The 57,671-nt window shown below is 37.0% G+C and carries 62 protein-coding genes and 3 tRNA genes (2 of these 65 cut by a window edge); 6 read left to right on the top strand and 59 right to left on the bottom strand.

The annotated features are described in order from the left end of the window. The 3 genes in view from panC to CALKRO_RS03585 are tightly spaced (each overlapping or abutting the next) and all read right to left on the bottom strand, a layout consistent with a single transcriptional unit that may run on beyond the window. Positions 1 to 70, bottom strand: the start of a protein-coding gene (gene panC / locus CALKRO_RS03595) for a pantoate--beta-alanine ligase (RefSeq protein WP_013429752.1). Its footprint begins 779 nt before the window's first position; 70 of the gene's 849 nt are visible here — the first part of the coding sequence; the start codon lies at positions 68 to 70; its stop codon lies beyond the left edge, outside the window. Then, a complete protein-coding gene (panB, locus tag CALKRO_RS03590; RefSeq protein WP_013429751.1) occupies positions 70 to 864 on the bottom strand; it encodes a 3-methyl-2-oxobutanoate hydroxymethyltransferase in 795 nt (264 codons plus the stop codon). The genes panC and panB overlap by 1 nt, the downstream gene beginning before the upstream one ends. Further along, positions 857 to 1,708, bottom strand: a complete 852-nt coding sequence (locus CALKRO_RS03585) for a Rossmann-like and DUF2520 domain-containing protein (RefSeq protein WP_013429750.1) — start codon at positions 1,706 to 1,708, stop codon at positions 857 to 859. Before CALKRO_RS03585 ends, panB begins: the two co-directional genes overlap by 8 nt. A 312-nt stretch (positions 1,709 to 2,020) precedes the next feature. Between CALKRO_RS03585 and CALKRO_RS03580 the strand changes: the two genes are divergently transcribed. The 4 genes from CALKRO_RS03580 (at position 2,021) to CALKRO_RS03570 (ending at position 3,201) form a co-directional block, all read left to right on the top strand. Beyond that, the gene (locus CALKRO_RS03580) at positions 2,021 to 2,539 is read left to right on the top strand and encodes a ferritin (RefSeq protein WP_013429749.1); all 519 of its coding nucleotides are present in this window, start codon (positions 2,021 to 2,023) and stop codon (positions 2,537 to 2,539) included. Positions 2,540 to 2,633: 94 nt separating this feature from the next. Continuing rightward, positions 2,634 to 2,855 (top strand): FmdB family zinc ribbon protein, encoded by a 222-nt coding sequence (locus CALKRO_RS13255; RefSeq protein ID WP_083789243.1) that lies wholly within the window; start codon positions 2,634 to 2,636, stop codon positions 2,853 to 2,855. A gap of 113 nt (positions 2,856 to 2,968) precedes the next feature. Further along, positions 2,969 to 3,056: transfer RNA gene (locus tag CALKRO_RS03575), tRNA-Leu, on the top strand. Positions 3,057 to 3,124: 68 nt separating this feature from the next. Continuing rightward, a tRNA-Arg gene (locus CALKRO_RS03570) sits at positions 3,125 to 3,201 on the top strand. 182 nt (positions 3,202 to 3,383) lie between these two features. Here CALKRO_RS03570 and CALKRO_RS03565 read toward each other — a convergent pair. Beyond that, the gene (locus tag CALKRO_RS03565; RefSeq protein ID WP_013429748.1) at positions 3,384 to 3,965 is read right to left on the bottom strand and encodes a Uma2 family endonuclease; all 582 of its coding nucleotides are present in this window, start codon (positions 3,963 to 3,965) and stop codon (positions 3,384 to 3,386) included. Between the two features lie 260 nt (positions 3,966 to 4,225). Next, entirely contained in the window at positions 4,226 to 5,620 is a 1,395-nt protein-coding gene (locus CALKRO_RS03560) for an alpha-glucosidase/alpha-galactosidase (protein WP_193345561.1), read from the bottom strand. A 188-nt stretch (positions 5,621 to 5,808) separates the two neighbouring features. Between CALKRO_RS03560 and CALKRO_RS03555 the strand changes: the two genes are divergently transcribed. Then, a tRNA-Trp gene (locus tag CALKRO_RS03555) sits at positions 5,809 to 5,884 on the top strand. Between the two features lie 844 nt (positions 5,885 to 6,728). On the opposite strand, the gene CALKRO_RS03545 is transcribed toward CALKRO_RS03555, so the two are convergent. The 13 genes from CALKRO_RS03545 to CALKRO_RS03500 all read right to left on the bottom strand — a co-directional run bounded on the left by CALKRO_RS03545 (position 6,729) and on the right by CALKRO_RS03500 (position 13,995). After that, positions 6,729 to 7,133 carry an Rpn family recombination-promoting nuclease/putative transposase gene (locus CALKRO_RS03545; RefSeq protein WP_013429745.1) on the bottom strand — a complete coding sequence of 135 codons (405 nt, stop codon included), beginning with the start codon at positions 7,131 to 7,133 and terminating at the stop codon, positions 6,729 to 6,731. A 113-nt stretch (positions 7,134 to 7,246) separates the two neighbouring features. Beyond that, positions 7,247 to 8,362 (bottom strand): DUF3854 domain-containing protein, encoded by a 1,116-nt coding sequence (locus CALKRO_RS03540; RefSeq protein WP_237699125.1) that lies wholly within the window; start codon positions 8,360 to 8,362, stop codon positions 7,247 to 7,249. A gap of 90 nt (positions 8,363 to 8,452) precedes the next feature. Beyond that, a complete protein-coding gene (locus CALKRO_RS03535) occupies positions 8,453 to 8,944 on the bottom strand; it encodes a JAB domain-containing protein (protein ID WP_013429743.1) in 492 nt (163 codons plus the stop codon). A gap of 58 nt (positions 8,945 to 9,002) precedes the next feature. Beyond that, positions 9,003 to 9,980, bottom strand: coding sequence for a RecB family exonuclease (locus tag CALKRO_RS03530; protein WP_013429742.1), 978 nt, complete (start codon positions 9,978 to 9,980; stop codon positions 9,003 to 9,005). A gap of 214 nt (positions 9,981 to 10,194) precedes the next feature. Next, complete coding sequence (locus tag CALKRO_RS13600) at positions 10,195 to 10,341, bottom strand: hypothetical protein (protein ID WP_158304414.1); 147 nt, start codon at positions 10,339 to 10,341, stop codon at positions 10,195 to 10,197. 133 nt (positions 10,342 to 10,474) lie between these two features. Beyond that, the gene (locus CALKRO_RS03525; RefSeq protein ID WP_013429741.1) at positions 10,475 to 10,672 is read right to left on the bottom strand and encodes a hypothetical protein; all 198 of its coding nucleotides are present in this window, start codon (positions 10,670 to 10,672) and stop codon (positions 10,475 to 10,477) included. Between the two features lie 62 nt (positions 10,673 to 10,734). After that, positions 10,735 to 10,965 (bottom strand): hypothetical protein, encoded by a 231-nt coding sequence (locus CALKRO_RS03520; protein ID WP_013429740.1) that lies wholly within the window; start codon positions 10,963 to 10,965, stop codon positions 10,735 to 10,737. A 169-nt stretch (positions 10,966 to 11,134) separates the two neighbouring features. Continuing rightward, a complete protein-coding gene (locus tag CALKRO_RS13595) occupies positions 11,135 to 11,281 on the bottom strand; it encodes a hypothetical protein (RefSeq protein WP_158304413.1) in 147 nt (48 codons plus the stop codon). Positions 11,282 to 11,411: 130 nt separating this feature from the next. Beyond that, complete coding sequence (locus CALKRO_RS03515; RefSeq protein ID WP_013429739.1) at positions 11,412 to 11,612, bottom strand: hypothetical protein; 201 nt, start codon at positions 11,610 to 11,612, stop codon at positions 11,412 to 11,414. Positions 11,613 to 11,676: 64 nt separating this feature from the next. Continuing rightward, a complete protein-coding gene (gene bet, locus CALKRO_RS03510) occupies positions 11,677 to 12,660 on the bottom strand; it encodes a phage recombination protein Bet (RefSeq protein ID WP_013429738.1) in 984 nt (327 codons plus the stop codon). Between the two features lie 66 nt (positions 12,661 to 12,726). Further along, complete coding sequence (locus CALKRO_RS03505; protein ID WP_013429737.1) at positions 12,727 to 13,002, bottom strand: hypothetical protein; 276 nt, start codon at positions 13,000 to 13,002, stop codon at positions 12,727 to 12,729. A 57-nt stretch (positions 13,003 to 13,059) separates the two neighbouring features. Next, positions 13,060 to 13,281 (bottom strand): hypothetical protein, encoded by a 222-nt coding sequence (locus CALKRO_RS13500; protein WP_148222757.1) that lies wholly within the window; start codon positions 13,279 to 13,281, stop codon positions 13,060 to 13,062. A gap of 222 nt (positions 13,282 to 13,503) precedes the next feature. Further along, positions 13,504 to 13,995 carry a DUF5697 family protein gene (locus tag CALKRO_RS03500; RefSeq protein ID WP_013429735.1) on the bottom strand — a complete coding sequence of 164 codons (492 nt, stop codon included), beginning with the start codon at positions 13,993 to 13,995 and terminating at the stop codon, positions 13,504 to 13,506. Between the two features lie 86 nt (positions 13,996 to 14,081). Between CALKRO_RS03500 and CALKRO_RS03495 the strand changes: the two genes are divergently transcribed. Then, positions 14,082 to 14,618 (top strand): DUF3800 domain-containing protein, encoded by a 537-nt coding sequence (locus tag CALKRO_RS03495; RefSeq protein WP_013429734.1) that lies wholly within the window; start codon positions 14,082 to 14,084, stop codon positions 14,616 to 14,618. 16 nt (positions 14,619 to 14,634) lie between these two features. On the opposite strand, the gene CALKRO_RS03490 is transcribed toward CALKRO_RS03495, so the two are convergent. The 41 genes from CALKRO_RS03490 to CALKRO_RS03290 all read right to left on the bottom strand — a co-directional run. Beyond that, positions 14,635 to 15,852 (bottom strand): RNA-guided endonuclease InsQ/TnpB family protein, encoded by a 1,218-nt coding sequence (locus CALKRO_RS03490; RefSeq protein ID WP_013429701.1) that lies wholly within the window; start codon positions 15,850 to 15,852, stop codon positions 14,635 to 14,637. A 445-nt stretch (positions 15,853 to 16,297) separates the two neighbouring features. Next, a complete protein-coding gene (locus CALKRO_RS03485) occupies positions 16,298 to 17,737 on the bottom strand; it encodes an ISLre2-like element ISCbe4 family transposase (protein ID WP_013429733.1) in 1,440 nt (479 codons plus the stop codon). Between the two features lie 292 nt (positions 17,738 to 18,029). Continuing rightward, complete coding sequence (locus CALKRO_RS03480) at positions 18,030 to 18,890, bottom strand: tyrosine-type recombinase/integrase (RefSeq protein ID WP_013429732.1); 861 nt, start codon at positions 18,888 to 18,890, stop codon at positions 18,030 to 18,032. A 13-nt stretch (positions 18,891 to 18,903) separates the two neighbouring features. Beyond that, entirely contained in the window at positions 18,904 to 19,116 is a 213-nt protein-coding gene (locus tag CALKRO_RS03475) for a hypothetical protein (protein ID WP_013429731.1), read from the bottom strand. Between the two features lie 196 nt (positions 19,117 to 19,312). Continuing rightward, positions 19,313 to 20,044: a nucleotide exchange factor GrpE gene (locus CALKRO_RS03470; protein ID WP_013429730.1), complete on the bottom strand. Its 732-nt coding sequence runs from the start codon at positions 20,042 to 20,044 to the stop codon at positions 19,313 to 19,315. Positions 20,045 to 20,138: 94 nt separating this feature from the next. Beyond that, positions 20,139 to 20,984, bottom strand: a complete 846-nt coding sequence (locus tag CALKRO_RS03465) for a topoisomerase C-terminal repeat-containing protein (RefSeq protein ID WP_013429729.1) — start codon at positions 20,982 to 20,984, stop codon at positions 20,139 to 20,141. A 15-nt stretch (positions 20,985 to 20,999) separates the two neighbouring features. After that, a complete protein-coding gene (locus tag CALKRO_RS03460) occupies positions 21,000 to 21,200 on the bottom strand; it encodes a LexA family protein (RefSeq protein ID WP_013429728.1) in 201 nt (66 codons plus the stop codon). After that, positions 21,160 to 21,486: a hypothetical protein gene (locus CALKRO_RS03455; RefSeq protein WP_013429727.1), complete on the bottom strand. Its 327-nt coding sequence runs from the start codon at positions 21,484 to 21,486 to the stop codon at positions 21,160 to 21,162. Before CALKRO_RS03455 ends, CALKRO_RS03460 begins: the two co-directional genes overlap by 41 nt. A 61-nt stretch (positions 21,487 to 21,547) precedes the next feature. Beyond that, entirely contained in the window at positions 21,548 to 22,015 is a 468-nt protein-coding gene (locus CALKRO_RS03450; RefSeq protein ID WP_013429726.1) for a hypothetical protein, read from the bottom strand. A gap of 46 nt (positions 22,016 to 22,061) precedes the next feature. After that, positions 22,062 to 24,227 (bottom strand): M23 family metallopeptidase, encoded by a 2,166-nt coding sequence (locus CALKRO_RS03445; RefSeq protein WP_013429725.1) that lies wholly within the window; start codon positions 24,225 to 24,227, stop codon positions 22,062 to 22,064. A 134-nt stretch (positions 24,228 to 24,361) separates the two neighbouring features. Continuing rightward, complete coding sequence (locus CALKRO_RS03440; protein ID WP_013429724.1) at positions 24,362 to 24,817, bottom strand: metal-dependent hydrolase; 456 nt, start codon at positions 24,815 to 24,817, stop codon at positions 24,362 to 24,364. Between the two features lie 16 nt (positions 24,818 to 24,833). After that, complete coding sequence (locus CALKRO_RS03435) at positions 24,834 to 25,355, bottom strand: HD-GYP domain-containing protein (protein ID WP_013429723.1); 522 nt, start codon at positions 25,353 to 25,355, stop codon at positions 24,834 to 24,836. Positions 25,356 to 25,420: 65 nt separating this feature from the next. Then, positions 25,421 to 25,891, bottom strand: coding sequence for a single-stranded DNA-binding protein (locus tag CALKRO_RS03430; protein ID WP_013429722.1), 471 nt, complete (start codon positions 25,889 to 25,891; stop codon positions 25,421 to 25,423). An 18-nt stretch (positions 25,892 to 25,909) separates the two neighbouring features. Beyond that, positions 25,910 to 26,539, bottom strand: coding sequence for an SAF domain-containing protein (locus tag CALKRO_RS03425; protein WP_013429721.1), 630 nt, complete (start codon positions 26,537 to 26,539; stop codon positions 25,910 to 25,912). Positions 26,540 to 26,575: 36 nt separating this feature from the next. Further along, positions 26,576 to 27,256 carry a hypothetical protein gene (locus tag CALKRO_RS03420; RefSeq protein ID WP_013429720.1) on the bottom strand — a complete coding sequence of 227 codons (681 nt, stop codon included), beginning with the start codon at positions 27,254 to 27,256 and terminating at the stop codon, positions 26,576 to 26,578. 57 nt (positions 27,257 to 27,313) lie between these two features. Beyond that, positions 27,314 to 27,526: a hypothetical protein gene (locus CALKRO_RS03415; RefSeq protein WP_013429719.1), complete on the bottom strand. Its 213-nt coding sequence runs from the start codon at positions 27,524 to 27,526 to the stop codon at positions 27,314 to 27,316. Further along, complete coding sequence (locus CALKRO_RS03410) at positions 27,527 to 27,982, bottom strand: prepilin peptidase (RefSeq protein WP_013429718.1); 456 nt, start codon at positions 27,980 to 27,982, stop codon at positions 27,527 to 27,529. An 8-nt stretch (positions 27,983 to 27,990) separates the two neighbouring features. Further along, positions 27,991 to 28,461 (bottom strand): hypothetical protein, encoded by a 471-nt coding sequence (locus tag CALKRO_RS03405; protein WP_083789242.1) that lies wholly within the window; start codon positions 28,459 to 28,461, stop codon positions 27,991 to 27,993. Further along, positions 28,451 to 28,882, bottom strand: coding sequence for a hypothetical protein (locus tag CALKRO_RS03400; protein WP_013429716.1), 432 nt, complete (start codon positions 28,880 to 28,882; stop codon positions 28,451 to 28,453). The genes CALKRO_RS03405 and CALKRO_RS03400 overlap by 11 nt, the downstream gene beginning before the upstream one ends. Positions 28,883 to 28,950: 68 nt before the next feature. Next, complete coding sequence (locus CALKRO_RS03395; RefSeq protein WP_013429715.1) at positions 28,951 to 29,139, bottom strand: hypothetical protein; 189 nt, start codon at positions 29,137 to 29,139, stop codon at positions 28,951 to 28,953. A gap of 19 nt (positions 29,140 to 29,158) precedes the next feature. Continuing rightward, entirely contained in the window at positions 29,159 to 29,344 is a 186-nt protein-coding gene (locus CALKRO_RS03390) for a hypothetical protein (RefSeq protein ID WP_013429714.1), read from the bottom strand. Then, entirely contained in the window at positions 29,345 to 30,079 is a 735-nt protein-coding gene (locus CALKRO_RS03385; protein ID WP_013429713.1) for a dolichyl-phosphate beta-glucosyltransferase, read from the bottom strand. It abuts the gene before it with no gap. A gap of 1 nt (position 30,080) precedes the next feature. Further along, complete coding sequence (locus tag CALKRO_RS03380) at positions 30,081 to 30,752, bottom strand: class I SAM-dependent methyltransferase (RefSeq protein ID WP_013429712.1); 672 nt, start codon at positions 30,750 to 30,752, stop codon at positions 30,081 to 30,083. A gap of 27 nt (positions 30,753 to 30,779) precedes the next feature. Then, entirely contained in the window at positions 30,780 to 32,162 is a 1,383-nt protein-coding gene (locus tag CALKRO_RS03375) for a hypothetical protein (RefSeq protein WP_013429711.1), read from the bottom strand. After that, a complete protein-coding gene (locus tag CALKRO_RS03370; protein ID WP_013429710.1) occupies positions 32,162 to 32,923 on the bottom strand; it encodes a hypothetical protein in 762 nt (253 codons plus the stop codon). Before CALKRO_RS03370 ends, CALKRO_RS03375 begins: the two co-directional genes overlap by 1 nt. A gap of 3 nt (positions 32,924 to 32,926) precedes the next feature. Next, positions 32,927 to 33,679, bottom strand: a complete 753-nt coding sequence (locus CALKRO_RS03365; RefSeq protein WP_013429709.1) for a hypothetical protein — start codon at positions 33,677 to 33,679, stop codon at positions 32,927 to 32,929. Continuing rightward, positions 33,639 to 34,781: an ATPase, T2SS/T4P/T4SS family gene (locus CALKRO_RS03360; RefSeq protein WP_013429708.1), complete on the bottom strand. Its 1,143-nt coding sequence runs from the start codon at positions 34,779 to 34,781 to the stop codon at positions 33,639 to 33,641. The genes CALKRO_RS03365 and CALKRO_RS03360 overlap by 41 nt, the downstream gene beginning before the upstream one ends. A gap of 6 nt (positions 34,782 to 34,787) precedes the next feature. Continuing rightward, positions 34,788 to 36,008, bottom strand: a complete 1,221-nt coding sequence (locus tag CALKRO_RS03355; protein WP_013429707.1) for a hypothetical protein — start codon at positions 36,006 to 36,008, stop codon at positions 34,788 to 34,790. Between the two features lie 165 nt (positions 36,009 to 36,173). Continuing rightward, complete coding sequence (locus CALKRO_RS03350) at positions 36,174 to 43,847, bottom strand: Athe_2463 domain-containing protein (RefSeq protein WP_013429706.1); 7,674 nt, start codon at positions 43,845 to 43,847, stop codon at positions 36,174 to 36,176. A 15-nt stretch (positions 43,848 to 43,862) separates the two neighbouring features. Continuing rightward, on the bottom strand, positions 43,863 to 45,653 hold the full coding sequence (locus CALKRO_RS03345; RefSeq protein ID WP_013429705.1) for a hypothetical protein: 1,791 nt from the start codon (positions 45,651 to 45,653) through the stop codon (positions 43,863 to 43,865). Between the two features lie 586 nt (positions 45,654 to 46,239). Further along, positions 46,240 to 46,620, bottom strand: coding sequence for a type II toxin-antitoxin system RnlB family antitoxin (locus CALKRO_RS03340; protein ID WP_013429704.1), 381 nt, complete (start codon positions 46,618 to 46,620; stop codon positions 46,240 to 46,242). Between the two features lie 64 nt (positions 46,621 to 46,684). Further along, a complete protein-coding gene (locus CALKRO_RS13090) occupies positions 46,685 to 48,094 on the bottom strand; it encodes a ribonuclease H1 domain-containing protein (protein WP_013429703.1) in 1,410 nt (469 codons plus the stop codon). A 639-nt stretch (positions 48,095 to 48,733) separates the two neighbouring features. Then, the gene (locus CALKRO_RS03330; RefSeq protein ID WP_148222755.1) at positions 48,734 to 49,165 is read right to left on the bottom strand and encodes a hypothetical protein; all 432 of its coding nucleotides are present in this window, start codon (positions 49,163 to 49,165) and stop codon (positions 48,734 to 48,736) included. Positions 49,166 to 49,322: 157 nt separating this feature from the next. Beyond that, positions 49,323 to 49,844: a DUF6731 family protein gene (locus CALKRO_RS03325; protein ID WP_237699124.1), complete on the bottom strand. Its 522-nt coding sequence runs from the start codon at positions 49,842 to 49,844 to the stop codon at positions 49,323 to 49,325. A gap of 1 nt (position 49,845) precedes the next feature. Next, positions 49,846 to 51,063 (bottom strand): RNA-guided endonuclease InsQ/TnpB family protein, encoded by a 1,218-nt coding sequence (locus CALKRO_RS03320; RefSeq protein WP_013429701.1) that lies wholly within the window; start codon positions 51,061 to 51,063, stop codon positions 49,846 to 49,848. 32 nt (positions 51,064 to 51,095) lie between these two features. After that, positions 51,096 to 51,596 (bottom strand): DUF6731 family protein, encoded by a 501-nt coding sequence (locus CALKRO_RS03315; RefSeq protein WP_049775606.1) that lies wholly within the window; start codon positions 51,594 to 51,596, stop codon positions 51,096 to 51,098. Between the two features lie 85 nt (positions 51,597 to 51,681). After that, positions 51,682 to 52,833, bottom strand: a complete 1,152-nt coding sequence (locus tag CALKRO_RS03310) for an MBL fold metallo-hydrolase (protein ID WP_013429700.1) — start codon at positions 52,831 to 52,833, stop codon at positions 51,682 to 51,684. Positions 52,834 to 53,046: 213 nt separating this feature from the next. Beyond that, a complete protein-coding gene (locus tag CALKRO_RS13085) occupies positions 53,047 to 54,462 on the bottom strand; it encodes a hypothetical protein (RefSeq protein WP_013429699.1) in 1,416 nt (471 codons plus the stop codon). Between the two features lie 88 nt (positions 54,463 to 54,550). Continuing rightward, entirely contained in the window at positions 54,551 to 55,327 is a 777-nt protein-coding gene (locus CALKRO_RS03300; protein WP_013429698.1) for a S1 RNA-binding domain-containing protein, read from the bottom strand. 44 nt (positions 55,328 to 55,371) lie between these two features. Then, positions 55,372 to 57,237 (bottom strand): VirD4-like conjugal transfer protein, CD1115 family, encoded by a 1,866-nt coding sequence (locus CALKRO_RS03295; protein ID WP_013429697.1) that lies wholly within the window; start codon positions 57,235 to 57,237, stop codon positions 55,372 to 55,374. Beyond that, positions 57,234 to 57,671, bottom strand: partial view of a hypothetical protein gene (locus tag CALKRO_RS03290; protein WP_013429696.1) — the final stretch only. It continues 498 nt past the right edge of the window; only the last 438 of its 936 coding nucleotides appear in the window; the start codon falls outside the window, past its right edge — the gene reads right to left on this strand; the stop codon is at positions 57,234 to 57,236. Before CALKRO_RS03290 ends, CALKRO_RS03295 begins: the two co-directional genes overlap by 4 nt.

Below are 57,671 nucleotides of genomic sequence, written 5' to 3'. Positions count from 1 at the left end.
TTGATTTGCCTTCTTTTTTAAGTTTCTTTATAATATCTTTCATTTCCTGAATTTTTTTTACAACAAACATCAGTAACTATGCTCCTTTCCTGGAAATTCTCCTTTTTTGACTTCTTCAATGTACCTTTTCACAGCATCTTTAATTATGTTCCCAACTTCAGCATATCTTTTTACAAACTTAGGCTTGAAATCTTCATACATACCAAGCATATCATAGCACACAAGCACCTGACCATCACAGTATGGTCCTGCCCCTATCCCAATTACAGGCACGTTTACGCTTCTTTGAACTTCTTTTGCAACATGAGCTGGTACCTTTTCAAGCACAATTGCAAATACTCCCGCTTTCTCAAGCTTTTTAGCATCTTCCACAAGTTTTTTGGCTTCAGCTTCTTCCTTTGCGCGAAGGTCATAGCCACCAAAGATGTTGACAGACTGGGGTGTCAGCCCCAAATGTCCCATAACAGGTATCTGGGCCTTTATGACAGCTTCTATCTTATCATATACATCGTCGCAGCCTTCCATCTTGACTGCATACGCCCCTGCACGAATTAACCTTCCTGCATTTTTCACAGCTTCCTCAACTGTTGTGTGGTATGACAAGAACGGCATATCAGCAACAACCATAGAATATTTTGCCCCTCTGCTAACTGCCCTAACATGGTGCTCCATATCATCCATTGTGACAGGAATTGTAGAGTCATAGCCAAGGATCACCATGCCAAGAGAGTCACCAACAAGCAGGATATCTACCATGCAGCTGTCAAATATCTTTGCAAATGTGTAGTCATAAGCAGTAATCATGGTGATCTTTTCGCCCTTTTGCTTTTTTTCAAATAGCGTCTTGGTTGTCACCTTATTCATTTTTTTCACCACCTTTTACATTTATAAATTGTTGAAGTTTTTCACAGACACTTTTATCTCCCTTTTCAAATATCAGATCTGCCGCAAGCTTTAAAAGTTCTAAAAAAGTAGTTTTCTTTTCATCTGGCAAAGCATTGTAGTGTTTTTGAAGTGTCAAAATATCGCCTCTTGCGGCAGGTCCTGTCAAACAGTTAAGTCTATCCTTTAAAAAATTTTCAAGTGATGCAGAAGAAAGAGACTTTATTATAGAAAAAATGACCTCATCTTCAAGTCCAATTTTTTTATAAAGCAGATACGAAAAGTTCAAAAGAGCCACAAGGTAATTTGAAGCAACTGTTGCTGCAAGATGATAAACTACTTTATCCTCTTTTTTGAGCTCTATATATTTATTCCCTATTTTCTGCAAAATTATCTTGGCAATCTTTTCGCCTTCATCATCCCCTTCTAAAGAAAATACTGCTTTTTTTAAGAGCTGAACATCTTCAGGCTGCCCTCTTAGAGTCTGAATAGGATGAAGAGAAAATTTCCCTTTGCACTTGGCTTTAATAGCATCAGAGGTCAGTGCACCTGATAAGTGTCCAATCACTTTTTGTGACAAATGCAGTGAATAAAGGTTTTTGGAAACTTCTTCTATAAATGTATCAGAAATAGCTATGAAAATAACATCAGAAGCCTCTATAAGATCTTCAGGGGTTTCAAATACCTGCGTTTTTGTCATGGAAGAAGCTTTTGAGGCTTTTTCATATGTTCTGTTATAAAACCCTGTAATCTCAAGCCCATGCTCTTTGAAATAAAGCGCAAGAGAAATTCCAGCTTTAGATGCCCCATAAAAACCTATTTTCACTTCAAAATACCTCCACATAAAACTAAAAAAGGCAGAACAGAGTCTGCCTTTTCTTTGCTTGAAAAAATTTTGTCTTCAAATTCATATGCAGTCCCTGTTCTTTAAAAATCAGGGCAGCTTTTTAATTTTTTTAGTTTTAAAGTTTTAAATATTAAGAATCTTAAAAGTATGGCTCGACAATCTTGTCGATGCCATCTTTCTTATAATCAATTATACCACAACTTAGCAAAAAATATAGTGTTATTTTTTATATTTGAAAGGGTATCAATATGATTGAAAATTAAAATTTAAAATATGAGAGGTGTAGTCTAAATGAGAAGTGAAAAAATTCTTGAGATGTTAAATGAACAGTTAAACAGAGAATTATTTTCGGCATACTTTTATACAGCAATGGAAGCGTATTTTGCTTCACAAAATTTAGACGGTTTTGCTCACTTTTTCATGGTCCAAACAAAAGAAGAGCTTGACCATGCAAGATTGATATTTAACTATATAAACAAAATAGGTGGAAGAGTAATTTTAAAAGAACTCAAGCAACCAAAGATAGACTATTCATCACCTACAGAAGTTTTTGAACTTGCACTTTCACATGAACGGTTTATAACCTCTTCCATTCATGAGATTGCAAAGGCAGCTTTGGATGAAAAAGACCTTACCACCCACAACTTTTTGCAATGGTTTATAAACGAACAAGCTGAGGAGGAAGAAACAATGGACAAGATTTTGAGAAAGCTAAAATTCATAAAAGAAGACCCAAGCGGACTTCTGTTTTTGGACAAAGAACTTTCAACTAGAGTGTATACACCGCCATCTATTATGCAGGAAAATTAAAATACATCAAGTTTTTAGTCCTATTGATTTTAGAGCACTTTTGCACTATACTATATTAGATGATAAAAATTTTTGGATGAAGGTGACCAAAGAGATGTTTTACACATTCGTTTGCAACAGCTGCCAAGAAGTTTTTGAAATAAGAGCGTCCATTTCAGAAATCTCTAATGGTCTTAAAATCAGTTGTCCAAAATGTGCGTCAAATAATGTCACAAGAGATTATTCAAAAATAAACATTGGGCTATCTGCAGGAAGCGGTGCAAAAAGTAGCAGTTGTAGCACCTGTTCAGGCTCAAGAGGTTGTTGTGGAAGTTAAAGATACATCCCAACTCTGCAAAGCGGCTGAGTAAAGTACAGAGCAAATTTGAAAAATGTTATTGACAAACTCAAAAGAGCTCTTTATAATATATATTGCAAAGTCAATGAGGTGCCGAGATGGTGGAATTGGCAGACACGCTACTTTGAGGGGGTAGTGGGCGTCATGCCCGTGCGAGTTCGAGTCTCGCTCTCGGCACCAGTTAAAAAGCAAATAAGGCCCTGTAAAAAAGGGCTTTATTTTTTATTTAACAATTGAAAAGCAGATGCGCGCCCATAGCTCAATTGGATAGAGCATCAGACTACGGATCTGAGGGTTGGGGGTTCGAGTCCTCCTGGGCGCGCCAGTTGTTTTAAATAGTTTTGGGCTTTGTAACAATATTACAAACTCATTTTCTACAGCTACTTCACAGCTAAACAAGAAACTCTAAAAATTTAGGGTAACTCCTCCATCTACTCAGGAGTGGTTACCCTTTGTTTTTATATTCTCAAACAAATTGTTCAATTTCATTGCTGCAGCTTCCTTTACTTACAACACCTCTTTGATTTGTGAAAAGTCTATTATAAGGTCTTCAAAAATACCAACCTTGACCTTGTCATTGAAGGTGTAAGCTTCTGGTGGCAGGTAATCTTCATTGTCTTTAAGCCTGTATACAAGTATTGTTTGATTATTAGGGTTCACAATCCAATATTCTTTAACTTTAAACTTATTATACAGGTTTAGCTTTCTTATATAGTCGTGAGATGGATTATATTCTGACACAACCTCAATTATCATCTCAGGAGCTCCAACACAGCCTCTTTCGGTAAGTTTTTTCTTATCGCATATGACTGAGATATCAGGCTGAACAACGTTTGTTGCTTGCTTTTCGTCCTGCCCTTCCTCTATTAGAACTACATCAAATGGAGCTGTGTATAACTTGCAGGACTTATTAGAAGATTTGAGATAATTCTTCATCAATGTTGCAAGCTCTATTACAATTTCTTGGTGCACTCTTGAAGGTGCAGGGCTCATATCATAGATAACACCATCAATAAGCTCTACTCTTGCGTCTTGTGGTAGTTCAAGGTAATCTGCATATGTGTAAACCTTAGGTATCCTTGCTTCCATCTGAATCACCTTCTTTGTTGTATTATGTAAGTGTTATGTAATAAACTTGATAAGCCATAAATGAATTCCAGTTAATATTGATAACGCTTTCTTTTTGCATATTATACCATTAAATAAATATAAGCAAAACTCTTTTTTGATTTTGTCAGATTTGAAGAGTTATTAGTTTAGAAACTCAAACTTTAAATATGACAATAAAGGGGCTTGTTATGAGACATCTTACAAGCCCCTGATGGTTATTTCTGAAATTGATGTAATCTTTATAAGCCTAAATATGCCAAATACTTTTTAGTGTTATTTATCATCTCATCAAAAAGCTGCTCAGCTTTGCTCTGCGGTAGTCTTTCAACTGCAGGGTCATTTAAGAATGCTCTTTTTGCAAGGTTCAAATCCTTTTCTAAAGCTGCTTTAACTATAAGTTCCTGATTGCTGATGTGTCTAATCATTATACTTGCCAAATCTGAAGGCAGCTTTCCTGCATAAACAGGTCTGACATCATCATGAGTAAATACTGCATTCGTCTCAACTATAGCTCCTATTGGAAGGTTTGGTATTTGACCCATATTTGGCAAATTCACGTTTGTCACCAGCGTATCTAAACCTAAAATAGCTTTCATTTGCATAACTCCTTCCTCACCTGAAGGATTCAATGGAACTTCTTTTTGGTCTGATGCGTATTCTTTGCTAAGTTTAATCAACTCTTCTCTGTGCTTAATTCTCCATTCCACAGGCGTCAAGTTAAATTTCCATTTATAAACTGTCTCTTTATCTGTAAGATAAATGTAAGGAACAAATTCAGCCAAATGTCTATCACCTGCTGCAGCGATAAGTCCAAAGCGTTTAAATAAGTCAAACTTTACTCTATTTGCAGAAGCAAAATAATCTTTTTCCCACAATCCTTTTGTTTTTTCAAAACCTTCTTCATAGTACTTATTCACGAATTCTTTGTAAAGAGAGAATAAATCATGAGTTTTGTATGATGCTTTGTCAAACCACGTAAAATGATTTATACCAAGAACATTCACCTTGATTTCTCTTCTTGAGATTTCTCTTTCTTCTCCCAAAAATTCTTTTACAACCTCTGTCAAAAGCTTCTGTGTACCAAAAACTTCATGACAGCAGCCAAAAGCTTTTATTTTAGGAAATACCTCATATAGAGCTTTTAAGCATATAGCCATTGGATTTGTGTAATTGATAACCCAAGCATCTGGACAATTTCTCTTTATAGCTTCTGCAAATTCAACATACATAGGAACAGTCCTAAGTCCTCTGATAAGACCACCTGGTCCTGTTGTGTCACCTACAGACTGGTATATCCCATATTTCTCAGGAGCATGGACATCCGAATACATCTCTTCAAATGTTCCAGGCAAAATTGAAATGATAACAAAATCTGCACCATATAACGCTTCATCCAAACTTTTTACAGCAACATGTTGCCATTTCCCTACTGCCTCAGGCTTGTTTGAAAGCTTATTGCCTATCACTTCATTTGTCTTAGCAGCTTCAAAATCAATGTCGTAAAGTCTCACCGTACCACTCAAATCCTTCTCTAAAGCTAAATCAGTCATCAACCTCCAAGCCCAGCCGCGTGAGCCCCCACCAATGTATGCTATATTGATTTGTTTCTGTTGTTCTGATGTGGTATTCAATATTACTCCCTCCTATAATAATTGTGAATTTCAAATAAATTATATCACAAATCTCACTTAAAACCAAACCATTATTATCTTTAACTTTTATTTATTCCTATTATATCTGGTTTTTTCTTTGACTTTTCAAAAGTGCATCCTAAAAAGATATTGACAATTCTACATCTCTTCCCTTATAATAAAATAAGTGTAGGGGCGTAGCTCAATTGGTAGAGTAGCGGTCTCCAAAACCGTTGGCTGGGGGTTCGAGTCCCTCCGCCCCTGCCATAAGTTCTCTTTTGCCTACTTTCTTAATTTTCATTGTCTTTTGCCTCTTTCAAGTTTTGTTTTATAATTAACCCCGAAAGGGGTGCCCCTTTGGAGGGCAGTCCATTGTATTTGCAATGGACTTGTGATATAATCACTATATAGTCTGGAGTTACACCTTGAGTTATACCACCTTCTGTGAGTCTGGCGGTGATTAGTGGGGTGGGAGAAAGGGGAAAACCTTTCTCCCTTTTAAATACCCCAAACCACGAACGTGTTTTTGCCAAACTCACAGCTTCTTGACATACCCCCTTCAAAAAAATTTGACATTCTTTATAAACATCTAAAAAGTATATTTCTGGCAATAGATTTGATTATATTTTATCACAACCAAATGGATGTTTCAACAGGGAATTACTAAAATTCTGAATCATCTTCATCCTTTAAAATTGCCGTGATTTTGAACAGTGCCAAAGGAACAAACCATATGAGAAACACAATAATCAGTGGATGCGTTAACATGTTTTCTTACTCCTTTTGCAGTTTACAAAAAAAGGCAGGTAGCAACCTGCCTTTTCCCTATTCAAAAAATTTGACACTTTGTATTAACACCTAAAAGATACATTTATGGCAATTGATTCTGAATATATTATACCACTGTTGTTTAAAATTGCAACAACAAAAAATTTGACATTCTATATAAACACCTAAAAGTTGTATTTCTGGCAATGAATTTAAGTATATTATATCGTATTGATAACTTTATTTCAATAGTGTTTCACTAAAAAACAAAGCCATAAGCAGTTTTCGTACTACTTATGGCTGTAAAGTTCTTAACTTTGAAGTTCTTTGTTAGTTCTTTTATCTATCTTTCAATCGGTTCAGTCCACGTTTCTTTGCCATTGTACACTACAATAGGTATTACTCGCGGAACTTTATCTGTTCCTTCTTTTATCTTTTTCTCCCAGAAAAGCAACATATTACTCAATATTATACTTTTCATACCGCATTCTGGAACTTTACTTACAAAAAAGATAAAAATATATACTGTATTGTTTTCTATTGTCACTTTAGCTATTATATCTGGTTTACACACAAGAATATTTTCGCTATCGTAGTCTACAGGAATAACTTCAATGGAATCTTCTTGCATTTTATCAGCCCAGTTGAATTTTGCTATATTTCTCAGGAAGAAGAGTATTTCTTTAGGGTCTGATAAGATAAATGTGAAAATTGCATTTTCGTCTCTCGAAAGGAAATTAATGTTCATTTTGCTTTCTCCTCTCGTTTACACAAAAACTATTTTGAAGAATTTTATTAATGTAATAATTTTACCTTACGCCTTTTTTAATTGCAAGAAAAAATAAGAGGAGAGTGCAGCTTTTAAACACACTCTCCTCGAACCTTTGCAAGCAGATAATCATCAAAGCCTTTGTAATTCAAGTTAAATCCAAGTCTTAAAATGCTAATTCCATTATCATTAAATTTCTTTTTTATCCTTTCAAATGAATTTTTTACTTCTTTTTTATCATAATAGTCATTGTCAACTACTACATATACCTCTCCTTCATATTTCAGTCCGAGCTTTTTTACAACTTCAACTACTTGATCGTGGCTATTTGCAATACCAGGGATTCCTATGAACATTTCGCCATCCATAAGATATGAACATATATCAGCTTTGAGAGCGCCTTCGATTATAAATACTCTTTTGTATCTCTCTTCATTAAATGTACCTACAACATGTACAAAGTTTTTAGCTCCTGTTCCAGTAGGAATGTTACCCGATGAAAACCACCTGTATTTGCCACCATTAGTATCTCCGACAATTCTAACCTGCAATCCCTGTATCCTGCCCTCTAAATCACGGACAGGTATACAGAAGCCGTTGTATGGGATAAAGTCCCAATCGCCGTTAGAGTGTCTGAAGAAGCCAGGTACTCCCTCTAAGGTTAAACCTTTTTCAATGAGCTTTTTGCAAATTTCTTTTCTACTTTTTTCGTCTTTGATGTTTAGACTTTTATACATTTTGAATTTTGTAAATGTGTCAGTTAAACCTCTTCCCAGCAGGTGTTCTCTGTGCTCATCGTCGAGGTCTAACAAGTTCAGGAATTCCCTGTAAACCAAATCTCTTTGCTCTACTGGTGCAAGATTTTCAGTCTTGACAACATTGACGTTATATGTGGCAGTAGGTTCTGCAACAGCTTTACGTGCTCTTTTTGCGCCTTTTAGTTCTTGTACAATTTCCCTGTAAGCTTCTTTTGTATCCAAATTGTTCAACCATGCATAGAGCTGAAGCGCATTTCCGCCCACGCCACACTTGTGGCAGTAAAATGTGTTCTTGTAAACATTGATATAAAGGTGTCCTTCTCCTTTTATCTTGTTATCACACTTCGGACAATAAGTGTTCAACTCGTTACCATGTTGTTTTACAACATGAAGTCTTAATAAATTCAACACAAAATCCATCCTAATGTCAACAAGTTCATGTTTCATCATGGCACTCCCTCTCCCTTCTTATTTTTTACTCAGTTTTGTTTTACTCGCTTTTGAGTAAAACTCCGACAAGAGGGAGAGGGAGCACCTCTCCTATAGTATTCCTGCTTGTGAGAACGAATAATAGGAATCTTCTGCTATAATAATGTGGTCGTTGAGCCTTATGTCCAGCAGTTGTGCAGCTTCTTTTATTTTCTTTGTCGTGTCGATGTCATCCATCGATGGTTTTGCAGAACCACCGGGATGGTTATGCGCAATGATTATACTGTGACAGTTTGTTAGTAGTACCCTCTTAAAAATTTCACGTGTATTAGCAGGAGCAAAGTTGAGCGTCCCTCTGCTTACTTCAAAAATAGCATTCAGGTTTAACTGGACATCGAGACAAAGTACAACTAAAACTTCTTCAGGTTCTAAATGTAATTTTAGATGTTTTTTTAGAAAGTCAACTGCAAGACTAACATTCGCAAGTTGAAAGTTATATGCAAAAGACTCCTCTTTTATTAGTGAAATTCGGTATTTTTGTGCAATACATCTTGGCTCAGGTGCATATACCTTTCTATCAAAAAAACTAAGCTGGTTTTTCACGTTCAACTCCCCCTTTCGGTTTTACTCCGAAAGGAGAGGGAAGAGAAGGATATCCTTCTCAACCCTGTTTCTTTACTTTTTTCAATTGATATGTGATTTTTCTCTCACCTAATTGCTCTAATACATCATCTGTTAGCTTTAATTTCTTAAGATTTGTTGCTGTGAAGTTTGCAAATTCAATTGGATCTTTGCCAACACTTTTAATATATTCCCAAACTTTACGAGTGTCAAAGCTAAAACTATTTACCGGAGTCAAGCGCCATACTCCTGAATCTGTTACAAGTTCTTCTCCCGTTTCTTCTAAATATGTTTTTAATGCATCTTTTGCAGCATTTAATTTTGCTTCAAGTTCTTCAATGTACTTTGCAAGTTCCAACGCTTTCTGTTTGTCAGTAATATTTTCGCCAAGGCATATTGCTGAGTATGGACAGCCTTTACATGATGAGTAGTTCTTTTCAAATTCTTCTTCATCGCCACTCATCGAATACAAGAATACTTTCTCGTTCATTATATCTTCAATTATTGATATCCAATCAAGTGTTTCAACAAGTTTATTTTGATCCAACTCTGTCTCAATCTCTTCGTTGTACCTCAAATAGAAGAACGACAGGTAGCGTGGTTCATAACCATTCTGTTTAAGTGCATTCGCATAAAGGTATAACTGTTTTACATCTGAGCTCTTCTGCCAACTTGTTTTCCAGTCCAGCACTTTTGATGTTCTGTTATCAAAAAGGTCAATCACAGCTGTGTATTCCGTACCAGATGGCGATGTGAATTTGAGTTCAAACTCGACGTATTCAGGATGAACACCAGCATAATGTCTGACTTTTTGGGTAAGGAATTGTTTAACGTTCTCACCTTCGACGCCAGTAGTTAAAAATTTTGCAAGTTCTTCGTGGATGATTCTGCCAAACTCCATTGCAGGTGTGCTGTACTCAATTCCTTTTACGTATTTGTAATAAAAGGCTTTCTGGCACTTCTCAAAAAGCTGAAGTCTTGAGTAACTTCCTTTCATAACATCAATTAACTCTATCATGTTCAACTCCCCTTTCTTATATTGTTCTACTTTAGAGGCAGGGAAAAATTCCCGCCGTAAGACTTCTACTGGGCTGAAGAATGCTGTAACGTTGTCTATTGAGATATTTGCCTGAAAATTGGTTGTAGAAATATCTTGAAAGTGGTATAATAATTTTGGGGGATGTTGGGGATTTATTTTAAAGCGCAGGCGTTGAACAGGAAGTGGTAAAGTTTTACTTTACCACTTCTTTTTTTATTTGAACCCTGAAGGGTTTTATACTTAGACTGATTCTATAATTCGCTTTAGTCAGACAAATTGCAAGTACACTTACTGCAACCACTACACTGGCTGAAACAATTTTTATTACCTCAATACTCAACGATGTCACCCCCTTTGTTTTTGCATGTTTATTTCTCCCCAACATCCCCATATCTAAAAAAGGGGGTGACTTGCCTGCGCTGTCGACTCAGTTTATAGTTTGACTCCTGAGAAGCAAGGGATGTTTCCCTTGCTCAGTCGTTTCGGATAAAGTTAATTTCTTTAAATAATTTGTCTACCTCTTCATCTGAAAGCTCATAACCGCAGTCAGCACATCGTGCTTCTGAAATATCATGCTCTGTTACATAGGCTCCAATACCTTGTTCAATATATACTCCAAACCAACGAAAGTATAACTCAAAATTTTTTCCGCTACAATTTTGGCATTTCATAGGTCAACTCCCCTTTCTTAATTGTTTAACTCTGAGGCAGGGGACAAGTCCCTGCCAAGAAGCTACGCTGGTACATTTTCTTTTTTCTTTTCTCTCAGGACTGTTCTTAACACATCTGTTACCATAACAAAAGTACCCTCATCGACAAATTCTCGTACTTGTTTTAGTGCATCTTTTACCAGCTCATCGTCGACTACTTTAATTACAGTTCCCTTTTTCTTTACAGTGAGTCTAATTTTGCCATTAACAAAGGTTATAAGTACAACTTCTCCATTGTTTACAACTCTTATCATGGTTTAACTCCCCTTTCTTATTGGTATAACTCCGAGGCAGTTGCCCTAAAATTTGTTATGTCTCAAACTTTTAAAATGTGGTATAATAAGGGTAGGGTGTGTTGGGGAAAGTTTTAAGATTTATAGGAACGCAGGTGTTTGGGTGGCTTGAAAGTAGTTAGGTATAAAATTACCTAACTACTTTCTTTTTTATTTTAACCTTCAGGGGAACGAATCCAATCACTATTTCGATATTAGCCTTTGCAATTATTACTAATAACGTAATTATTATAGCTGTGCCTGCTTTTAATGATAGTTGTAGAAATTCCCTACCCAAACATATCACCCCCTTTTCTACTCTATTTAATTTCCCCAACACACCCATTTTTTAGAAAGGGGGTGACTTGCCTGCGTTGTTTACTCAGTTGATGGTTTAACTCTTGAGAAGCAAGGGAAACATCCCTTGCTCAGCTGTTTTTGATAACGTTAATTTCTTCAAATAATTCCTCTACCTCTTCATACGAAAGCTCATAACCACAGTTAGCACAGCGTGCTTCAGAGATATCATATTCGGCTACGTATGCTCCTACAATTGGTTCAATATATACTCCAAACCAGCAAAAGTATAACTCAAAGCAGTTTTCTAAGCCACAGTTTTGGCATTTCATAGTTTAACTCCCCTTTCCCTTGGTTGGTGGAACTCAGAGGGAGAGGAGGGATCCTCTCCCTTTTTTATGCTACTTTGAAGTCAGTAATTACATCGATGCCGCCTTTTTTCTCAACCTTTACATCAACTACAGCACCTTTTGTGAGAACATTTACCATTCTATCGTTTGCTGGCGCATAGAATATTTTGTCGTTCGCTTTCACTTTTAAAAATTCTCCGCCGTTTTTTGCTCTGAGTATGTTCACATCTTCAATTTGAACTTTTATAAACTCTTGTTTTTCTTCTTCTTTGAATTGTTCTTCAACTTTGCTTTTATCTGGTTTGACCTGTTGTTCAGAAGGTTTAACCTGTTCTGGCTGGCTTTGTTCTTCAGGAACAGTTTCTTCTATTTTGTACTGTGGCTCAGTTATCACTGCTGGCTGTACCATCGGAGCTTCTTCCAGTTCATCTGCGCCCATTTCTTCTGCGCTGTACAATCCCTGAAGTTCTTCCATAAATGTTTCTCTCAATGCTTGCGAGAGAGCAACTTTTCTGATGAGTGTGGCAGGCATTTGTAACCAGTTCTTTGTCGGTTGTCCATCTTTTTTCTTTTTCATGTATTCCGAAATAGATACGGTTACTTTTAGTGGCACTTGCCAGTCTTTTCTATATACTTCAGCCCAGCCACCAACTAACTGTTCTCCATCCAGTAGTAAAGCTCCTTCTCGGTATTCAACAGTTCCGTCGCTGTGCCTTACAACAATGCCTGCTCTCCATCCGTTGCAAAGACCGCTCTTTTGCGCTCTTCTGATAAATACATCCTTTGAAACAACTATTGTTGCCGGTTCGTCACCATACTTGATAAGGTATGCATCTTTTCTAAATGGGTTTAATTTCTGGCTTTCGCAGAGTTTCATAAATAGTACAACTTCTTCGTCGTTTACTTTTGTCGCATCACCGCTGACGAGATATCGTTTTACTGTGTCAAATGTAAGTCTAATTTCTTTTCCGTCTTCAGAAGTGTAAACTACCTCAGGAATATCGTTCCTTTTAACAATACTCTTTTCCATGTTAACTCCCCTCCAAAAGTTTAGTTTAACTCCAGAGACAGAGCTGGCAGCTGAGGCTCAGCTCTGTCAATACTCCCATGTGAAAAGCACTGTTGTGTAGGAACGGTCAGGTTCGGTAATGATGTATATATCGCCTGCTTCTGTGCGGTATTTTGAAATAACTCTTTCTCCTCTTTCTACTGCCCAGTCGTTGATTTTTTTGTCTTTCTCTGGCATATCACCCCAGTCGCCTTCTTGATGTTTAGCAAGGCACCACAGAATTTCATGTTCTGAGACTTTATTTGCAACCTCTCTTGTCAAAAATACCTGACCGAGTTTAAGTTTGATTGTTGAACTCCTCATGTTCAACTCCCTCCCATTTTGGTGTAACTCCAGAGGGTGGAGGGGAGAACCCCACCGTTATTTTCCGCCAAGATATTTCCACATCTGGCTACTGGTCGGAAGTTGTTGTCCTGTTCTGAAAAGCTGTCTTGTGCTCAGTAGTTTGCTGTGGTTTTTGCTGTCTTTAACCTTAAAAAGGTACTTGACTATCACGCAATTTGTGTCAGCAAACTCAATGATTTTGTAAGACTCCATTAAATGGTAATCTCTTAAAAGTAAACTCCCGATTAACTTTTTCAAGGTGTACTCACTCCTTTTTCGGTGGGACTCCGAAATCGGTGGGACTCTGAAAGTAGAAGGATTGTTGAAGTGCTCATATAAAAAACAAAGCCACAGAGATGATTTGCATTGTCGCAAACTCTCTGTGGCTTTACTCTCTTGAGTGGTTGGACTCTGAAATTTCTTCTTGATTATATTATACCCAATTTTTTTAACTTTGCAAACACTTCTTCTATGAAAATATTATACAACTTCCTCGCCGTTTTGCAAGTAAAATTTTACTATTTTTGATTTTAGCTTTATTTTGTTTTTCTGCTCTTTGTTCTGTAGCACACAAATAATGCTTTCTGGAGGATTCATGTTAATTATTTCTGACACAAGTTCTTCTTCGCCAGGGAATATTACTGTTACATATGCAAGTTTCCCTTTTGTTGTTTTCACAAGAGCGACAAAAGGAAAATCTGCTGGATAATAAAACGTTACTCTGTCTTGGAGAAAATCTACCATAAAGTCGAGAAAGGCAAGTCTTCTTCTTTCTACATCAGGTTTTAGTCTTCTGAACGGAACATAGTAAACTCCATCCCTTTCTTCAACCCTCAAACCTTTTATCAATCTTTTAAGCTTTGCTTCTGGAAAAGGGTAAACAAGTTCTGCAAGATGCTTTAAAGTTGCAGCTCCCCAATCATACACAAATTTTTCAACCTCTCTGTCAGCCTTGTGTTTGTAAACAGGCATTGTATCAGCTCCTTCCCAGAATTTTTGTGATATAATTTTATTATATTTTGCAATAAGCAACAACTTAAACAAGTAGGAGGAACAGAATGAAGACTTACATAATTTATTGTGATGAATCTACTAAACAGGGAAAATATTACACAAATTTTTATGGTGGGGCACTTGTGGAAAGTAAATATTTTCAAGAAATAAATGATAAATTAAATCAAAAAAAGAGAGAGCTTAATTTATACGGAGAGGTAAAATGGAGCAAAGTTAGTTTGCAGTACTTAGATAAATATAAAAGTTTCATAGAATACTATTTTTCATTTGTGAAGGATAATAAAATAAAGATTAGAATTATGTTTAAACAAAAGTATTTTCAAACAGTAGGACTTACAAAAGAACAACAAGAAAATGAATTTTATCTTCTTTATTATCAATTTTTTAAACACGCATTTGGTTTTAGGTATTGCAACGACAGTAAAGAAGAAATTTACTTGATACCATATTTTGATAAGTTGCCGGATACAACTGAAAAGAATGAAAAATTTAAAACGTTTATTTATAATCTCCAATTTTTAGATGAATTCAAAAAGGCAAATGTGAACTACCGTCCACCTAAAGAGGTGGAGGCTTCGTGAGAAGTTTGGTAGCATCTCAAGCTACCCTTATTCTCACAGGGTGGTTCACACACCCACTACTGGTTATCTGCTTTACAGCAGACTCACCAGCTACCTTTGCAACTATGTTTATCGCTCCATTTATATCCGCATTTACTACATACCCACACTTTTTGCATACATACAATCCCCTGTATTTCCTGCTACTTTTGCTAACATGCCCACATCTGCTACATCTTTGTGATGTATAACCCTCATCCACTTCCATATACCTTATGCCATAATACATGCACTTCGATTTTAGCTTCCTCTTGAACTTGTCATATGGTATCCCCACAAAATTTTGATTGTTTACTCTTCCTATCTCTATCCCCTGCTTTATACCTTTCATCCTGCCAACAACTACTGCACCTATCTGATTGTTCAAACAGTGCTTGATTATCAAACTCACAGCCTGATTCAAAAAATTGTCAATTATATGCTGCCTTTTGCGAGAAACTAAAGCAAGTTTTCTGCCACATTTTATCCCTTGCCTGCTGTAGATCGACTGAAGTCTTGCCCTTTCTTTGTTGTACCATCGGTTGACTGATTTTAAAAACCTGCCCTCTATCAAAAAGGCAGTCCCGATGGTATCAACCACCGCTGCAAAATTGTCAAGCCCTAAGTCTATTGCTAAACATCTGCTCAAATCAAAAATACTTAGCTGTTGCTCTTCTTCATACACATACTCAATCTCAAACCATCTACCATTAAATCTTGGCACTATCCTGACTTCCTTAATTTTCTTACCCAGAACCGTAGCTGGCAGGTCAAAATACAGGTACCTTACACCAAACTCTTTTGCAAAACTCCTGCCAAGACTCAATCGCACTTTTTTGCCTTCTGTCTTGAACTGGTCCTTCGAAAAAACTATCTGATACATCCCATCCTTCGGCAGGTATTTAGGCATTGAAACTTTTTCTTCTACCTTCCCTTCTTTTTTGGCTTTCAAAAGACTTAGAAAAGATTTAAAAGCTTCATCCACTGAAATAAGTGTTTGCTGGGCAACCTGCGATGGCAAAAGTCTGTAGTCTTCGCTGTCTTTCACAAGATGATATACACTTTCATATCTCAAATATTCCTGAGTTTTAAAGTAGTGTTGCCTTATATAGTACAGAGCATAGTTGTACAGGTTTTTAGAAAAGTGGCAAAGATAACGTAGCAGTTTGTATGTTTGTTTATCACATCTTATATGATTTTTCTGCGTTTTGTACATTTTAATCACCTGAGGAATATTATATCATATTTTTAGCAATTCATCTCCATCTTGGAGAAGATGGAGTCTTCTTGCTTAATTTTTTGATAAAACAAAAGCTAAAGAAGAACTCTATGAACATATTAGAAATCTTATTTGTAATCTGAGACCAGATTTTAAGAACTTTAATATTGGAGACACTACTGGGAAAAAAGGAAGTTGGAAAAATTTATGGCTTCATCCCTATAGACATTGGAAATTTGTATCAAAAAATTATGTAATTGACCCAAGTAAGGCAAAAAAATAGAGCCCCACCGCCTCTACAAATTCCTTCCAGGTAGGAACCTGGAGCTTCGATTTGGCAGGGCCTTTTTATTTTCTGTTTTTATTATACACCTATTTTATCATTTTTTCAATACTCCCATTCGAATCGATAGTGTCAAGAGTTTGTAGGAAAAAATTTTTATTAGAATACACCTGCATTATAGAAGCTACAACTAATCAAAGACTTTAATGCTCTTCGTAACTGGTTAACTTTACCATTTGCTATAACTGGTATATTATTCCACTTTTCCGTACCTTTTCGTACTCTTTTCCCGTTCTTTATAATTCCTTTTGCTATTTCTTTAACTTCTTGCCTTTCTGCTTTCTTGGCTTTTATCTTCTCTAAATATACATTCATAAGTTCAAAACCATTGTATTTTAAACTCAATAACTTTACCATGGTCTCTGCTATATCTTCACTCCATCCTCTTGGTCTTGAACTCATCCTCTCTGCTAATACATGACTTACATGCCCTTCTGCACTACATCCCTTTATATTAACATTCGCTGCTTCTAATACTATATTATCCCAGTGCGAAAGTATGTATCTCTTTCCCTTCTTTATCCTCCTCTTAGCTAACTCATCTTCTTTAACCTCCTCCATCTTTTCTTTTACTAATGCCTCAAATCTCTCTCTATCCTTCTCTCTTAATGCTTTCAAAATCTCATTAAATAATTTTCTATCCCCTCCTGCTATTTTCATTATCTCCTTCGTTAAGTGAAACTTATCTAATACAAATTCCGCTCCATCTATCCACTCTAATCCCTTCTTTATCCAATTAGCTCCATCTCCTAAAAGATATATGTTTTCTATCTTCTCAACTTCAAAATTCTCTTCAATATACTTACCCACTTTTGCCCAAAAATCATCTGCATCCTCTTTTACACTGCTAAAATAATGCAAATCCTTTAATTCCTTCCTAATAACAACGCCCTTCTCTTCCTTATATCCCGTATTTATGTAAGCAAGCTTCGCTATCTCTTTCTTTCCATTCTGTAATGAAATATGGTCTTCATCCGCCTCTATATAAAGCTCTTTTACAACTTTCTTCTCTCCTCTTACACTCTTGCTATGCTGGATTTCATCTAATTCTTTACTATCTATCCCTTTCAAAATATTCATTACACTTTGTCTACTAATCCTATCCTCCCCTAATACTTCCTTTGCTGCCTTCTCATATGACATGTCTACTACTCTCTCTATTATCGCTCCCTTTACCGCATTGTCTATCCTTTGATATCTCTCTATCCCTAAAACTATATCAACTAAATAAACATATCCTTTTCCTTCCTTATCTTTGTAATATGTTCTCTCATATTCAATATAACCAAATATTGTCTTTAAACCCCTCTTGTCTCTCCTCACAACCTCATACCTCTTCTTCCTCTCTTCGTTTACTTTCAATGATTCATCTATAAGTTCACATGCTTCCTTTATCATCTCCTTGCCTATCAGGTCTAACTGCTTCTTAAGTTCAATTGAATATTCCGCTAAATCCTTCTCCCTTTTCACTATCTTCTCTAATCCTTCCTCAAAAGTCTTTAAAAGTTCTTCTATTTTTGATACAATATTTTCAGTCATTTTGCTCCCTCCTTTGGTTTGTTTTTCCTTTTTCTTTTTTTTATTTTTCATCATTATATTCTACTTCATTTTTTCTCTTCTACCAAGAGGAGGGAGCTTTTTTCCATCCAATGTCCTATAAATATTTTACACTAAGATTCGAATCAAAGTTGAAACTTACAAAACTATTGTAATTTCATCTTCCAAATGCGATTTTTTCAACAAAGCTTATCTTTGATAAAAGCTTTCTTATGTCCTGTTGAATAATATAAGGTTTTGCGTTCTATTTTTAACATTATCAAGCATTACCTTTCTATTCTAACAAGTTTTCCACCATTTCTTCCTGAAGCTTTGTATTTGGTTTTTTATATCTCAAAGTTGTTTCTATTCTTTGGTGTCCCAGCAGCTGTTGAACATCGTAGATATTCAAACCCTTATCAATCAACGTTTGTGCAAAGAAATGCCTGAGCATGTGTGGATGTAAACAAAGCCCGGCAAGTTTGGCATACTTTTGTATGATTTTATAGGCACTGTTGCGCGTCAGTTTTTTGCCCGTTGAAGTAACAAAAAGATAGTTTGTTTCTGAGTAAGGCCGCTTTTTCAGATATTCCGATAGGTATTTTCTTGCATCGGAGTTTAAAGGCACTTCTCTATAGCTTCTGCCTTTGCCCCAGATTTTTACTTTACCTTTTCTCTCTGATATCTCAACATCTTCAAGTTTGAGATTTATAGCTTCTGATATTCTCATTCCTGTATTGAGTAGAAGCTCTACAAAAGCGACATCCCTTGTCTTTCCAAATTGATGTACAGTGCGACGGAACTTGTATATATCTTTTTTGTCTAAAACTACTGGGGAGAGATTTCTTGTTGTGTCTTTTACCTGTTTTAGTCTTGTTGATATGTCTTTATTAAGCAATCCTCTGTCCAGTAGAAAATGCACAAATTTTCTTAGAGATATAATACTTCGGTTTACTGTACTTGGTTTGTGGTTTTTGCGCAGAAGGTATGATTTGTACTCAACAAGGTCAAACTCTGTCAAATTCTCTGGTAAAAACTCCTGACCAGTAGTATCAACATACCAGCGCATGAAAAGCTCAACATCCTTGGTATAACTTTTTATTGTGTTTTCTGTAAAGTCCTGAGTTTTTAGATAGTCTTCAAATTCTTTCAGCATTTTATTTCCAGCCTCACTTTTTAAAGAGGTAATCTTTGTACATAACATATGCCTTTAGAATTTCATAGTATTTCTCATCGACTTTTTTTACAAACTCATAGTCACCAGTTCTGTAAAAGTGGGTAAAAGCTTCGTTATAGAGTTTTCTGAGTCTGTGAAGCTCTTTTTTGAGCTCCTGAAGCATTACTTCAGGCTTGGGTGGATTTTTAACTCCTCTCTTGAACATGATTATTCCCCCCTTTTTATTTTCTCAAAAAACATTATGTTGAAAAAATTTTGAGTTTTATTTTATGTTTTTTCTGATGTTATTGTATCACAAAACAGTGATTTTGTCAACATAATGTATACTTATGAGTATAAATTATTTGTAACATTGCCGTTCATAGAACAAAAAAGGTGGGTTCAAGCCCACCTTTTTAGGATTATTTATTTAGGACTATTGCAGTGATAATTCCTGCAAACCCTGTTAGAAGTGCTGCGATAATGCCTATTGTATTCCATCTAAATGTATTCTTTATGTCTGCGAATTCATTCCTGATAGCTGCAAATTCTATTGCTGTTTCTTCTTTGAATTGTATAAGCTCATTTCTCAAGTCGGTTATCTCTTTTCTCACATTGGCAAACTCTCTTGCTGTTTCTTCCTTGAACTGTGCAAACTCATTTCTTATATTGGCAAACTCTTTTGTGGTTTCTTCTCTAAACTGAATAAACTCATTTTTCAGATCTGTTATTTCTTTTCTTACACTTGCAAACTCCTTGGCTGTTTCCTGCTTGAAATCTGCAATTTCGTTTTTTACGTCAGCTATCTCTTTTCTGACACCTGAAAACTCTTTTGTGCTCTCTTGTTTGGTATTGCTCAGTTCTGTTGTTGTATCGCTTCTCAAACCCGTGATTTGATAAACAGTTTCTTTTTGCAGGTTTGCAACCTGATTTGAAAGTTCACCAATTTTCTGGTTAAATTCACTTTTGATGTTAACTTCCAAAGTCTTGAGTTTTGTATCAAATTCTGTCCTGACTTCTGAGATTTCACGCTTGAGATCTTGAAGATGAGAGGTAAATTCAATCCTTAAAAGGTCGATACTGGTGGGGCTGATGTAAACTCTAACTTTGTCTTTTCTTCTTTCCCTTTCATTTTCCATTTGACTCATCTCCATTTTTTACTCCCCTTCTTGTTAGTTTTACTTAAGAGGGGGGCAGCCGCTTTTACTTTTATCTTAATTTTATCATATTCTGGTGAAGAACAAAAGTTTAGTTTTTTGCAGCCTCTTGCCACATATTCAATTTTTCATTCAGTGCTTTTGGTACAATGTATTTGCCAAGCTTTAGTTTTACCGCTTTTTGCATATACTCTAAAAAGTGCTCCTCAACTGCCAGATTGCAGTTTTCTATCTCTACTATTATCCTTTCTTCTTCCTCTGCCTTCTTTACACTAACGTACGGAAAAAGGTTTTTAGAAAGCTTCTTGCTATTTCCACCTTTTAGCCTCAGTTTTTTCATACTGAGTTCCAAACTCCATGTGTAGTTTTTAAGCTCCTGCAAGAGCACATAGATTCCAGTTCTAATATTTCTATCTCTTGGTGTTGCTTCACCAAGAGCGTACTTTACAAAAGCAATATCATCAGAGATTATTCTTAATTTTTTATCGTTCGGAACTAAAGGCAAAATCGCAATTAATGAAAGAGCATGAGAATATCTTGTTGCCTTTGTGCCAAAATCATAAATCTTCTCTTCCTTTTTACCCCCATCCATTTTAAATACTCTTACAACCCCGCTTGAGAGGGAATTTAGAAAAATGCAAATTGTATCATTTTCTTTTTCTCTTTCTTCTTCTATTTTCCCCTCATTTTCTTTGTTAGAACAAAATTCAAAATCTACTTTGCCATTTTTATACACAAGTTTTGCCTTGAACTTTTTCTTTTTTGTTTTTGAGAAAAACTCAATTTCATCGCTCACACCTTCTAATACAAGCTTGTCTATATCCTCTTGCTTTAGCTCGTAGCCATAAAAAGCTACTGGCAGGGAGATTTGGCAAGAAGGACATTTGTAGTTTTTGTCTTCTACAACAAGTCCATTTTTGCATTTTGGGCATAACATTTTACTTTCTCCTTTCTAATTGATTACAATCGTTCTGTATTTTCCTCTTTCCCTTGTTATGAATCCTCTCTTTTCAAGGCTGATTAGTTCATTGCGGACAGTGGTTGTGCTATAGCCTGTGCCGTCTGCAATCTCCTTTATGGTTGGGCCATACTTTTTATCTTCATGAAAGCTTTTAATGAAAGAGAGTATGTGCATCTGTCTTTCGCTCAGCATTTTTCTTCTCTCCTTTGCAAAGTGCTGGTCTGAACTTTTTTAAGACTACTTTTTTATAACGTTCATAATCAATCCCGAGAAAGTCGCAAATAAGCTGGCAATACTCGCTTTTGATAAAATTAAGAGCCTCCATTTTAACACGCCACGGCTCATTCCTGCCATCATAACACCCACGAGGAACCGGGCTTTGAATATCTTCTTTTGTTAGTATCAAGACTTCTGCAAACAGCCTTCTTAGCGCTTCTATTTCAGGGTCTTCTGAAAATTTACGAATGCAAAGACTCATGACATCAACTCCCAATCACTTTACTGTTTGTTTGGGGCAAATAGACCTTTCTTTTAGTTGCTCATCTTCTTTCTTTGATTTTCTCTGCCAGCAGTGAGAAAATAATTGCTGCTATAAAGCTTGAAAATGTGAAAACTATGACTAATGTCACTATGTTGATTATTTTATCTTCCCGTTTCTTCTCAGTTATGATAACTTCTCTGGCGTTGTTGTAATACTTAGCATCTGCAAACAAATACCTGTATTCCTTGCCGTCTTCCATAAATATCACAATGTATTTTTGTTCATCATCAAAAATGTATTTTTCAATTGTTCCTTTCTTCGTGACAAACTTTATTTCTTCTAACTTTATCCTGTCGCTTATTTGACTGTCTTCTACTACTGGCACCGTCGTGTTTGACCTGCCACCTGATGGTACAGGCAAAACAAACGGTACAACTTGTGCTGGTCTTGCCAAAGTCCTGTTCGATAGAATCACAGCGAAAAGTATCAATGCCACCATCAATAAAGTTCTGGTCTTATACAACATGATGTTTTTCTCCTTTGCACCAGTTTCTTATTTTTTATCTTACAAGCTACTGCAAAATTTCAAACGGGTCAACAGGCTGTCCTGCAATTCTGATTTCAAAATGAAGATGCGGGCCAGTACTCCACCCTGTTGAACCCACTCCGCCAACTACTTGTCCCTGTGTGACAGCCTGTCCTTTTTCAACAACGATTGAATTCAAGTGTGCATACAATACCTCTATTTCTTGTCCTGAAAGAGTGCCCTTTACAATAACAGTGTTTCCGTAACCCTGCATAGCTCCGGTAAACTCAACTATACCGTCTATTATACTTTTCACATCAGTGTTCACTGGAGCTCCAATGTCAACGCCAGTATGCATTTTCTCCCTGCCTGTGATTGGATGAATTCTCAGCCCAAAGAGGCTTGTTATTATCATGTATTTGCTATCTACTGGCATGTACTCTGGATGTTGTTTTTCAAAGCTTCTGAACTTGAAGAGTCTTGCCTGAGCAATAAGTTTTGGTGCATAGTATGTGCGTGTCTTTTTGTAGTCCGGTGCATCTGATTTACAGCCTTCAGGACCAAGCCAGTAGCTTGCCAATGCTGGTATTACACCTTCCTGCCATCCGCTTCCCGCCCAGTCAATTTGTGCACCACCAAGATAGCTTTTAAAGACAAATGAACCTATCAGAATCTGGTCACGTGGGTTATTGATATCACCTGTAATGTCGATGTTGGGGTAGCGTGCTTTGAAGTCTTTTACGTGGTCGTCCCAGTAGATTTGCTGCACTTGCATAAGTCCACATGCATAACCATCTTTGTTTTTGGCTTTTGCCTTCGGGTTAAATGAGCTTTCTCTTGCTGCAATTGCAGCCAAAAACCACGAGGGAATACCCAGTATCTTTTCAGCTTCCTCAAAATATTTTTCGTATTCTCTGGGTACATATTGAATAAGCGAACTTACTGATACAACTTCTGGTCTGCCAAAAATGTTTTCTTTTACATCTTCAAACAGCCATCCAAAATCTTTGTCACCTCTTTCATAAGTCATTGCTGTGTATATGATAAGTTTTTTAGAAAATTCAACATCATCGTTTTTGTTGTCTTCAAGAATCATTTCATCAAGTCTTTTGTACTCTGCATCAACATTGTACGTGCTGTCAATCACAGGCATAGTCTGGACTTTTTGCAGTGTTTCCTCTTTTAAGACTACCTCTTGAGAATCAGTATATGAAACATTTTTAGCTTCTTTCGGAAGTGAAACAGAAGGATTTTGGTTGCCCGGATCAAGTACATCTGTTTTTACAGTTTTTTTAACTTTTCCTGTATTATCAAGATTGCTGACAATTTCATATTTTGTTTTGATGTTTAAATCCTTCGCCTTTTTTGCTTCTTTTTGTTCAATTATTTTCTTTGGATCAAAATCAAGTTCAAGTTTGCCAGCGTCATAGACACTTGCTGATACTGGCAGGTCGTTTTGGTATGTGGTTGTGGTTTTTTGAAGTTTGTATGAAACAGTAAACCGGTTTTTGATTGTATCAGCACAAATTAAAAGGAAAATAGGCTGTGTTTCTGTCACTTTTACCTTTTCTGCCCATGTTATTTTGACAGTTTGAGTTTTAATAGAACTTACTTTTTCGGTTTGACCAGTTTGAGGGTCGTATACTTCATTTTCAACCGTATACGTATACGTTCTTGTCTTTTGCTTTGTAACCTGTTTTGTAGTTTCTGTTGTAATATTGTGCTTGATATAAAAGAATCGTGGCTGCATTCTTCTTGCTATACTCAAAAGTTCATTTTTGCATTTGCGAAAGTAAACTTCTGGCAGGAGCTTTCTCACTACATCTTCTGTAACATTTTTAATACCTCTCTTTGTAGCTTCTTTCATAACTTCCTCCAAGTCCTTTTTCTCCAGTAGCCCCATGTTACTTGAAAGGACGAGGTATTTGTAATATGCAATCACCCATGGATAGGTAAGAATTAAGTCTTCGTCAATTCCATTGTAATCGTGAAGATTACCATTGAGTTTTCTTATCTCTTCTGTAATTTCACGAAGCAACCTTTCATTCTGCTCTTTTGTGAGCTTTTCTGAAATACTTTTCTCTTCAGCAAAAGAGTATATTACGGCAAGGAAGGCAACTATTATGAGAAAAAAGCCAAGGAGGGCTATAGCAACTGGATTTTTCAGTAGGTCTACAAGTTTTCTTCTTCTGGTATTTGTTCTATAATACACTTTTTAAACCCCCTTGAAAACGATTTATTTTGCCCTACAATGAACATCCAGCAACACAGACAATATAAAAAACGCCCCACAAATAAGGACGTGCTTAAAAACAGCGGTATAAATGGTATTTCAGGCTTGTTTTGTTATAAAAAACTCAAAATGAGCAAGCAAACGATAAAGATTGCGGTATCCACAACTCCGCCTGTTTTAACAAGTTTAAACCCGATTGTCGAATTTTGTCGAAGCATAGAAAGTTTAATACCTGTCCTGGTTAGGCTATCCAGCAGCAGATGAGTGATATATCCCAGTGCAAACATCCAAGCCCAATAGCTGAATTTTGAAGTCAAAAGTATTATCACACAAAGACCAATTGCAAAGTCAAGGCTATGTGTTATTGTCCTGTGCCCAAGCAGTTTGTTTATGAGCCATGAAATTGGCTTTATTTTTCTTCCCAGTAGCGAATCCGTGTGGTCTATATCAGGCAGGAGTGCTGATATGCCTGCTACCATTACTGGCAGTGACAGAACATCTTTATGAGTAAGCACTTGTATACTACTGGCTGCTGCTAAAGCAAAAGCCAAATGGGTATAGCCTCTCATATTTCCCCCTCCGGCTTTAGTTCTCCTTTTTTGTTATGAGTTCCATTTGTGCAATTGCAAGAGCTTCTATGACTGTTGGATGAAATATTTGCATTCTCCACAGTTCATCAATTGCTTCTTTTGCTGTTACAGGCTTTTTGTACTGCCGCCACAAAGAAGTCATAGCTTCAAACTTATCTGCAACCGATACAATCTGTACAGACAGTGGCAAATCTGCAGTGTCCTGATGATGAAGCAGGGCTATTGTTGAGAACTGTTCAAGCCCCAGCAGTCTCAAGATTTCTGCACCCCATTTGCTGTGGCTCTTGAGAATTTCTAATTCTTCTTTCCCTATTGTGATGGATTTATCCAGAAGTGCGTTGGGAACAAGCAACTTTCCAACATCATGCAACAGTCCTGCAGTATAATAAAATTCCTCATCCATTCCCAGATTTTTTGCCATTATAGTGCACAGTTTTGCAACGTTTAACGAATGGGTAAGAAGGATTGCGTTTTTCTCGCTCATATTCTGTAAAAGAAGACTCAAAGTTGTTTGCATATTATCTTTTGCACTCCCTTCAAAAAAGTTGACAACAACAAAAAAAGCAGGGTTTAAAACCCTGCTTAGAATGGCAGATCTTCTTCTGCTGTGATAACACCGTTTTCTACTGGTGGTTCAAAGTTTGTATCTTCTTCGAAGAACTCTTCCAGTTCCTTTTCCAGTTCATCCTCAGAAATTTCGGATTCTACTGTTTCTGCTACTGCAGTCTGTTCATGCTGCTGTTTAAGTTTAGAACCTGCAAACCAGAAACGCTCAATCACAAACCTGAAAGTAGGATATTCCACACCGTCTTTTGTTTTTCCTCTGGCATTTTCAGCTCTTGCCTCAACTAAAATTTCACGTCCCTTGTTATAGTGTTGTTCAATCAGTTCAGCGTTTTTCCCGAATGCTATGCATGGAATGAATTGAGTTTTTTTCTCTCCCTTGACTGTTCTGTCCATGGCAATTGTTATCCTGACAAGTTTGTTGCCATTCTGTGTTGTAAAGACTTCAGGGTCTTTTGTGAGTCTGCCAAAAAACAAGCATTTGTTCATGCAAACTCTCTCCTTTCCTTATTTTCCTTTTATCACAAACAAAATTCCCTGCCGTTCAGCAAGTTTTAGGGTTTTTATTGTTGAGTCATCACCTGCAACAGCCAGATAGCCAATCATCAATGCGGGTGCTTGCTGTGCTGCATTTGTCTGCTGCAGTTGTTCCTTGACACTTCGTATATCTCTAAAGTTTGGGTCGTAAACTTGAATTACTCTAACACGCCAGGAGAGTGTTTTATTTTGAATCACACACCCCAGCTCAATTTCATCCCCGATGTTTAAAAAATCGTATGGAACTGGGTCTATTCTAACAGTTGTCAATTTCATTCCATTTGCGAGAGTATTTACAGACAAATTTGTCAGGTGCTCTGGTATAATTGGTTCACCTGCCTTGATGTCATATAGAGCATACTTACCCAATATTTGATTTCTGGTTTTAGCAGCATGGATTGGCGTCTGGATATCTACTCGTGCTACTGATAATTTGTCAAGTGTGATTTGAGCGCCTGCTGGTATATCTTGTTTGGCTACAATTATTAGCTGATATTGTGGTTTATTTGCTATATTTGTGAGCAGGTAATACTCTCCAAAGGCCAGACCAGTTGCTAAGACAAGGAAAACGAAGAAAAGTCCTATTTTTTTTAGTCTCAACAAACGTCACCCCTTTTTTATGCACTACTATTTGAATTAATGATAATAGAAAGTAATACATCCAGACTTAGGTATTATTTTTAGTGAATCTTCGCATAAAGAATTATTAATAGAAAGAGCACCTGTGACAGTATACCTGTTTGTCCCAGTATCATAGAAAACCATATAGGGGTCAAAATTCCCTGTGACATCAAAGTAATTTGGCGAAAAGTCAAATGAATCTTCATAGTATGACGAGTTATCAAGAAAATCAAACCCGTACTTAACAGTTTTTGTCCCCTGCTCGTAAACTATATTTTGATTTACAGGGTCATAAAATACGTAATCAAACGTAAATTCAACCTCTACTTTTATTGCATTAGGCGGAACGTCCGGTGGAATACTGAAACTTATATAACCGCCTCCATTTTGTAGTTTTGGTATGATAATTGGTGACTGGTTAAGTGTAAGATTTACAACATAAGTGTTCTGACTGGTTGAACCTCCCCCGCCACCTGGAGTTGTGTTTTGTGTTACACCTTCTGTCAGATAATAACTCAACTGATTATCCAGTGATTGTATCGCAGCATCAATTGTTTTAGCACAACCCATAACAGAGGGTATAACTGCTAATACGGTATATACCATCAACAGGGCTGACCCAATTATCTCATTTGCACCGTTTCTGTCCTTGAACACATACACTGCCCGTGTTAAAAACTGCTTTACTTTCAGCATATAAACACACCCCTTTAAAAACTTACAGGGGGAGTCTTTCCCCCTGTACCTATTGCCTTACTTTTTGACAACTGACAAAATGACAACCAGGACAGCAACAAATACCACTGCAAGCCAGAAAAGCGATTTAATACTGCCCAGTTTTGTATGTCCTTCCTTTTTCATAACGTCAAAGGGACTTGCAGACCCAAAAAGTATTGCTGCGCATGTATAAATCCCTAATCCGAAGCCTGCTAAAATGAGACTGAGATTAAACAATACTGTTCTCATTTAAAAACTACCTCCTTCAAAGTGGTATTTTGTGAAAAGATTTATTATCACAACTGCCACCAGGCCAAAGAGCACAAACGGCATGAGTGGCAGTTGCTGTCTCCACATGTTTTCACCTGTTCTCAACATTCTCCAGTATGCAAATCCGAGTTGTAAGAGCGTACCGGCTGCAATAGCAGCGGTTATACTTCCACCGACCAGTAGAGCCAGAGCACTTATAAGTTTCAAGTCACCTCCGCCGAGCAGTTTGTAGTATGCAAGTAAAAACAGGCATATAAAAATCAAAGCAGCAACCATTAAGTTACCATTTTTAAGAAGGTTTTTTTGCCAGATTGCAATTGCCAGTACGACTGTCAAAGCCCAAATCCAGTCGGGGATCTGCCGTGTTTTGATGTCATAGTATGAAGCAATTGCTGTAATTGCAACTGCCAGAATCAAAGACAGCAAACTTTGCATTTACTATCTCACCTCTCGAATATGTCTATATCGCTGTGTATCAAAACATCTCTTGGATTGCCAAAACAATCTTTAAGCTGTGTACTGACAACAACATGTATTGCAGGGAACAGTATTTCAGCACCCTGCGGACAGGTTGTCGGGACATCACCTGCGTCATAAACCACCAGTTCCTGTATGGTAATGGGTTGAGTGGTTGTTAAAATCCTTGAGTAGCCATTGCTGTCTATTTGCAAGTTTTTCTTGAACAGGCTTGCGAAGCTATCTGCAACTGCCTGTTTACCTGTGTCATACAGTATGGTTTCCTGAGAAACATTATAAAGTGCTCCCATAGCTGATACTTTTATTGTTTGTTTTATCTTGTCGTACTGGGTAAGCAGAATTGTTGAGTTCATGGCATAGGTTGAAAGAGGAATTATGATTGTGAAAAGCAGTACAGACACGAGTACCAGTGCTGAATCTCCATTTTTATTCGCCAATGTTCTTTTTAGACACCGAGTAATACGGACCAGTTTTGGCAGTGATTGTTTGCACATTTGCACCACCTGCCCTCAAGATAGAAATCCTGACCAGTTTCATTTGTGTTGTGACGCCAAGACGGACTTCATTGCCAAAGTCTACCGGGTAAGGTGTGTAGTCAATTGTAGTTTTGCTCATGTCGCAGCCTATGGATGTCAGGTTCTCGATAAGTTCAATGTAGCGTGAAGTTGTTAATCCACCTTCTGATTCCATGATTGTCAGGTATTTTTGCACAATATGGTCAAGCTTTTGATACTTTTGAGCGTCCAGATACATTAAAATTGGATTGAAACTCAGGGATAATATAAGCGGTAGGACAATAAGGAATGAAATTACGCTTGAATTACCTTTTTTGTCTTTCAAAAGCGCAACAATTTTCAACGTTTACCACCTTCTTTTTATAGGCTTTCTCAGAAAAAGAAAGGCAGGGTAAAGGAACAACCCTGCCATTATGGAATTTGATTGAGCTGCTGTTGTATCTTGACGTTTAAGTTGTTGTAACCGCTGCTGATTGTTGTACCTAAATTCTTAAGCGGAGTAGCCATAACAAGCACAACAAAGATTAATAAAAACGCACTGCCCATCATCTCAGAAACGCCTGATTTGTCTTTAAATACTTCAGCAATTCTTCTTAACATGCCAATTTACCCCCTTTCATTATGGAATTTGATTGAGCTGCTGTTGAATCTTGGTATTGAGCGTGTTGTAACCACCGCTGATAGTAGTACCGAGGTTTTTGAGTGGTGTTGCCATAACAAGCACGACAAATATCAGTAAAAAAGCCGAACCCATCATTTCAGAGACACCGGAGTTGTCTTTAAACACTTCAGCAATTTTTTTCATCTACATCACTCTCCTTGACTGGATAATTTTTTTATATTCCAATGGGCTGAGCCCATTGTAGGCATTTGCAAGTTTAATAAGAGACTTTATCATCTCAAACGTGGTTCTTAATTTTACATGACTGCCTTTTTGTTCTTGCCAGTTTACACCTATTTCTGCAATTGAGAAATCAAGCATTTTCGCTCTAAGCAAAATCTCAACGTCAAATGCAAATCTGTTAGCTATTAGCGGTTCAGTGAACAACAACTTTGCAACTTCTGGGCGGAAGAATTTGAGACCGCATTGTGTATCGTGGATTTGTAATTGTAAAACTTCATCCACAATTGTGGAAAAAACTTTGCTTGCAAGTTTTCTCACTGAATTTCTGTGAACAATTGAATCAGGCATAGAACGCGAACCTATAACAATATCGAAGTCTTTGAGTTTTTCAATAAGTTTTCCCCACTGGTCGGGTGATACACTAAGGTCAGCATCGGTGAATCCAATGAACTCAGGTGCTGGTTTCAGACTTAATGCTTTTAAAACACCCACCCTTACTGCAAACCCCTTCCCCATGTTTCTGGGCAATCGTACTATATGCCAGCCAAGAAGTTCTCCAATTCTATATGTTTGATCGTTTGACCCGTCATCTACTAGTATCATTTCATACTGTTTTGTCAACTCATAATATCGTGGAAACAGAAGACTCATCCTGAAAAATTCATTGTATGCTGGTACTACTATAGTACCTTTCACCTTATTCACCCCCTTTCTTTTTGACAACTGCCAGAAGTGAAAGTCCCATCGGTAAAACAGGTAGCAAATAGTATTCCATAGAGAGTATAAAAAACAGCAGTCTGTTAAGACTGCCGGGCAATATTTTTAAGTTGTTCTTGCCTTTTGTAATTAGCCTGTACAAAACTTCCACCGGGAACAGCAATGAGTTGTAATAGTATATCCTGCACTCAAACTCTCTCAGCAAGGCTTTGAGCTGTTTTTTTGTATATCTTCTGTAGTGCCCACATACTCTGTCATGTTCAGAGAATAGCCATGGATGTGCTGGTACTGTGATTATTGCAATACCATTGTCTTTTAAGTTTTCATTCAGATATCGGAGTATTATCCTGTCATCTTCTAAGTGTTCCAGCACATCAAGGGCAAGTATAACGTCATATTTGTCGGTTAGCTCAACATCTTCTATCCGTGCCTTTATGATGTTATGCGCATCAATATTTGTATTCGGGTCGATGCCAGTGTACTGGTAGAACCTTGCAAAATACGCCGGACCACATCCAAGGTCAAGCACCCTTGGTGTATAGGGTGTTTTGATATATTTCTGTATAAGTCTGTGTACTATTTTATATTTCCCGAGAAACCACCAGTGCCTGTTGTAAAGTTCATTTGTCTTTGCAAGTTCCTGAGAGTCCATTTTAATCCCCCTAAAAAATAAAAAGGCTTAGTTGAGAGAGTCTTTCAGTTCTAATAAAACTGCTTCTTTGCCCTGATACAAAACTTTCACTATTTTTTTTGCTTTCAGGTATTTGATGTAACCAGAATTTGCAGGGAACAATACATACCTGACTTTTGTTTTGAAAAGCACATCTTCCGGTTTTTCGTTTAAAAGCAGCGTGGAATTAATAAAATCATCCCAGAATTTCTTGTTTGCAAAGTAATAAAGGTCAGCACGGCTGTCAATTGAACATTTCACACCACGCCATATTAAATACCCGCCATAGTGGTATTCATTGAATACTCTATCGGTTAGCCCTTCTTTTATCATGAAGTCGACCGCCTTTTTAGGCATTATGTCTGAAATTGCATTTTCGAAAAACTTTTCATTCGGCAGTATAATGTGTATTTGTGTCAACAATAAAATGGGCACTGCAAAAATTACAAACTTCTTTAGCATCTTTTCTATTCTCTCATCCTGCAAAGTTACATCTCTTGCTGCTATAGCAGTAAATATTGAAAAAATATAAATATTCCTTACACTTGTTAAAAAAGCTGCAAGCCCAAGCATAAACCATATAATATCTTTTTCACTTTTAATACTGTTTCTTGCAAAGAAAAATACTAAAATCATTGCAAGAGTAAAAAATAGTATTACCATTTCATGAAAGTTAGGTGATTGCCACTCATTGATGTACTTTGTCATGTCCTGTGCAAAAACCGTTTTGAAAAAGTAAACATATATTCCTATAAAGTGGGGATTGCTAAGAGAACCAACAAATGCTGCTGGTAACATAGCAAATCTTCTCTTTTCCAAAATTGCCAGCAAAATCAAAGTTCCTATACCCAGTACCACTGATGCATGTATATTTGCCCAGAGCAGGAAAAGAAAAAGCATTAGCATAAACCCAATTTTTTCGTTCCTAACTTTATAATAAACTGCAAGCATCAGTAAAAGGATAAGAAATCCCGTAACATGAGGTCTTGCACATATATAACCTGCTGTTGTATACATAAGCATTCCTGCATAAAATATAACCAAAGATGGTGTGTTGTTAAACAGCACAAACCCCAGCATTAAAATCAAAAATACTTGCAAAAAGTCAAACACAAACAATCCCGTAAAGCCAAGTTTGGAGTAAACGATATAGGCAATAACTTCCCACAGCCATTCGTGAGAATACCAGTGTGCTCCTGTAACAGTCCATGAAAATACATCATGAGTAAGTATTGTTTTGTGTTTTACCATGTATTCACCGGCTTTCAAGTGCCAGAACGTGTCATTCTGTATGTGATACTCTGCCTGTATCATGAGCAAAATGTAAGCAAGCAAAAATGTAAAGACAACTATGGCTAATTGATACATTCTCTTGCTGCTTGACACTTTCATCACTTCCCCAGTATCTGGTTAAGCGTATCAGTTGCCAGCTTAAACAGCGGGAAGAAGTAAATACTGATAAGGGCAAATACCATGGCAACCATTGCATAAGTAGTGTAAGTTCTTGCTTTGTCGCTCTTTTTGTAGATTTGCTCTATTTTGTTCATGGTCTCAACCTGGGCAAACACTTCCAGTGATTGTATCCCTGAAAGTCCTACTTTCTCTACTTCGAGCAGTGCTCGCTTCAAAATCTCCAACTCTCGAATTTCCAGTTCTCCCTTCAGTATCAGGAAACACTCTTCAACATCGTGTGTTGTTTTGTATGTTGCAGCGGTCTGCAAAAAAGCATCTTTATATCGTGGTTCCACTATTGTTTCGGCAATGACAGTAAAAATCCTGTCAAGACTTAAACCTGCTTTTAATCCCAATTCGCACATGAGTGCGATGTCTGAAATACTTGAACGAAGTTTGTTTTTCTGGGCTTTTTCGTACTCTTTTGGTAGTTCGTGCCCAACTATACCAAAGCCTACTGCAAGTAAAACCTGAGCTACCAGCCCTTCTGCACGAACAAGTCTGGCAAATAAAAATCCACCCACTGCAAAAATAACAGTGAGTGGAAGTGCTAAATTCTGATAGTCAAAGCTTTTTGGTTTGTTTCTGGTGTCAATAAGACTTGCTATTTTCTTTTCTGCGATTATATTGTATAGGACCATGCTCATTATAGCCAACACTATTACCTGGATTGCCAGTGGAAAGTATTTTTGTATCAACATATATCACTCTCCTTCCAGCCATTTTGACATTACCTTCCCCAGCAGCAGTGCAAATATCACTGCACTCATTACAAATGCAAACGTAGCTGGAGTTATACCCTGTGTTATCTGCTGTGTTGAAAGTGCATTGTTGAACATGTAGAGTGTAATAATGCTCATGATGAAAATCATTATAAGTCCGTAACTGATGGAAGATCTGAGCTGCACCATTGCTCTGTTTTTTTCCTGCTCTGTACCAATAAGCCTTCGTGTTATGCTTGTGATATCAGCGCCTGTTGTGTCCGCTGTCAAAAGTAGCATGAAAAAATTCCTGTAGCTTTTGATGTCTATTTCATTTGCCATACGGGCAAACAGTTCTTCATATACCAGCTGTCCCTTTTCATACAGGAGCAGGTTTTTAAGAACTATTCCTCTTACAGGTTCATCGATAAAGTGGCAGGTTTCTTTTAGGCTTTTCATAACGTTTTTGTTGATGGCGTAAAAACCTGCAAATGTGGACAGGAAACTTATAAATCCCTGGCTTAGCTTATCCTTTGCTCTTGCTACCAGATAGTCATACAGGAAAGAAAGAAACATAAAACCTATTACCGCAAGACCAATACCCTGCAGGATACTGTAACGAATTCCAAATGCAAAAAGTCCTATTGTTACTGCAATTTGAACTGCAAAGTAGACTTCAAAGAACAGGAAGTTATTGATTGTGTACCGCAGAAATTTATCCCTGCGTTTGTAATACATCCAGAACTTCTTCAGCACAGCTATTCGCCTCTTTTCTGACCCGATAGATTTGTTTTAGTTTAAATTTTTCCATGTACAGAATATAGTCCACTGAGTGTAGTATAACATTTCTCAAGAAGTTTTCACTCAAGTCATTGTCAACCATTTTCATGAGTATTATCAGTTTTTCAATTGCTTCTTCTGCTGAGTTAGAGTGTATTGTTGTCATAGAACCCCACATACCAGAGTATACTGCCATTATCCATTCGTATGCTTCTTTGCCTTTGATTTCGCCTATGATGATCCTGTCAAGGGATTCCAGAAGTCCTATCTTTGTAAGTTCAAACAGCGAGTAATCTTTTATGTTGGGGTTTTCAGTCTGTCTTATGAGTTCAACCCATGAATTATCGTGTACTCTTGGAATTTCAGCACTTTCTTGTATTACTTTGTATTGTTCGATTTCGGGTATTTCCCTGACTAGTGCGGAGAGCAGAGCAGTCTTGCCCGATGCAGGTGCACCGGCTATAACAATTGTTTTTCTTTTCTTTACAAAATCTTTTAGCCGGTTGGCCTGCTGAGGTGTTAATACTTCTAATTCGACAAGTTGGTCAAGTGTTCTGCTGGTAGGCGGTTTTCTGATTCTCAGTACCGGTGTATCAAGAGTTAGCACTTCCAGGGTTGCAACAATTCTGAGTGTTTGTCTGGGGTCGGATACGACTACTTTTGCCTCATTCTCGTTTATCCATTTTCCATTTAAAACCACAACTCGCTTTATGAATTCTCTTAACTGTTTTTTAGATTTGAACTTTTTATTTGTCCTGTAGACAATGCCATTTTTCTTGTATGCGATGTAGTCGGGACCATTGACAAAAACATCTGTAACTTCCGGATCTTCAAGCAAATCCTGCAGTATCCCGTACCCAACCATGTTGTTTATGACGTCCTTGACGCTTATCTTTTTGAATCCCTTTTCAGCTATGATTTTTTGAATTTCACTGCTCAGGTTTGCAAGTTGCAGTTCATTTGCAGCAATCACCTCTGGGCGACGTCTTATGAGTTCCTGAATTATCTCTGTTATTTTTTCTTCTTCAAGTTCTTCTGTATCAATGCGAAGGTTCACATGCAGCGGATTGATTATCACTGATCATCACCTGCCTATCAACGTTTCAATCAGTTTTGGCAGCGCTTTGTTCATTTTAGCCGGGATTGAGTGTACATATTTAAAATTGTTTTGTTCTGCTATATCAACTACAATTCCTCTGTCTATTTCACTTGTCAAACCTTCTCCGAACAGGCATATGTGGATTTTTGACTTGTCAAGTCCCCACATGTGTTCCAGTTTGTTCAATATCTTTAATGTCTTTACGACACTGAATTTTGTAGCTTCAACAAGTACAAGTATCTTGTTGCTTTCAGCGAATGTTGTTACAACGCCGCTTGTCCATATACCATATCCTGCGTTTACTACTGTGTAAGCTGTACGGTTAATCAGTCTGAGGATTGCTAACAGGTGTTTTTCATTGACTGTAAAGAATACATCATCGTCTATGCCCGAAAAGATCTTTAAATTGCCCTGTTTTACAAGGTGTTTCTCTAAAAGTTCCTGGGTGAAATCTCCCGAGTTTATCATCTTAACAATGTAATCAACATTGCAGGGTTGAATTTTCAGAATACCTGGTATTCTTGGTGTTATTTCTTCAAAGTCAACAAGAGCAATTTGGCTTTTTATGCGCTTCTGGGTAAGGAAACTATCGAATCCTTTTGTAAGTTCGATGCTGAACTTTGCGCTCAGGTGCGGGTTGTCAAGACTCCAGACACCAACTGTTACCGGCTGGATGAATACCGGCTTTTCTACTTCAACTACTTTCTCTTTCTCAACTACCTTTTCTTTTTCAATCACTTTCTCGACTATCTTCTCAACTTCCTGTGAAGTGGTTTTATAATCTGCCTGTTCTGTTTCCTGCTGAACCTGTTTCGTTGTTACCGCAATATCTTTTGCACCGCTCACTTTTAGATATATTGGTGTTATATCTGCAAATGTACGCGGATTATTGTAAATATTAACTATCTCCTCAATCGTTGCAGAACCTGCTATTATATCATACACCCCGCAGGTGATCAGGAACTTGACCAGTTCTGCTCTGTCTTCTATGTCAGCAAACAGTATAAAAATTATCCTTGTGTTTTTACTTCTTAATTGAAATATTGTATCCTCTAATGGTATCGAACCTTCTAAATGCGGTGAAACAATCACCGCTTCAAATTCGTTCTTGAGCAGATATTCCCGGTAATAAACAATCTGAGAATCCTGTATTTTTTGCACAAGCTGATTATCTATTTCAGGTATGCCTGTTGCTATTGCTACCAATTCCAGTGCACCTCCTTTAAAAAATTAAAAAGCCACAGAGATTTTTAACTATCCCTGTGGCTTAATTTCTATTTTTACATTTTTGTAGACACATTTTTTATACACTTCTGCTAACAATTACAAGCTTATTATACACTACTGCAAAGGAAAATGCAAGTGGTTTTTTTAAGGAGTTATAATTTCTGTTCCGTATTGCAGTTCACCCTTAACCAGCACTGATAGGTCCACATCTGTTGTTTTATATGAACCATCAGCGTTTTTTCTGTATGCTCTGACCTTTATATACAGTTTATCGGGTGGGTTGTTGTTTGACAGAAAGTATGAAGGTCTGCCATAAAGCCGGAGCATTTCATTGTAGTCAAATGTATTGCCTTTAGTCCAGTCGGACCAGCGGTAAACTCCATCCCACAGATTGTGCTGTGCTGCAGCAGGGAACTTTTCAATTGCCCATGAATTGTAATGATGGATTCTAAATCGTACCATTAGTTTTTTGTCATCCAGATCAGAACTCCAGGTGTTCAGGTATGGTGCACCGGTCTTGTCCGGTATTAACCATGTATGAAGGTCTATTAGCTGCATTGTTCCCGTGAGATTGCCCTGAGAATCTCTTGCTTCCCAGTAGCCGGTTATTGTTTTTGTAACTCGTTGACCTTTAACTGTTGTCTCTACCCTGTCGAACCATGCTTCAATCTTTTCGACGTAACCTGTTGTTTTTGCTTTCACAATGAGTGCTTCACCAATTCTGATTTCACTTGCTTTTACTGTGCGCTGTTTAAGCATTTCTGCTTCTGCCCTGTTCTTTGCTCGCTTCTCAAATTTCTCCAACCATGCATTGATTGTAACAGGTGTGCTGATGTAATACGTCTGCACATACCAGTTGCTCCATAACGGTTTCAACTTTGTGCTTCTTGATGTTGGATTGTCCTGTACTCTGTAGCCTATTTCGTATGTTCCATCGTATGTGTAGCCTGCTTCTTCAAGTGTGTCTGGTAACCTGTCAAAATACTGGGTCTGGCCGTTGAACTTGATATACCACTGTTCAGCGTTTTTCGGGTCGCCGTCAGGGTCACTGTATGTTGTTTGTGGTCTCAAACGTGTTCTGTGGTCGGTGATTGTCATTGTAAATGTTCCTGTTGGTGGGTTGTTTACAAGTTCGGGTGTTGTGTCCTTGCTTGTAGAGTATACTTTGAACCACTTAGAAACAACAGCCGAGTAGTTATTGTTGGAATCCTTAACCTGCAGTGAGAGTCTATAACTGCCTTCTTGCATTGTTGCAATGTAGCTCTTAACTGTGCTGATATTATTGTTTGTCGCTTCACCAAAGTCCTTGTTTGTGCTGCCATCGCTGTTATAAATCCACCAGTGCCATGCTGTGATGGTATCACCGTCAGGGTCATAGCTCTTGTCCTGCAGGTTGCTTGGTTGATTGCCCTTGAGTATTTCAGAGTCAACTACAAAGTCAGCTACTGGTGGATTGTTGCTGGTAGTCAGGTCAATCATTGCAATCTTGGGTTTGCTCCATACACCAACACCGTTTGGCCCGTCACAGTCCTGAACTTCAAGTTTGATAAGATATATCTTGCCACTCTGCAGCGTCATGTTCTGCAAATTAGCAAGTGTTGTGTCTGTCCATGTACTGTCATCTATTGTCTTGTACTGCCAGTGCCAGTTGATTATACCTTTGTCGCTTCTGTTGTACTGGTGGTCAGGGTCATAAGATTTGTCGGTGATTGTCAGCTTGCCGATAGATTTGTTGTAGGTTGCTGTGAAGTCTGCTATTGGTCGTCTGTGCACATACAATATCATTTGTCGTTCTAATTTGCTCCAGAGCTTGTACTCATCGAAGTCAGAAGTAGACGGTGGTGGTGAGTCCTGTACCTGGAATGTTACTGTGTACTTGCCCGGTTTTGTGAATACCTCAATCGGTGCGTTCAGCCATGTGCTGTCAAACTCTGCTTTACCCTGTGAGTTATCAAATACTGTTTCATCATGTTCATAACGCCATCTCTGATTGATAATAGCATCATTCTCATAATCCTCCCAGTATGGGTAGTAGATGATCTTTTCCTCATCGGCAAGCACATATAACGGGTCAGGTGTAATCTGCGGATTGGTGTATTTTGCTTTGATGTCGTTCAGTGCCTGGTCAAGGACTGCTATTGCATTGCCTGCCGAGTCGTAGAGTTTACCGTCGGTTGCATTGGCAAGTTGTCTTAAAGTTACTTGTTGTTGGAAATAAAGTTTATCAAAGTTTGTAGACGGTGTAACACCAAAGAATTTAATATTGTTACGTGTCATGAAGTTTAACAATATTTTGTCAATACTCCAAAACGAAAAGTACTGACCCCAATTTCCTGATGACCCCTGCGTATCAGATACATAAATTGTGTAGTTGTCCCAGTCTTCTTTGTAATTAGTTATGATTGGTGCGACACTTAGTGAAACTACAGGAATATTAACGTATCCTATTGCATATGGGTAACCGCCGGCTAATGTCTTGTAAATAGTATTTCCTGAGCGGAAAACGAGAGAACCTGACTTATTTATCCATCCTTTATCTGCATTAGATATATACATATCGGCTATGTTTTCTTTTGTATAGTAACCACTGAAAGATGAGTATTTATTGTTCTGGTCTATATATCCTCCACCAATCAGTGTTGAGCATTTGCTACTGCCTAATACTGCTTTTGGTATAACCTGTGACAGCGATTGTACGAAGCCTGAATAAGGTCTTACGGTATAAATCCAACCACTACTATTGGGTTCTTCTAAAAACCAGTTTGAAATATTTGCTACCCACATAGGGTTAGAAGGGTCATAGTTAAAATCAACACTGGTTGTAATTGAATTTGATGAGGTACTATAATCATACAACGGCACAAGTGAAACGAATTTGCTCAGGTCGGATGAACTTATTCTTGGATAATCAGAACTATAGTCATATATAGTATCATTGCAGAATCCGCCATACTTATCTTTTAAAACAGCCGAGAAATATGGCCAGTAATCAGTGTAATGGGAGATAAACCAATTGTTTAAATCCACCGTACCATAGGGACTTATACTGTCGTAAATTTCGTAAAACCTACTGCTATATCCACTCCATTCAGCATCGTAGCTATAGGTAAAAGTTTTGTAGTTCGGTGAATAATACCATGACCCAAAGAAGAGAAAAGTATTCCTATCTTCATAGCTACTTGACCAAAAATCAGTTATGTGGTGTCGAATTTTATAAACTTCAACATTTCCATAACCAGTACTCTTTTTAAATCTGAGAATTATACTTGAATGAAAGTCACCTCGAGTATTACTGTTAAACCCTGGCCCTGGCCCTTGATAATTATCTCTCCAGAGTATTTCAATTTCTTGTATCCCTGTTCCCATAAGAATAAATTGATAGTTCAATGGTCCTGCAATTTGACTACCAATTAATGAAGCAATCCTATCGGAGTAAAGACACTGATATAAATTACCAGTTGTCGTTAGAACATAAGCTGCGGTAAAGAAACCATTTCTATCAATCAGAAATTTAACACTTTTTATATTTTCTGTTAAAGTAGCCATTACATTTACTTCTTTAGTACATGTATTATATCTAAAGACGGAGTAAGTTCCATTTTTAACGCCCACACCAATACCACATCCGTTAGGGAATGTATTTGAAGCTGCGATTACATCATCGAAATCATAGTTTAACCAGCTCTTTAAAAGTCCACATGAATATGCTTTTTCAGTATTACCAACACTCTGCGTTGTATTGGTTCCATCATAGCTATTGATATTGACATATACACCATATGGATATAGATCTGCTTTGAGTTGATTGAGTTTACCTACTATCTGGTTGTATGCACTTTCTGTCTTGTCAGTAAGAACAGTTATATTGACTTTTTTAATTTCTACTTTGCTTGTATTCAGAGTTGCCATTGGAGCAACATTGATAACTTCAACAATTTGCTCTACCTGTGCTGATTTCCTATCCTTAGTTGTCACAAACTGCGGTATGGTTTCCTGCCCAAACTCTTCCTTGACAATTAATTTCACCTCATACTTACCAACGTTGTTTGTTTTAAAAGCAACTGTTGTTAGGTTGCCACAATCGGAATTGTCTATGTCAAAAGTTGATAAGTCTATCTGCTGCCATGTTCCATCAGATTTAAGTGCATACCATGTTTCGTCGTCAAAATTACCGTCATTATTAGAATCCCACGCATAAAGCCAAGCATGTTTTGCTACAACGTCGTTATCAGGACTGTAACTGTTACTGGTGAGTTGGACTGTAGCTTTTGAGCTATCATTCGGGTCTCTAATTATTTTTGTTGGGCAGGTATAACTTGCTACTGGTGGCTCGTCCGGCTTAATCTCTATATACCATGTTCCAGTTGCACTGTTGCCATAATTGTTTGTAAGTGTAAGAGTAACCTTGTACCTACCTGCTTCCTTGAACAAACACGTGAGTTTTGATGAACCTTCTAGTGGTTCTACAGTTTTTATACTTGTCGGGTCTATATCACTTGTTGCCGGTGTTATTGTCCATTTTGCTTTGCTCCAATCAATCTGTGCACGCTTTGAACCTGCATAACTGTATGAACCGTCTAAAATAACCTTTCGGTTTTCTTTCAGAGTTCCAAACGTGTACAGTTTGGGTTGTGGAATTGCAGGAATAACAGAAAATGAATCAGTTGCTGTAGCACCTAAACCCAAACTGTCTGTTACAGTTGCCGTGACTGTATATGAACCAACATTTGACGACCAGAACAAACGACCATCGAAATAATCCCCAGGTGGTGTTACAGTAACTGATACATCCTTAATACTGTCACCCAGTGGTGCATCAGGGTCATAATAAGAAGTTGTTATATACACATCATCACCCTGTGGTACAACCTTTGGTGTTGCTGATACCCAGATGTATGGTGGATTATTGCTCAGTGTAACTTGCTGTGCTCCAAATATTTCAGTATCCGTTCCTTCTTTTGTGGTTCCATCTGTAAATGTAACCACTGCTCTGAATGTAAAAAGTTGTGAACTGTCATTGTTTACTGTATACGTTTTCGCTCCCAGCGGTACTGAAACAGATGTGTTGTTGCCTGTAATAGTTTTTATCAAATCGCCGTTGCAGTAAATTTCCCATTTTGAAATTGTCTTGCCACCAGTAGATGATATTGATGCGCTGACACCTACCTGTACATCTGTTGTCGGTGGGTCTATTGTTCCTTTGAACGGGTTTTTTGTTGCCTGTGCTGTTGATGGTGAAATCTGACCATCGCATGTTACTTCACCGACCTGTTTCGGTGGCTGGTCTATCATTACATCCACCTGTGCAAGGTCTGAATCGTAATATGTTGAATCAGGATCGCCACTGTACCATACCCTTGCACGACCTACAAAGGTTATCTTGCCTGGTCCTGCTGGTACTTTGAAGTTTGTATATGTCCTTGATGCATTTACGCTTGTTGCGCTTGTGTCCTGATACAATACCTGTGCGTTCGGGTCGCTTGTCACGTCCGATTTTCTGATATATACTGCCCATCTTCTTATCTGTCTTGGTGGGTTTTTAACAAACGCATTTGCGCTGACTGTAATTGTAACAGTTGAACCTCCTGTAACAGACGATGGGCTTGCCGAAAGCGTTATGCTTGGCGCTTGAGCTGGCTTTATAACCTCTACTGGTACAGACACAGTTGTGGTTGCCGTTGCTGTCCTGTTATTTGAGTAGTTCACTGTTGCTTCAACAGTAAAATCTTCGCTTGTTACATCTTTGCTTGTGTTGATTGTGATGTTCTGGCTTGCAACTGTTGCCTGTGTCTTGTTTGAATTGTATGAGATAGAAGCAGCCGGAACAGTAACAGACGCTCCTGTCCTTTTATGTGTTATCTTGATTGTCCAGCCTGTTATTGTGTACCCACCCGGGCTTGATACCTTTGCGATAATGTTTTTGATTGTGACTGTGTCCTGGGCAGGTGTCCATGATGTGCCTGATGTCATTGTAACAGTGATTTTGTCATCCGACATTGCATTGACTGTTGGCTGTGTGGGGTCTGCAAGTACCGCTTTTACCGTAGCCTTTGTAGGTTCCACATCTGACCATGGCGACTCATGCAAATTCCCGTTTGGGTCTTTCAAAACGTACCTGACCTTGCCGTAGTATGCCGGTGTACCTTCCTTGTCCGGCTGGATGTATGTTGTGTTGTAATCAAAAGTTTTGCTCTGTGTAAAGCTTGTGATGGTTGTAGCGGTTGTATCATAGCTTTCGCTATAATCCGGTGTTGTTGCGCTTTGAACCCTGTTTACATCTTTGTCAATCACAAAGTCAAGTCTGACAACCTTCCAGCCAGCAGGAACTGTCATACCCCAGACCTTTACAGGTTTTACTTTGTGCTGGATTGTTGATGGGTTGTACTGCCCGTTTGAGATTACAACTTCGCTATAAGAAGGAGTTACTGAAAGTTGAAGCTGTGGTTTTGATAACTTTGGCTGAACTTTGATTGTAAATGATGTAGAAGCTGAATTAGATGCATCAATAGGTCTTCCATCTTTTGGATATATTCTTACTTTACCTGAGATTGTTACTGTATTGTCACCGGGAACCAGTATGTTTGGCGGAATAGAAATTGAAATCCCTGGTGAAACAGTCCTGAACATTACTTCATTACTATCCTTTGACACAGGTACCGCATTTACATATTCTCCTATAAGTGCATTGGGACTTGCTTCTTTTAAATCTATCGTTATATCTTTATTTGTTTCTGGATCTTTATGTGTAATTTTAAAATAGTTAATGATAGTTGCATAACTTGTAACATCGTTTCTTGTCGTTACAAGGCTTTCATAATAAGGGTCTGCGCCATTTGAACCAAGATTGTCCGTAAGTTTACCTGTGATAAACACATTCACACTTGGTGGCATGTTTGTTGCAGGGTCATATTTTAACACAGACCCGTTCTGGTCAAGTTTTACAAGATAACAGTACGAATCAAGTGTTATTGAAACTGAGACTGAAGAAAGTTTTGATGGTTCTTGTTTTATCACCATACCGGAGTATGTTCTGTACCAGAGCCCACCGTTTTTCCTGTGAACAATTACAATACCAGCACTTCCCTGGCTGTCTACACCCTTAAACACTGCTCTTTGTTTGAACTCATCCGGTGGTGATGTATAGCTACTGAACTGGGAAAATAGTTCACCAAGACTCTGTCCTGATTTTAAATCCTTCAATCTATCCCTTGACTTCCATACGATATCCCATTGATAATCCTTAACTTTACTCGGGTCATATCCTGCTACAGCAAGTTTTGATTTTGTAAAGTTATCCAATTGACTGATTTCTGACCATGTCAGAACGTTGGCATATTCTACTGGTTGTGTTCCATCACCATCGTTTGGAAATTCTTTGTCTGGAAAAAGGTCACCGTTCATAGTATAACCAGCATATCTGAACCAACCACGTGGACCTGTACCATCTCTGTTTTTATGAAAGTAACCATTGGGGTCTTCTTTGAAGTTCCAAACAAAGTTGTTATCTGGCACATCCCATGGTTCACCATACACTATCATATCTCTGCGCTCTGCGTAGATTTCGCAGTTGAAGTAAACCCATTTGTTGATTGAGCTTATAAAAACTTTATCTGGTATAGTTCCTGAACCCTTGTCCGCCTGTTGTAACCAGTAACTTCTTCCTTGCCCATTATAACTATCGATTCCGCCATTGTAGAGTGTAGTATCGTCTGCCTTAACACTTTGCCATATCCCTACTGGTGGAACAAGGCTCAAAACTAAAGACAGGATACATAAAAAAGAAAGAGCTTTTGAAAAGCTCCTGTGCCTTTTAAACACTCTGAAATCACCCCTCTATTGCTTATGGTTAGGATTAGGTTTTGCTGTAAAGAAAGTTGCACCGCTTATCTGTGGTTTTGATGGATAAATCTGATATTGAATTGTTTTTCTGTCTATCCAACAGTTGTAGCACACATAAACATCACCATATTGTTTTACCAAAAACATATTCTTTGATGTCAAGTACTTTGCTGTATAAGTGTTCACGTCTTTTTTAAACTCATCTCTATACGCAACTGGAATGTAGTTGATAGCTTTGTTCTTATCCCATTCTACAAGTCCCGTCATCCCAGCTTCATCATACATCAAGGTTTCTGTAATAACATTATCACACCTAAACGAAGCAGAATAAGTAAATCCTACTTGAGTATTTCGGCAAAGTAGGAACCAAATATAGTAATTGTTCGGGTAATTCCTAACCATAGTTTTTGCTAAACCTAAAGATTTAGGTTCTTCTATTCTAAATGTTGCTTGCTTTTGTGCTGTGGTAACTCCACCGCTCATTTCATCTGCATTAAATATTGATACAAACTTATTTGCTTGCGAATCATAATTTACGTATTTGCCAGTTCCTACTTCGTTTTGTGGAATCCAGTATCTATACATTTTTACACTAACCTCATCCAGCACATCTCTTTTAGACTTATCAAACACCCTTGCAATCATCTGGACAGCTTCAGCTCTTGTGAGTGTTTTGCCTGCGTTGAAGTAGTAAACGCCAATGTACAGTGCTGATTGGTCTGGTGTGATGATTCCCAAATCTGCAAGTCTTAACATCGGTTCTCTGTAAAGCTGCGGTATCTTGTAGTAGTCCTTGCAGTAGTAAGCAAATCTTGTATGGTCGGTCGGGTATTTTCTCGGGTAGTTGACAAGAAAATCTTCAAAGTACATGTTGAAATATGGATGCTCTTTGATGTCGTAATATCCATAATAACCTTTCAAAGTAGTGCCTTTCTTTTCAAAGTAATAACCGTAGTTTATCTGTGCTATATCCCTTCTTGTTATCGGGTAACCAAGCTTTGTAAACTTGCTGACAACATTATTATCTTTCGTAAGTATTTGTCTTGCATAGTCAATTGAACTATGAACACTTGCATCTATTGTAGCTGGAATGCCTTTTGTATCCCTTACAACATCCATTGCAAATAGCCAGCCTTTTTGCCACGGTCGTGGTGCATACACTACCTTGTCAGGGTATTTTTTCTTAAACTCTGCAAGCATCTTAAAAAAAGGTTCATCTATGCTTTTGTATGTTCCCGGTGCTAAACTTATACCTTTGTATCTGTCCCATACATACTTGAATGTAGTTGAACCGTCTGCGTATTTGTATTCTAATATCAAAAGTTGATAACCTTGAATAAACTCATCAAGGTCGTAACCTGGAACATAACCAAATTCATTTTCATATCCGCCAGGTCCACCGAAAAAGCAAATACCTCTCATGAACGCCTCTGTTGGTGGTACTCTTCTGACTGATACCGGTATGTTCTTGTTTTTAAGCTCTGGCACTGCATTGATGAGCTTCCACACAATGTAGCTTGCCTGTGCTCTTGTAAGTGGCTTGTCTTGTTTGACCTCACCCGGTATCAAGCCCATAGAAACTGCTTTTGACCAGTAGTCTGCTATACCATTGGGCTTTACATTCGCACCCAGCAAGAGCGATGTCACAAACTCACCTGCTGTGATGTAGTCTATTTTGTTTATTGCTGCCTGTACTTTCTGTGTGATTGTTCCTGCCTGTGCTACTGGGAAGGCAAAGCTCAAAAGCAGGCTCAGGATGAGTAAAAAACTCAAAAGTTTTCTCATGGCTACATCAACTCCTTTTTGCTGAAGTTTTTCCTCATTATTAGTTATACCATGATTTTGAAATTTACTGCACAGAAATTTTGTCTGCTAAAAAACAAAAAACCACGGCAAATTTACTTCCTAACTTTTGCCGTGGCTAACTTCCTTTTTGTTTTTACTCATTTTTGTTTTACTCATGTAAAAACTTCGACACTCTTTATAAACACCTAAAAGACACATTTCTGGCAATTGGTTCTGAATATATTATACCACTGTAGTTTGAAATTGCAACAACAAAAAATTTGACACTCTATATAAACACCTATAAGCTACACTTCTGGCAAATCTTTTAAGTATATTGTAGCAGGTTTTTGCTCGTTTTACAAGAGCTCAATATAGCAAAGCAGCAAGGATACGAATAGCAAGTGTTATGAACATGACAAAAAAGAGAATAACTTCTGGCAGAAGCATTTTTAGAGTTTGAAATTCTTTTTGAATACAAAACCTTGAAGTTTTCTTTTGCATCTAAAAGCACTCATGAAAAACAAAAAGCCACAGACTAATTAACTGTGCCTGTGGTTTACTATCGGTTTTATTTGGTTCGCTCTTATATATCTATTCCCTTTTTTATGAGTTTTCTTTGAAAATCATTTAAAATAGAGTATTCTAATATTTCCTTGTTAACTCGCAAATAATCACTTGTAATTCTCCTAAAACTTGAATCTTTTTTGAATTTTACGATTTTATAACTTCCCAAATCAAATTTTTGTCCATCAAAATATATTGAAATAAATCTTTCATCATTATTCCCATTGAAAAGAAGCGTGTCTATCAATACATTTCCTTTCACTTTTAAGTATTCTAGTTCTCTTTCGATTTCGTCCAGTATTTCGGTCAAAAAGACACTATCCAATACTATAACCATTACTTTGTATTCAGTATTATACACCTCTTTGATTATAAACTTTTCTTTTTTTACATCTTTCATTTTTATTTCTCTCCCATTATGGTTATACTTCTTCTTTTTTAATTATTCCCACCGTCGTTATATCCTAAACATAAAATTCGTTTATAAAATTTAATACTTCCCTAATAAGATTTTTACTTTCGTCAATACTATTTATTACTCTGGAATCATCTATTTCATCTTTTAAAAAACTACTCCAATGAAAAAGTCCATGTCTATTTTTATGATAAAAATTATACATTTTGTTTAGTTTGGAAATGATATCTCTATTTTTTATTGTACTACAACAGGATTTACTTAGTTGATACATTCCGTTATTCTTACGTTCAAATATATTCTCAAAAGTATTACTGTAACACACAATATTAAAGCCTTTCAACACGTATTTTATAAAACCTTCCAAGGCACGTAAAGCAGGAAACACTATAAAAGTATAATCAAACATGTCTCCTTCAATATGTAAATTATAAATAGCTTGTCTCAATGTTTGAGCTAACTTTTGTGGAAGTTTATCTTTAGCATTAAATAAATAAACTTCGTGAAATTCTCTCTCTACTTCGTTTTTGTCTAACTCAAGATTAACACATGTAGAATAAATTTTATGTAACTCATCTGGTGATACAATCTCTGAAATATATCCCAGCAACGATGAAAACAATAACTTGGGTTTTCCCTGTACCACTATCTTACGCTTAGAAGGATAATAATGAGCTACTAACTTTTCCTCATTTAATTTTAATGTATATTTTACAATTTCCGTCAACCCATTACCTTTTTCCAATTTCAACTCAGGAAAATCTTCTTTTAAAAGCTCTATGATAACATTAAAATCCTCTTCTTCAATAGAATTAGCAGTTATCCAACTATCTCCTGTTTCCATTTTGGGATTGTTTTGCAAGGCTTCTCTTGCAAGAAGGTCAGCCAATTCATTGTATTTATCACCGCTATGCGCAGTAACTTTTTTAAATTCTATTTTTATAAAGTCACTGTAACTTCTCAAAAATTCTATATAATCTTTTACGTATTTGCTATTTGCTTGCCATTCACCATAATACCATTTTGATAATCCTTCATAATCGTGACAAATAATTATCTTTTCATATTCTTTTTCGCAAGCCCACTTTACCGCAAATTTTACACCTTCAATTTCACCTGCCACATTACGTAAACTAACTATTTCATTATTTGCTATTACACTTGAAAACTTTTGTTCCTCACCCTCTTTTGTAAGGATAACACAACCAAACGCACACTTGTTTAAACTTTCATTGTAACTTCCATCAACGTAAGCAATAACTTGATTTCCTTTGCTAAGAATATCTTCATACTTTTCAAGTTGGTCAATACTTTTAAGATATAACTCGGCGTCTTCTCTGTTCGCAAAAGCCTTATATTCAGCACCGGGATATCCTTTTACACTTTCCTCGCATTCTGTCCAATTTTCAAATATGCCAGTTTTTCTACCCTTTCGTACAGCATAATATCTCTTTGGCATTTTGAATTCCTTTCTTAAAAGTTTCAATCTGAAAATTTTAATTTAATTTTATAAATTTTAAAAAGTTTTTGCAAGATATTATGAAAACAAAAAACCACAGCTCTCAGGTTTGCCTGCTTCCTGCAAACTAAGCTTCATTCTTGCTTTGCACTATATACCGGAGTCCGCTAAGGGCTTTCGAGCTACTCTGTACCTGCCATAGCTTTGAAAAAGTTTGCATTGCCTTGAGTTTGTTATAAATAACGAACATACGTTGGTGTTAAACCTGGATTTCTTTTGCTTTTAAAAAATTTGACACTCTGTATAAACACCTATAAAATATATTTCTGCCAAAAACTTTAATTTTATTTTGGCATAACTTCTCATCTTTTGCAACAGGTTTTTGTCCCACAAAACAAAAGTCACCGGATTTTCCGGTGATTTTCAGGCTAAATAGTTTGAAAATTTGACACTTTATATAAACACCTAAAATGTATACTTCTGGAAAGGGATTTGAGTATATTTTAACATATTATTTTGGCTGGTTCAATAGTATTTTTTACTAAAAAAACAAAGCCACAAGCAGTTTAATTTATCCCGCTTGTGGCTGTTAAGTTTTCAATTCGAAAGTTCTTTTCTAAGTTTCTTATCTTCTTAATCTCATTCTCCCTTAAACCTGTACTTTTCCTTTAATTCTCTTTCCCTATCAGCATCTAAAACTTTGTCTGGTTTTCTCTCATTAGTTGCTGTTGGGTCTTTAAATACTATGTGCATCACAATATTTATTATCCTGTACGATGACAAAACAAAGAAAAGTGCTGTAAAAATCCAAGTTACCAATATTAGTTTACACAAAGAAATATTGAGTGCAGGTTTAACAAGGATGTTTGTGTAATATTCTATAAAGTTCAAACTCATAGAAAGTCCAAGATTAATAAAGCCACTAATTATAGGAGATCTAAAATAGGTCTTGAGAATTTCCCTGGATGGATTTTTGAAAAGAAATTCAACAACTTTTCTGTCTTTTATACTTAACAAAATTGAAAGAGATACTCCCAAAAATCCTAGCAATATTGAGTCAATTGTAATCATTGCATTCAAAATGCTTCCAAAATTTTGAGGGGGACAGAAGTTATAAGAAATACGAAGGAATAATATCACCGTCATGAGAAAAGACAAAATCAAAGGATATTTTTCTTCCCACAATTTACAAACAAAGTTTTTCCCCCATGCTTTACATTTACACATCTTAACCATCTCTCTGCAATATTCTAATTATATCATATCTCCTCTCTCTATACCTGTTAATCATTTCTTGAAAAACATACTCACAAGCTAAAGATTGTCGTGTAGGTAATTGAAATATTATGTAATCATGAAGCTTTTCTTCAATAAGATCAAGAATTTCTACCTTATCATCCTCACTTTCTTTGAGAGTTACCTGAGCTTTTTTAAAAAACGGTTTATTATTTTTTATGTCCGCTATTGTTTCTACAACAGTTTCAGACTTTAAATTATTTTTTTTAGCTTGACCAATACTTATCGTAATCTCTGCTGTAATCCCCTGATATTCACCAAATGCTTCTACTATTTTCTTTATTGGAGAATTGAAAATACTTACCTCAGGTGGAAGTTGTGCAAATCGGACTGAAATTTTTCTATAGTATCTAGCACCAGAAGCTTTTTCAAATGAAAAAGGATTCAATATGGGACGTAAGTGAACTACCGTCCACCTAAAGAGGTGGAGGCTTCGTGAGAAGTTTGGTAGCATCTCAAGCTACCCTTATTCTCACAGGGTGGTTCACACACCCACTACTGGTTATCTGCTTTACAGCAGACTCACCAGCTACCTTTGCAACTATGTTTATCGCTCCATTTATATCCGCATTTACTACATACCCACACTTTTTGCATACATACAATCCCCTGTATTTCCTGCTACTTTTGCTAACATGCCCACATCTGCTACATCTTTGTGATGTATAACCCTCATCCACTTCCATATACCTTATGCCATAATACATGCACTTCGATTTTAGCTTCCTCTTGAACTTGTCATATGGTATCCCCACAAAATTTTGATTGTTTACTCTTCCTATCTCTATCCCCTGCTTTATACCTTTCATCCTGCCAACAACTACTGCACCTATCTGATTGTTCAAACAGTGCTTGATTATCAAACTCACAGCCTGATTCAAAAAATTGTCAATTATATGCTGCCTTTTGCGAGAAACTAAAGCAAGTTTTCTGCCACATTTTATCCCTTGCCTGCTGTAGATCGACTGAAGTCTTGCCCTTTCTTTGTTGTACCATCGGTTGACTGATTTTAAAAACCTGCCCTCTATCAAAAAGGCAGTCCCGATGGTATCAACCACCGCTGCAAAATTGTCAAGCCCTAAGTCTATTGCTAAACATCTGCTCAAATCAAAAATACTTAGCTGTTGCTCTTCTTCATACACATACTCAATCTCAAACCATCTACCATTAAATCTTGGCACTATCCTGACTTCCTTAATTTTCTTACCCAGAACCGTAGCTGGCAGGTCAAAATACAGGTACCTTACACCAAACTCTTTTGCAAAACTCCTGCCAAGACTCAATCGCACTTTTTTGCCTTCTGTCTTGAACTGGTCCTTCGAAAAAACTATCTGATACATCCCATCCTTCGGCAGGTATTTAGGCATTGAAACTTTTTCTTCTACCTTCCCTTCTTTTTTGGCTTTCAAAAGACTTAGAAAAGATTTAAAAGCTTCATCCACTGAAATAAGTGTTTGCTGGGCAACCTGCGATGGCAAAAGTCTGTAGTCTTCGCTGTCTTTCACAAGATGATATACACTTTCATATCTCAAATATTCCTGAGTTTTAAAGTAGTGTTGCCTTATATAGTACAGAGCATAGTTGTACAGGTTTTTAGAAAAGTGGCAAAGATAACGTAGCAGTTTGTATGTTTGTTTATCACATCTTATATGATTTTTCTGCGTTTTGTACATTTTAATCACCTGAGGAATATTATATCATATTTTTAGCAATTCATCTCCATCTTGGAGAAGATGGAGTCTTCTTGCTTAATTTTTTGATAAATTTTTTCCTCTTGTTCGCCGTTTGAAGCCCACAAAAGGTTTAAGTATTTCTCAATTCCTGTTGCGCCTAAACTTCTAATATTTCGTTGTAACATCACAACATTTAATTCAGGGTCATAAAGCATTGAAACATCTTCACCAATAAATTCGTCATCGTCCAGTTCTATAGGTTCAGCTTCCTGGTCAATCTTTCCCCTTAGTGGAATGTCAGTTTCACGAAGTCTCAAAAAATTAAGAAGCCATAAATTTGTGTCATCAAAGTACTTCATTCTTTCAAGCCTTACTCTTTCATCCGAATAGTCAAATGTCCTTGCTTCCAATGAGTATCCATCAGCAATATTTATCCATCTTGTTAAATCAAATGGTTCATCAGGTGTTTCTGGAGACTGGTTCTTTTTTCTGCTGACTACTTCAAAGTATTCAAACTTAACTTTTCTTTCCATCTGTTCAACTCCTCTCCTTAGAATTTGTTTGACTCAAATTAAGTAGTATCAGTAATTTTTTCATCTGTGACTAATTTCTTCTTTCCTATTTTTTATATCGGCAAAATATTCTGTGGTAATTGACTTTTGAAAAACAAATTAAACCGTTCATTGTTGAAAAATACAAGTTCCCAAAATCATATGTGGAATACACATGTTTGCATATATCTTTTAACTTTGGTTTTATATACCTTTTTAGTTTAGCTCCACAAGAAATCAAAATTGCATAAGACGATAATCGTTCCATTTTTGACGAAAAATGTGTGCCATGATGAGGAGGGATAATAATTTCAAATTTGGTAAGATTTTTGTTAATTAAATCTTCACATATTATACTAGTTTCTTTATTTTCTATATCCCCCATAAATAAAATTTCATTATCCATGTCCCTTAAAACCAAACTCATCCTGTTTGCTGCCTTCCTTAACAGTTTATTTGCTCGTTCAATTTCGGGAGTAATTTCTAATCTCTTGGCTGGAGTGGTTGATACTTCTTTTTCTTCTATTGTTAGCTCTTCTTTTTCTATGTAACCTGGATGTTTATCAAAATCAATTTTTTCTGATATATATTTTGGTAATATTGCGTTATATTTTTTAAAGTATTCCTTTAATTTACTATTTCTTTGCATAGCATTTTTAAAGGCGTTAATAGCCCTTTTGACTTCTCCAATAACCTTTTCATCTTTTATTTCTTTTGGTGGCCATAAAACCTCAAACTTTCTTTTATTAATCTCGATTGTCATACCTCTCACTAAAGGAGAGTATTTTGGGCTCCTGCCTAATATTATTCGAAAAACAGTAATAAGGTCAACAGCAGGAAATCCATTTAATTTTCCCAATGAATAACGTATAAAGTACTCCATAATACTTAATAGACATTTAAAAAACTCTTGAGACGTTCCTTCATCATCTATTACAGGAATAGCAGGGTAATAAATTTGAGAAATACTGCGGAAATAACTTCTTGCTACATCAAAAAACAAACCTTTGTAATGGTCTTCATGAAAATGTGAAAGAATAAATACCTCAGGTTTCAAACACCAGTCCCAACAAAAAGGACAGTAATAACACTCTTCACACATTTCGAAAAATCTAAATAATAATTTAAAGCTTTCTTCATCGCCACCAAAATCAATTTGAATTTTTTTATCAATATTTAATGCTAAACCATCTCCTACATCTAACATCAAACCAACCATTCCTATTTTTCTCCTTTAACTCCCATAGTTTTTGAAATAATTTAAGCTAATTATATCATAAATTTACTCTGTTCTGATATGTTTTTTCATAGCAACGTTAATAGTGCATTCTTCAAAAACACAGGAAGTCGGTATTGTCGCAAAGCTCAGATAGTTTTTCAACAAATGCAACGTACTTTGTGGATAAGTACCTGCATTGTTTTTTTTGACTATTTAAGCAGGGCTTATACCTAAAAATCTCAAAACCTCCATTTCAGTTTCCTCATCATTACCACTTAGTAAATACTCCTTGAAAAGCTTTTCCATGCTTGTATAGATAGAGTTATCCCTTTCTTCTCTGAGCTTTTTGCTGGTACTATCTACTGGCACAGAAAGATTTGATTGTTTTTTCTCAGAAAAAGGTACCTCTTCACCGTTTTTTGCAGTGTCAGCTGTTTGGGTAATTTCAACAGAGGCTTTTGTTTGCAGTTTTTCTGCCACTGCCTCCTCTTCCATAGCAGTGTAGACAGAATTATCCCTCAGTTCACGCAGAGATTTTGTTTCTTGTTTTTGTCGTATCTTAAAAGCTTCCTCTGCGTCCTTGCCCCACAGCGCTTTTTTGTATAAATCTTCCATCTGTGTATAGACAGAATTATCCCTTACCTCTTTCAGTGTCTTATTGTTATTGCTCTTTTTCTGCCCCCAATAGTTTTTCTTTGTAGCGGGTCTATCATTTAGACTGTCAAAGTTCCAACCGTTTTTAACAGCGCAGATGATGAAAGCTGCTGGGTTGAGTACTCTGGTCTTGAAATATACACTGTCCAGTAGCTTGAGTATGTATTCTTTTACCTTTTCTGCAGCTTTTAAAACCTTGGCAATTACATACCGTGGAATGTTGTTCTTTAGCAGTTTGGACACAAGTAGTTCGTCCTCTTTTTTAATCTCAATTTTTTCTTTTTCTGGTTTCATTTTGGGTGGCTTGTTATTAACACAATTAATAATATTATTATCTTTAGTCTTTGTTATGGATTTGCCCTCAAGGGCAAATCCAGCAGTATCAAGGGTTTGCTGGTTTTGATTTAAACTATCTGCTGAAAGGACAGTAATACCCCTATTCTGCACAGAATTGTTTTCTTCTGGCAGATGGGTTGTTGATTTATTCCTTCTGTCCTCTTCAATTTGTTTTGTGCATTTAAGCAATTTGTATTCCGTTTCAACGCTATCTAAGTGTTCTATTTCGGTGTCTATGTTCGGAGAAAGCTCTTTCATATCTTTGAGCAGTTTATCTGTATTTAGGTGTATGTGTGTAGTTGGAGCACCTCTGAACTTCCACACTTTTGTTTCAATGTATCCTTTGTTTTTCAAAATGCTTATTGCTCTTCTTACCTGTTTGATAGTGAGTTTTACTTCTCTGGCAAGCTCGTCGTAACTTTTTGCAAGCCAAAGCTTGCCTTCTCTGAAGATTTTTATTTTGCTGCTGCCGTCTCTTGCTGGCAGGAACCAGTAAACAATCTGACCAAGCGCAATGCCAACTGTCAAATCATCGCCAGCAAGAGACACATACAGCGGATTTACTCTGTATGAATATTCTTTTTTCTCTGCGTTTAAAATGTACTGGACAGCTGGCATTGTTGGTGTTATAATATCCATTAGAATCACTCCTTTGTGAGTTTTTTTCTGTAAAATAAAAAAAGCCCCAGAGGAATTAAACCTCTGGGGCTTCTTTTTTTATTGCCTTTTATATTCTCGGCTCGCTTATTATCCTCACAATATCTCCCCACATCTTTTTCTGTTCTTTGTTTATATCTTTTATAAGCACAACCACGCTAGAGCCAATCACAGGTGTTTTGAGACCCATTGGTGGGCAGAGCACTTGCCGGCCGTCTTCTATCAGGTCTACAAAAATTCCAAGGTTTGCAACTGCTACAACTTTTCCTACGTATTGTTCTCCTACCTTGTATCTGTCCGGATCTTTTTCCCATGGTGTTGTGAGAGCTTCTTTTATACTTATTTGTGGTGGTTTTTTGGATATAACTTTTGCTTTTACGCTGTCGCCCACCTTAAATCTTTCTCTCATGTCGTGTATCCATTTGTAATCGACATCCTTTGCAGTAAGCCCAAATTCGTATCCGAAAGCATCTATATACACGTTTTTGGGTGACACACCAATTACTCTGCCATTGATAATCTGTCCTTCTTTTACATTGTTTTCAAATTCAATTCTTCTTAGCTGTTTTGCGACTTTTCGTGAGATGAACACATTGTCTTTTTGAATGTCTGTTACAACAAACTCAATTGTTGCACCAAGCAAAGCTCCAATCGGGTCATTGACAGTTTGAGTTGACAGGTCAACTTCTTCTGCTGGCAGAAGACACCTTATTCCCTGATACAGTACAACTCCGTATGTTTTGTCGCCTATCTTCTTTTTGCCGGCAAGCTGGCCAGTTAAAATTGTTTTGTAATTGTAGGACTTTTGCAGAAGCCGTCTTACCTCGTCTTTTTGTGTTTGCTTCATTTTAAAATCACTCCCTTTCTTCTTTATTTTTTATCTCAAAAGCCCTACCAAAGCTCGCTATCTGTTTCTTGTTCTTCTGGCAGGGCTTTTGTTTCTTGGGCGGCAACCTGTTCTTTCAGGTCTTTTTCTTTCACCTCTTCTGTTTGAAGTTCATACACCTCTTGCTGTTTTAAAGGAATTTGTTCAGATGTTTGTTGTATCAAGTCTTGCTTGGATTTGTAGCTTGCGATAGATATTGTCTCAAGCTCTTTTGCCTGTTTCATTTCATCAAAGAATATCTTTTCGGTGATAAACGGGTTTTTGCCTCTTAGGATTACGATGTTTTTCTTTGCGTCAAACTTCTTTACTTCATCGGGGTTCAAAAGAAGCCTTTTCCCTACTGATTGCGTTATTCTTTCTGTTTCAAATATTGCGTTAAAGTCACCGGGATGCGATGTACTTCTTGTTTGTATACTTTTTATACCCAAAAGCTCTGATACATATCTTGCTGTATCAGGGTCATTTACACCAAGACACAAAAATGTATCACAGTTGCCTATTATCTCTTTCCACTGTCCTCCCGGGTATCTGTCTTCAATTTGGGGAATACTTTGGATAACTATCTGACAGTGCAGGTTTCGTTTTCGTATCGTTGAGATTTTCTTGGTAAAGTCAGGTATTTCACCAATGTTGCAAAACTCATCCAAAAGAAAGTATACGTGTCTATCTTTTATGGTTTTATCAGTAGTTGTATCGTGGAGCTTTACAAGTTTTATAAACAAAAAGCTAAAGAAAAGAGAGCTCATAAAGCTGTATGCCGAGTGCTGGTCAGGGATGATACAAAAGTATGCAGTTTTTTGTAACTTTGGAGCAAGCAGTTCTATTTCGCTTATCTGGGTCATTTCTCTTACAAGCTTGTTTTGAAAAAGCTGAAGTCTTGTTCCCAATCCCATTACAACGCCTGTTTTGACTTTTTCATTTACTTGCGAATACAGATTATATGCCATTTTTGCAGCTTTGCTATCTTCAAGGTTTTCAAACAGCTTTACAATCATTGCAGGGTCTTTTGATGCAAGAAGGTCATATACCTTTGCCATGTTCTGTTTTTCTGGTGGAAGAAATTCTTTTACATAAAGTACAAGAGCTTTTAAAAGATTCAGTTCTGCTCTGTCCCAGAAAGGATCTCCACCTCTTCTGCCTGTTTCTGTGTTCTTTATTACAATATCCGCAAAAACCTGGGCGTCTTCCTCATCTTCAATCGTATCAAGCGGGTTCCATGGGTCGGAGAGCTTAAAATCTACAAGGTTGAGTGCTTTTACAAAGTAGCCTTTTTTCAGAAGATACTTATATGTGTGTTCAAGTATTTCGCCTGATGGGTCTGTGATTACCATGCTGTGTCCTGCTTCAGCTAAAGCTATCACATTTGGTATTATGAACGTTCTTGATTTCCCTGCACCTGTTGCGCCAAGTACCATTACGTGCTTGTTATACCTTGCGTTAAATGGCAAAGTTACAAGTTCATTTGAGATTTTGCCTAAAATTATTCCCGGTTTATTAAAACCCAGAACTCTTCTTGCCTCTTTTTCTGTCATCCAGTCTGATGTTCCATATGTTCCTCTGGGGTCTTTTGGTGCTTGACTGCCAAACAGCGCTTTTATTCTTTCTTTGTAAGGGAGCAGCAAAAGTGCTCCTGCAAGTAGTAAAAAAGTTGTAAAACCAAGCCATGCTTTTTTGATATCAGGGTTTGAAAATACATTTTGCAAAGCTTTTACAGGGTCTGTTTCTATTTTGATTTGCGGTGCTTTTTCTGGTGAGAAGAAAAAGCTTTCCTGGTTTGCTTTCAAAAGGTCTGTTAGCATTCCTATAATATACCCTGTGAGAAGGTAAAAAAGAACTACTGGCAGGATAAAAATAGCAAGCTTCCTCTTCATCTGTTCTCACCATCCTTATATCCTACAGCTTTCAAAAATTCTGAAAGCTCAAGTGCTGTTATTTTGGCTTCAAGTCCTTTGTATCTGTCTTCAAGACCTTTGAGAGTGACAATTTCTATCGTCTTGTCTGTCACTGCTTTTAATGCCTGAAGTCTTCTTTTTGCTGCTATGTCTCCTGCACCTATGTGAATTATCCTGTCTTCTGTTTCGAAGTCGCCATGTGCATTTCTAATTATGCTCTGTGTTTCTACTGGCAAGGAATTTAAGATTTTTTCTTTGTAGTCTGGTATACCAATTATGGTATCAAGAATCTTGAGCCCTGCCTGTGTGAAGCCAAGCACGTTTATTTCCTTTGCTGCTATGTTTTGAATTTTCTCTTCTGTTGCTAAAAATTCTTCAACCTTCTCTTTTGATTCGCACAGAACTACAAACTT

Source organism: Caldicellulosiruptor kronotskyensis 2002, assembly GCF_000166775.1.
GTDB classification, from domain to species: Bacteria; Bacillota; Thermoanaerobacteria; order Caldicellulosiruptorales; family Caldicellulosiruptoraceae; genus Caldicellulosiruptor; species Caldicellulosiruptor kronotskyensis.
This window is presented reverse-complemented; position numbering and strand designations above follow the sequence as displayed.

Bases quoted from the DNA above. Each gene is read 5' to 3' on its own strand.
- panB (WP_013429751.1), bottom strand. From the start codon at position 864: ATGAATAAGGTGACAACCAAGACGCTATTTGAAAAAAAGCAAAAGGGC.
- CALKRO_RS03580 (WP_013429749.1), top strand. From the start codon at position 2,021: ATGAGAAGTGAAAAAATTCTTGAGATGTTAAATGAACAGTTAAACAGA.
- CALKRO_RS13255 (WP_083789243.1), top strand. From the start codon at position 2,634: ATGTTTTACACATTCGTTTGCAACAGCTGCCAAGAAGTTTTTGAAATA.
- CALKRO_RS03565 (WP_013429748.1), bottom strand. From the start codon at position 3,965: ATGGAAGCAAGGATACCTAAGGTTTACACATATGCAGATTACCTTGAA.
- CALKRO_RS03545 (WP_013429745.1), bottom strand. From the start codon at position 7,133: ATGAACATTAATTTCCTTTCGAGAGACGAAAATGCAATTTTCACATTT.
- CALKRO_RS03540 (WP_237699125.1), bottom strand. From the start codon at position 8,362: ATGATGAAACATGAACTTGTTGACATTAGGATGGATTTTGTGTTGAAT.
- CALKRO_RS03530 (WP_013429742.1), bottom strand. From the start codon at position 9,980: ATGATAGAGTTAATTGATGTTATGAAAGGAAGTTACTCAAGACTTCAG.
- CALKRO_RS03525 (WP_013429741.1), bottom strand. From the start codon at position 10,672: ATGAAATGCCAAAATTGTAGCGGAAAAAATTTTGAGTTATACTTTCGT.
- CALKRO_RS03520 (WP_013429740.1), bottom strand. From the start codon at position 10,965: ATGATAAGAGTTGTAAACAATGGAGAAGTTGTACTTATAACCTTTGTT.
- CALKRO_RS03515 (WP_013429739.1), bottom strand. From the start codon at position 11,612: ATGAAATGCCAAAACTGTGGCTTAGAAAACTGCTTTGAGTTATACTTT.
- bet (WP_013429738.1), bottom strand. From the start codon at position 12,660: ATGGAAAAGAGTATTGTTAAAAGGAACGATATTCCTGAGGTAGTTTAC.
- CALKRO_RS03505 (WP_013429737.1), bottom strand. From the start codon at position 13,002: ATGAGGAGTTCAACAATCAAACTTAAACTCGGTCAGGTATTTTTGACA.
- CALKRO_RS03500 (WP_013429735.1), bottom strand. From the start codon at position 13,995: ATGCCTGTTTACAAACACAAGGCTGACAGAGAGGTTGAAAAATTTGTG.
- CALKRO_RS03495 (WP_013429734.1), top strand. From the start codon at position 14,082: ATGAAGACTTACATAATTTATTGTGATGAATCTACTAAACAGGGAAAA.
- CALKRO_RS03490 (WP_013429701.1), bottom strand. From the start codon at position 15,852: ATGTACAAAACGCAGAAAAATCATATAAGATGTGATAAACAAACATAC.
- CALKRO_RS03485 (WP_013429733.1), bottom strand. From the start codon at position 17,737: ATGACTGAAAATATTGTATCAAAAATAGAAGAACTTTTAAAGACTTTT.
- CALKRO_RS03480 (WP_013429732.1), bottom strand. From the start codon at position 18,890: ATGCTGAAAGAATTTGAAGACTATCTAAAAACTCAGGACTTTACAGAA.
- CALKRO_RS03475 (WP_013429731.1), bottom strand. From the start codon at position 19,116: ATGTTCAAGAGAGGAGTTAAAAATCCACCCAAGCCTGAAGTAATGCTT.
- CALKRO_RS03470 (WP_013429730.1), bottom strand. From the start codon at position 20,044: ATGGAGATGAGTCAAATGGAAAATGAAAGGGAAAGAAGAAAAGACAAA.
- CALKRO_RS03465 (WP_013429729.1), bottom strand. From the start codon at position 20,984: ATGTTATGCCCAAAATGCAAAAATGGACTTGTTGTAGAAGACAAAAAC.
- CALKRO_RS03460 (WP_013429728.1), bottom strand. From the start codon at position 21,200: ATGCTGAGCGAAAGACAGATGCACATACTCTCTTTCATTAAAAGCTTT.
- CALKRO_RS03455 (WP_013429727.1), bottom strand. From the start codon at position 21,486: ATGAGTCTTTGCATTCGTAAATTTTCAGAAGACCCTGAAATAGAAGCG.
- CALKRO_RS03450 (WP_013429726.1), bottom strand. From the start codon at position 22,015: ATGTTGTATAAGACCAGAACTTTATTGATGGTGGCATTGATACTTTTC.
- CALKRO_RS03440 (WP_013429724.1), bottom strand. From the start codon at position 24,817: ATGAGAGGCTATACCCATTTGGCTTTTGCTTTAGCAGCAGCCAGTAGT.
- CALKRO_RS03435 (WP_013429723.1), bottom strand. From the start codon at position 25,355: ATGCAAACAACTTTGAGTCTTCTTTTACAGAATATGAGCGAGAAAAAC.
- CALKRO_RS03430 (WP_013429722.1), bottom strand. From the start codon at position 25,891: ATGAACAAATGCTTGTTTTTTGGCAGACTCACAAAAGACCCTGAAGTC.
- CALKRO_RS03420 (WP_013429720.1), bottom strand. From the start codon at position 27,256: ATGCTGAAAGTAAAGCAGTTTTTAACACGGGCAGTGTATGTGTTCAAG.
- CALKRO_RS03415 (WP_013429719.1), bottom strand. From the start codon at position 27,526: ATGAGAACAGTATTGTTTAATCTCAGTCTCATTTTAGCAGGCTTCGGA.
- CALKRO_RS03410 (WP_013429718.1), bottom strand. From the start codon at position 27,982: ATGCAAAGTTTGCTGTCTTTGATTCTGGCAGTTGCAATTACAGCAATT.
- CALKRO_RS03395 (WP_013429715.1), bottom strand. From the start codon at position 29,139: ATGTTAAGAAGAATTGCTGAAGTATTTAAAGACAAATCAGGCGTTTCT.
- CALKRO_RS03390 (WP_013429714.1), bottom strand. From the start codon at position 29,344: ATGAAAAAAATTGCTGAAGTGTTTAAAGACAACTCCGGTGTCTCTGAA.
- CALKRO_RS03380 (WP_013429712.1), bottom strand. From the start codon at position 30,752: ATGGACTCTCAGGAACTTGCAAAGACAAATGAACTTTACAACAGGCAC.
- CALKRO_RS03375 (WP_013429711.1), bottom strand. From the start codon at position 32,162: ATGAAAGTGTCAAGCAGCAAGAGAATGTATCAATTAGCCATAGTTGTC.
- CALKRO_RS03370 (WP_013429710.1), bottom strand. From the start codon at position 32,923: ATGTTGATACAAAAATACTTTCCACTGGCAATCCAGGTAATAGTGTTG.
- CALKRO_RS03345 (WP_013429705.1), bottom strand. From the start codon at position 45,653: ATGAGAAAACTTTTGAGTTTTTTACTCATCCTGAGCCTGCTTTTGAGC.
- CALKRO_RS03340 (WP_013429704.1), bottom strand. From the start codon at position 46,620: ATGAAAGATGTAAAAAAAGAAAAGTTTATAATCAAAGAGGTGTATAAT.
- CALKRO_RS13090 (WP_013429703.1), bottom strand. From the start codon at position 48,094: ATGCCAAAGAGATATTATGCTGTACGAAAGGGTAGAAAAACTGGCATA.
- CALKRO_RS03330 (WP_148222755.1), bottom strand. From the start codon at position 49,165: ATGATTACAATTGACTCAATATTGCTAGGATTTTTGGGAGTATCTCTT.
- CALKRO_RS03325 (WP_237699124.1), bottom strand. From the start codon at position 49,844: ATGCTACCAAACTTCTCACGAAGCCTCCACCTCTTTAGGTGGACGGTA.
- CALKRO_RS03320 (WP_013429701.1), bottom strand. From the start codon at position 51,063: ATGTACAAAACGCAGAAAAATCATATAAGATGTGATAAACAAACATAC.
- CALKRO_RS03315 (WP_049775606.1), bottom strand. From the start codon at position 51,596: ATGGAAAGAAAAGTTAAGTTTGAATACTTTGAAGTAGTCAGCAGAAAA.
- CALKRO_RS03310 (WP_013429700.1), bottom strand. From the start codon at position 52,833: ATGGTTGGTTTGATGTTAGATGTAGGAGATGGTTTAGCATTAAATATT.
- CALKRO_RS13085 (WP_013429699.1), bottom strand. From the start codon at position 54,462: ATGGATATTATAACACCAACAATGCCAGCTGTCCAGTACATTTTAAAC.
- CALKRO_RS03300 (WP_013429698.1), bottom strand. From the start codon at position 55,327: ATGAAGCAAACACAAAAAGACGAGGTAAGACGGCTTCTGCAAAAGTCC.
- CALKRO_RS03295 (WP_013429697.1), bottom strand. From the start codon at position 57,237: ATGAAGAGGAAGCTTGCTATTTTTATCCTGCCAGTAGTTCTTTTTTAC.